This is a genomic window from Neobacillus niacini (assembly GCF_000759675.1).
In the GTDB taxonomy this organism is placed as follows: Bacteria; Bacillota; Bacilli; order Bacillales; family Cytobacillaceae; genus Neobacillus; species Neobacillus niacini_A.
Genome location: NZ_BAWM01000017.1, coordinates 1 through 50,489 on the forward strand (window position 1 = coordinate 1; position 50,489 = coordinate 50,489).

At 36.9% G+C, this 50,489-nt stretch carries 53 protein-coding genes and 2 pseudogenes; 47 read left to right on the forward strand and 8 right to left on the reverse strand.

Annotated features, from left to right (window positions below; translation table 11 throughout):
- The first annotated feature begins 955 nt into the window (after positions 1-955).
- A complete protein-coding gene (locus TR08_RS07860; RefSeq protein ID WP_045517197.1) occupies positions 956-1,138 on the forward strand; it encodes a PH domain-containing protein in 183 nt (60 codons plus the stop codon).
- Between the two features lie 105 nt (positions 1,139-1,243).
- Here TR08_RS07860 and TR08_RS07865 read toward each other — a convergent pair whose 3' ends face one another.
- A complete protein-coding gene (locus TR08_RS07865) occupies positions 1,244-2,851 on the reverse strand; it encodes a glucose PTS transporter subunit IIA (protein WP_045517199.1) in 1,608 nt (535 codons plus the stop codon).
- Positions 2,852-3,074: 223 nt separating this feature from the next.
- Between TR08_RS07865 and TR08_RS30220 the strand changes: the two genes are divergently transcribed.
- The 16 genes and pseudogenes from TR08_RS30220 (at position 3,075) to TR08_RS07940 (ending at position 20,586) form a co-directional block, all read left to right on the forward strand.
- On the forward strand, positions 3,075-4,298 hold the full coding sequence (locus TR08_RS30220) for a helix-turn-helix domain-containing protein (protein ID WP_052427388.1): 1,224 nt from the start codon (positions 3,075-3,077) through the stop codon (positions 4,296-4,298).
- Between the two features lie 272 nt (positions 4,299-4,570).
- Positions 4,571-4,705, forward strand: coding sequence for a BA3454 family stress response protein (locus TR08_RS07875; protein WP_045517201.1), 135 nt, complete (start codon positions 4,571-4,573; stop codon positions 4,703-4,705).
- Positions 4,706-4,743: 38 nt separating this feature from the next.
- A complete protein-coding gene (gene rpiA / locus TR08_RS07880) occupies positions 4,744-5,409 on the forward strand; it encodes a ribose-5-phosphate isomerase RpiA (RefSeq protein ID WP_045517203.1) in 666 nt (221 codons plus the stop codon).
- 44 nt (positions 5,410-5,453) lie between these two features.
- The gene (zwf, locus tag TR08_RS07885; RefSeq protein WP_045517204.1) at positions 5,454-6,977 is read left to right on the forward strand and encodes a glucose-6-phosphate dehydrogenase; all 1,524 of its coding nucleotides are present in this window, start codon (positions 5,454-5,456) and stop codon (positions 6,975-6,977) included.
- 3 nt (positions 6,978-6,980) lie between these two features.
- Positions 6,981-8,978: a transketolase gene (gene tkt / locus TR08_RS07890; protein WP_045517205.1), complete on the forward strand. Its 1,998-nt coding sequence runs from the start codon at positions 6,981-6,983 to the stop codon at positions 8,976-8,978.
- Positions 8,979-9,025: 47 nt separating this feature from the next.
- Positions 9,026-9,919 (forward strand): phosphogluconate dehydrogenase (NAD(+)-dependent, decarboxylating), encoded by an 894-nt coding sequence (gnd, locus tag TR08_RS07895; protein ID WP_045517206.1) that lies wholly within the window; start codon positions 9,026-9,028, stop codon positions 9,917-9,919.
- 33 nt (positions 9,920-9,952) lie between these two features.
- Positions 9,953-10,612, forward strand: a complete 660-nt coding sequence (fsa, locus tag TR08_RS07900) for a fructose-6-phosphate aldolase (RefSeq protein ID WP_045517207.1) — start codon at positions 9,953-9,955, stop codon at positions 10,610-10,612.
- Between the two features lie 100 nt (positions 10,613-10,712).
- Positions 10,713-12,050, forward strand: coding sequence for a glucose-6-phosphate isomerase (locus TR08_RS07905; protein WP_045517208.1), 1,338 nt, complete (start codon positions 10,713-10,715; stop codon positions 12,048-12,050).
- A gap of 133 nt (positions 12,051-12,183) precedes the next feature.
- A pseudogene (locus TR08_RS30855) lies at positions 12,184-12,468 on the forward strand (EAL domain-containing protein); the annotation flags it as partial.
- A gap of 129 nt (positions 12,469-12,597) precedes the next feature.
- Positions 12,598-13,035 carry a MarR family winged helix-turn-helix transcriptional regulator gene (locus TR08_RS07910; protein ID WP_045517209.1) on the forward strand — a complete coding sequence of 146 codons (438 nt, stop codon included), beginning with the start codon at positions 12,598-12,600 and terminating at the stop codon, positions 13,033-13,035.
- An 83-nt stretch (positions 13,036-13,118) separates the two neighbouring features.
- Positions 13,119-14,063: a ring-cleaving dioxygenase gene (locus TR08_RS07915; RefSeq protein ID WP_045517210.1), complete on the forward strand. Its 945-nt coding sequence runs from the start codon at positions 13,119-13,121 to the stop codon at positions 14,061-14,063.
- Between the two features lie 44 nt (positions 14,064-14,107).
- Positions 14,108-15,085 (forward strand): ring-cleaving dioxygenase, encoded by a 978-nt coding sequence (locus tag TR08_RS07920; protein WP_045517212.1) that lies wholly within the window; start codon positions 14,108-14,110, stop codon positions 15,083-15,085.
- A gap of 14 nt (positions 15,086-15,099) precedes the next feature.
- Positions 15,100-16,113, forward strand: a complete 1,014-nt coding sequence (locus TR08_RS07925) for a pirin family protein (RefSeq protein WP_045517214.1) — start codon at positions 15,100-15,102, stop codon at positions 16,111-16,113.
- Positions 16,114-16,898: 785 nt separating this feature from the next.
- The gene (locus TR08_RS07930) at positions 16,899-17,618 is read left to right on the forward strand and encodes a class I SAM-dependent methyltransferase (protein WP_081954397.1); all 720 of its coding nucleotides are present in this window, start codon (positions 16,899-16,901) and stop codon (positions 17,616-17,618) included.
- Between the two features lie 813 nt (positions 17,619-18,431).
- On the forward strand, positions 18,432-18,998 hold the full coding sequence (locus TR08_RS07935) for an RNA polymerase sigma factor (protein ID WP_045517215.1): 567 nt from the start codon (positions 18,432-18,434) through the stop codon (positions 18,996-18,998).
- Positions 18,976-20,586 carry a DUF4179 domain-containing protein gene (locus TR08_RS07940; protein WP_045517216.1) on the forward strand — a complete coding sequence of 537 codons (1,611 nt, stop codon included), beginning with the start codon at positions 18,976-18,978 and terminating at the stop codon, positions 20,584-20,586. Before TR08_RS07935 ends, TR08_RS07940 begins: the two co-directional genes overlap by 23 nt.
- Before the next feature lie 46 nt (positions 20,587-20,632).
- Here TR08_RS07940 and TR08_RS07945 read toward each other — a convergent pair whose 3' ends face one another.
- The gene (locus TR08_RS07945) at positions 20,633-21,127 is read right to left on the reverse strand and encodes a hypothetical protein (protein WP_152597366.1); all 495 of its coding nucleotides are present in this window, start codon (positions 21,125-21,127) and stop codon (positions 20,633-20,635) included.
- Positions 21,128-21,365: 238 nt separating this feature from the next.
- Between TR08_RS07945 and cdaS the strand changes: the two genes are divergently transcribed.
- The 12 genes from cdaS to TR08_RS08005 all read left to right on the forward strand — a co-directional run bounded on the left by cdaS (position 21,366) and on the right by TR08_RS08005 (position 30,794).
- The gene (gene cdaS, locus TR08_RS07950; RefSeq protein ID WP_045517219.1) at positions 21,366-21,995 is read left to right on the forward strand and encodes a sporulation-specific diadenylate cyclase CdaS; all 630 of its coding nucleotides are present in this window, start codon (positions 21,366-21,368) and stop codon (positions 21,993-21,995) included.
- Between the two features lie 31 nt (positions 21,996-22,026).
- Positions 22,027-23,352: a glycosyl hydrolase family 18 protein gene (locus TR08_RS07955; RefSeq protein WP_045517221.1), complete on the forward strand. Its 1,326-nt coding sequence runs from the start codon at positions 22,027-22,029 to the stop codon at positions 23,350-23,352.
- Between the two features lie 198 nt (positions 23,353-23,550).
- The gene (gene spxA, locus TR08_RS07960; protein WP_045517223.1) at positions 23,551-23,955 is read left to right on the forward strand and encodes a transcriptional regulator SpxA; all 405 of its coding nucleotides are present in this window, start codon (positions 23,551-23,553) and stop codon (positions 23,953-23,955) included.
- A 122-nt stretch (positions 23,956-24,077) separates the two neighbouring features.
- The gene (locus TR08_RS07965; RefSeq protein WP_045517225.1) at positions 24,078-24,500 is read left to right on the forward strand and encodes a MarR family winged helix-turn-helix transcriptional regulator; all 423 of its coding nucleotides are present in this window, start codon (positions 24,078-24,080) and stop codon (positions 24,498-24,500) included.
- A gap of 61 nt (positions 24,501-24,561) precedes the next feature.
- Positions 24,562-24,960: a DoxX family protein gene (locus TR08_RS07970; RefSeq protein ID WP_045517227.1), complete on the forward strand. Its 399-nt coding sequence runs from the start codon at positions 24,562-24,564 to the stop codon at positions 24,958-24,960.
- 92 nt (positions 24,961-25,052) lie between these two features.
- Complete coding sequence (locus TR08_RS07975; RefSeq protein WP_045517229.1) at positions 25,053-25,991, forward strand: ring-cleaving dioxygenase; 939 nt, start codon at positions 25,053-25,055, stop codon at positions 25,989-25,991.
- A gap of 349 nt (positions 25,992-26,340) precedes the next feature.
- Complete coding sequence (locus TR08_RS07980) at positions 26,341-27,285, forward strand: ring-cleaving dioxygenase (RefSeq protein WP_045517231.1); 945 nt, start codon at positions 26,341-26,343, stop codon at positions 27,283-27,285.
- The gene (locus TR08_RS07985; RefSeq protein WP_045517233.1) at positions 27,285-27,899 is read left to right on the forward strand and encodes an alpha/beta hydrolase; all 615 of its coding nucleotides are present in this window, start codon (positions 27,285-27,287) and stop codon (positions 27,897-27,899) included. Before TR08_RS07980 ends, TR08_RS07985 begins: the two co-directional genes overlap by 1 nt.
- A 26-nt stretch (positions 27,900-27,925) precedes the next feature.
- On the forward strand, positions 27,926-28,345 hold the full coding sequence (locus TR08_RS07990) for a DoxX family protein (RefSeq protein WP_045517234.1): 420 nt from the start codon (positions 27,926-27,928) through the stop codon (positions 28,343-28,345).
- Positions 28,346-28,553: 208 nt separating this feature from the next.
- On the forward strand, positions 28,554-28,985 hold the full coding sequence (locus tag TR08_RS07995) for an organic hydroperoxide resistance protein (protein WP_045517236.1): 432 nt from the start codon (positions 28,554-28,556) through the stop codon (positions 28,983-28,985).
- A gap of 139 nt (positions 28,986-29,124) precedes the next feature.
- Positions 29,125-29,595 carry a CBO0543 family protein gene (locus TR08_RS08000; RefSeq protein ID WP_045517237.1) on the forward strand — a complete coding sequence of 157 codons (471 nt, stop codon included), beginning with the start codon at positions 29,125-29,127 and terminating at the stop codon, positions 29,593-29,595.
- A 566-nt stretch (positions 29,596-30,161) separates the two neighbouring features.
- The gene (locus TR08_RS08005) at positions 30,162-30,794 is read left to right on the forward strand and encodes an FMN-dependent NADH-azoreductase (protein ID WP_045517239.1); all 633 of its coding nucleotides are present in this window, start codon (positions 30,162-30,164) and stop codon (positions 30,792-30,794) included.
- A 58-nt stretch (positions 30,795-30,852) separates the two neighbouring features.
- On the opposite strand, the gene TR08_RS08010 is transcribed toward TR08_RS08005, so the two are convergent.
- Positions 30,853-31,617 (reverse strand): IclR family transcriptional regulator, encoded by a 765-nt coding sequence (locus TR08_RS08010; protein ID WP_045517240.1) that lies wholly within the window; start codon positions 31,615-31,617, stop codon positions 30,853-30,855.
- 284 nt (positions 31,618-31,901) lie between these two features.
- On the opposite strand from TR08_RS08010, the gene TR08_RS08015 reads away from it, so the two are divergent.
- The 5 genes and pseudogenes from TR08_RS08015 to TR08_RS08030 all read left to right on the forward strand — a co-directional run bounded on the left by TR08_RS08015 (position 31,902) and on the right by TR08_RS08030 (position 35,311).
- Positions 31,902-32,966 carry a Gfo/Idh/MocA family protein gene (locus tag TR08_RS08015; RefSeq protein WP_045517242.1) on the forward strand — a complete coding sequence of 355 codons (1,065 nt, stop codon included), beginning with the start codon at positions 31,902-31,904 and terminating at the stop codon, positions 32,964-32,966.
- Positions 32,967-33,323: 357 nt separating this feature from the next.
- Complete coding sequence (locus tag TR08_RS08020) at positions 33,324-33,812, forward strand: hypothetical protein (protein WP_045517244.1); 489 nt, start codon at positions 33,324-33,326, stop codon at positions 33,810-33,812.
- Between the two features lie 51 nt (positions 33,813-33,863).
- Positions 33,864-34,010, forward strand: a pseudogene (locus TR08_RS33785) (glucose-6-phosphate isomerase); the annotation flags it as partial.
- Between the two features lie 160 nt (positions 34,011-34,170).
- A complete protein-coding gene (locus TR08_RS08025) occupies positions 34,171-34,494 on the forward strand; it encodes a 2Fe-2S iron-sulfur cluster-binding protein (protein ID WP_045517246.1) in 324 nt (107 codons plus the stop codon).
- A 163-nt stretch (positions 34,495-34,657) separates the two neighbouring features.
- Entirely contained in the window at positions 34,658-35,311 is a 654-nt protein-coding gene (locus tag TR08_RS08030; RefSeq protein WP_045517248.1) for a carboxymuconolactone decarboxylase family protein, read from the forward strand.
- A 50-nt stretch (positions 35,312-35,361) separates the two neighbouring features.
- Here TR08_RS08030 and TR08_RS08035 read toward each other — a convergent pair whose 3' ends face one another.
- A complete protein-coding gene (locus TR08_RS08035; protein WP_045517249.1) occupies positions 35,362-35,673 on the reverse strand; it encodes a winged helix-turn-helix transcriptional regulator in 312 nt (103 codons plus the stop codon).
- 435 nt (positions 35,674-36,108) lie between these two features.
- On the opposite strand from TR08_RS08035, the gene glpX reads away from it, so the two are divergent.
- Together glpX and TR08_RS08045 are read left to right on the forward strand one after the other, a co-directional pair.
- Positions 36,109-37,059 carry a class II fructose-bisphosphatase gene (gene glpX / locus TR08_RS08040; protein WP_045517251.1) on the forward strand — a complete coding sequence of 317 codons (951 nt, stop codon included), beginning with the start codon at positions 36,109-36,111 and terminating at the stop codon, positions 37,057-37,059.
- 34 nt (positions 37,060-37,093) lie between these two features.
- Positions 37,094-37,318, forward strand: coding sequence for a hypothetical protein (locus tag TR08_RS08045; RefSeq protein WP_045517253.1), 225 nt, complete (start codon positions 37,094-37,096; stop codon positions 37,316-37,318).
- 108 nt (positions 37,319-37,426) lie between these two features.
- Here the strand turns inward: TR08_RS08045 and TR08_RS08050 are convergent, their stop codons facing one another.
- From TR08_RS08050 to TR08_RS08060, 3 genes are all read right to left on the reverse strand, one after another.
- Positions 37,427-38,875, reverse strand: coding sequence for a GMC oxidoreductase (locus tag TR08_RS08050; RefSeq protein ID WP_238579105.1), 1,449 nt, complete (start codon positions 38,873-38,875; stop codon positions 37,427-37,429).
- A gap of 260 nt (positions 38,876-39,135) precedes the next feature.
- The gene (locus TR08_RS08055; RefSeq protein WP_045517256.1) at positions 39,136-40,005 is read right to left on the reverse strand and encodes a Cof-type HAD-IIB family hydrolase; all 870 of its coding nucleotides are present in this window, start codon (positions 40,003-40,005) and stop codon (positions 39,136-39,138) included.
- A 1-nt stretch (position 40,006) separates the two neighbouring features.
- Positions 40,007-40,786 (reverse strand): DeoR/GlpR family DNA-binding transcription regulator, encoded by a 780-nt coding sequence (locus TR08_RS08060; protein WP_045517257.1) that lies wholly within the window; start codon positions 40,784-40,786, stop codon positions 40,007-40,009.
- 194 nt (positions 40,787-40,980) lie between these two features.
- Here TR08_RS08060 and TR08_RS08065 point away from each other — a divergent pair, with 194 nt between their 5' ends.
- From TR08_RS08065 to TR08_RS08080, 4 genes are all read left to right on the forward strand, one after another.
- Positions 40,981-41,907, forward strand: coding sequence for a COX15/CtaA family protein (locus tag TR08_RS08065; protein ID WP_052427389.1), 927 nt, complete (start codon positions 40,981-40,983; stop codon positions 41,905-41,907).
- A gap of 153 nt (positions 41,908-42,060) precedes the next feature.
- Positions 42,061-42,594, forward strand: coding sequence for a sigma-70 family RNA polymerase sigma factor (locus TR08_RS08070; RefSeq protein WP_045517259.1), 534 nt, complete (start codon positions 42,061-42,063; stop codon positions 42,592-42,594).
- A gap of 2 nt (positions 42,595-42,596) precedes the next feature.
- Complete coding sequence (locus TR08_RS08075) at positions 42,597-43,004, forward strand: PadR family transcriptional regulator (protein ID WP_045517260.1); 408 nt, start codon at positions 42,597-42,599, stop codon at positions 43,002-43,004.
- A gap of 7 nt (positions 43,005-43,011) precedes the next feature.
- Positions 43,012-44,289 carry an FtsW/RodA/SpoVE family cell cycle protein gene (locus TR08_RS08080; RefSeq protein ID WP_045517261.1) on the forward strand — a complete coding sequence of 426 codons (1,278 nt, stop codon included), beginning with the start codon at positions 43,012-43,014 and terminating at the stop codon, positions 44,287-44,289.
- A gap of 55 nt (positions 44,290-44,344) precedes the next feature.
- Here the strand turns inward: TR08_RS08080 and TR08_RS08085 are convergent, their stop codons facing one another.
- A complete protein-coding gene (locus TR08_RS08085) occupies positions 44,345-45,205 on the reverse strand; it encodes an AraC family transcriptional regulator (RefSeq protein ID WP_045517262.1) in 861 nt (286 codons plus the stop codon).
- A 165-nt stretch (positions 45,206-45,370) separates the two neighbouring features.
- Here TR08_RS08085 and TR08_RS08090 point away from each other — a divergent pair, with 165 nt between their 5' ends.
- The 7 genes from TR08_RS08090 to TR08_RS31850 all read left to right on the forward strand — a co-directional run bounded on the left by TR08_RS08090 (position 45,371) and on the right by TR08_RS31850 (position 50,244).
- Positions 45,371-45,841: a hypothetical protein gene (locus TR08_RS08090; protein WP_045517263.1), complete on the forward strand. Its 471-nt coding sequence runs from the start codon at positions 45,371-45,373 to the stop codon at positions 45,839-45,841.
- A gap of 99 nt (positions 45,842-45,940) precedes the next feature.
- Positions 45,941-46,438, forward strand: coding sequence for a protease inhibitor I9 family protein (locus TR08_RS08095; RefSeq protein WP_045517264.1), 498 nt, complete (start codon positions 45,941-45,943; stop codon positions 46,436-46,438).
- A gap of 338 nt (positions 46,439-46,776) precedes the next feature.
- On the forward strand, positions 46,777-47,490 hold the full coding sequence (locus TR08_RS08100; protein ID WP_045517266.1) for a CAP domain-containing protein: 714 nt from the start codon (positions 46,777-46,779) through the stop codon (positions 47,488-47,490).
- A 353-nt stretch (positions 47,491-47,843) separates the two neighbouring features.
- Positions 47,844-48,773, forward strand: a complete 930-nt coding sequence (locus TR08_RS08105; protein WP_045517268.1) for an LCP family glycopolymer transferase — start codon at positions 47,844-47,846, stop codon at positions 48,771-48,773.
- A gap of 185 nt (positions 48,774-48,958) precedes the next feature.
- Complete coding sequence (locus TR08_RS08110; RefSeq protein ID WP_045517270.1) at positions 48,959-49,570, forward strand: FMN-binding negative transcriptional regulator; 612 nt, start codon at positions 48,959-48,961, stop codon at positions 49,568-49,570.
- 82 nt (positions 49,571-49,652) lie between these two features.
- Complete coding sequence (locus TR08_RS31845; RefSeq protein WP_238579108.1) at positions 49,653-49,724, forward strand: MerR family transcriptional regulator; 72 nt, start codon at positions 49,653-49,655, stop codon at positions 49,722-49,724.
- Entirely contained in the window at positions 49,705-50,244 is a 540-nt protein-coding gene (locus tag TR08_RS31850; RefSeq protein ID WP_152597367.1) for a GNAT family N-acetyltransferase, read from the forward strand. The genes TR08_RS31845 and TR08_RS31850 overlap by 20 nt, the downstream gene beginning before the upstream one ends.
- Positions 50,245-50,489: the final 245 nt, after the last annotated feature.

Sequence of the window (50,489 nt, forward strand, 5' to 3'; positions counted from 1 at the left end):
GCATTAATAGTGCAAGCACGGTTCTGGGAGGGGGTGGAGTACAATCTACCGTAAGGTAGAAAGGCTCCATTCTACTCGACTAGCTAAAGAAGTAATGGCAAACTTTGAAAATATCATCAATAAGAAAGGCTCGGATGTATTCATTTCACGTTCGGTTCGGGAGGGAAAACATAAATAGCTGTTTAATTTCTCATATATTTAGAACATAAATTAAAAGGCATTTTAGAATAAAAAAAAGAATCACTCGAACTCGTTTGTTTTCAAGTGCTCCCTTTTTTCTTTAATATTTAATATTACAATAAATAATCATTTTAGATAGTAGACCCCATAATAAATAATAAAAAAATATATGTCTTCAGATTTAAAATGGTTTTACAACATTTTCTCTTGACGTCTAATTCATCTAAAGTTAAAGTTCGTGAGAATTGAAATTATTTAAAATTGTATTATATTCTTGTTCACTAATAATCCCTAACATTTTACATAAGTAGGAATTTAAAAAGATTTTTTTCTTTATTCGTTTAGTTGGAGACATCCTTATCACTCCCTTTATTCTTATTATATTTCACTCCATTAAAAAAGTTTCCTTTAACCAAAAAAAATTCCTGAATGAAAAGTATTGCCTATATAAAACTTAAAATAAAAATATAAACCCGTCAAAATGACAGGTTTTCGGCAATTTAAAGTTTGTGAAGGATTGCACTTAAAGTAACGGGTGCTTTAATGTAAGAAGAATTAAGTGATTTTAAGACTAAGATCATATTTTGGTTATTCCAGAATAGGGCGCTTTCCTTGAGTAAAGGAAGTGTCCTTTTTCTTGTATTTCAAGGGTTCTCATGGTTCGGTAATTTGTTATTGTCTGCGATTGTTGAATAAACTGTTTATGAATAAGACTCTCCTTGAACATAATAGAATCTAGATTAATTGATTTAAACAGTAGGAGAGTGAAAGAATAATGTTATTATCAGAAGCGAATCCATTTGTAGCTCCTGCACTTTCAATGAATCGGATCGAAATTAATTATGGAAAGTATAATACAATTCAGATTTCCCCTAAAGAACTAAATTTATTTGTAAACGAGTTACAAACATTCAAATTAAAAACTAAACTAAAAGGATTTAACCTTTACATAAGGTAATAAGGGGTTAAATTGATGAAAGAAGATAACGAGAAGTAAACATCGGTAAACCTTAATGCTATTCAAAAGGGTTGGTCCAAATGGGACCAACCCTTTAATAATAGATTAAACTGTTAGTTTCAACAACGGATCATTTTGTTCTACTGCTTCACTATTAATGGCTTTAATGTCTAGATATTGATTGGTATTTGTAATCACCACCAATGTTGTTGTTTCAAATCCCTCTGCTTTTATTTGGTCTTTTTCAAATTCAATGAGCAGGTCGCCTTGTTTGACATGATCACCTTGTTTTATATGAGGTGTAAAGTATTTTCCTTTCAATTTTACGGTATCAAGGCCAATATAAATTAAAACTTCGGCACCATTTTTAGACGTTATGCCAACAGCATGTCCTGTAGGAAATTGTGTTGTAATCAAACCATCAACAGGTGAATAAATTTTTCCAGCTTCCGGTTCAATGGCAATTCCTTTACCTACAGTTTCAGTTGCAAATAATGGATCATGGATAGAGCTTAAGGGAACAACTTTGCCGCGCACTGGACTTTTAATGGTCTCCAACTTTACACCAAAAATATTTTGGGTAAAATCAACATCCACTTTTGAAGTTTTGGGCTCGTATCCCAGTAGATACGTCAATAGAAATCCGAGGACAAAAGCAGCGCCAATCCCAATTAAATATTCCCAAGTCGGTGTAAATGCAGGAATGGAAAGTACACTTGGAAGGACAAAATCATTCATCACAACTCCGACGCTTCCATTGATAGCCCCGCCTATTGCGGCAGCAATGATAACATAAATCATGGTTTTTCGATAACGAAGGATGATTCCATAATTAATCGCTTCGGTTGTTCCAGCCAATGCACCAGGAACGATTCCACTTGCTGCTAGTGCCTTTAAATCTTTATCCCGTGTTTTCAGAAAAACCGCAAGACCAATCCCAACCTGAGCAAATGGAGCTGCGGCCGCCATAGCAATGATGGGGTCAGGTCCAGCTGCCAGATTGGCAATAGCAAGAGGAATTATCGTCCAGTGTAATCCCATAATGGTCAGGAAAGTCCAAGAAGCACCTAAAACAGCCCCTGCTAATAGTCCACTTTTGTCGCTTAGGAAATTAATGATTGAACCTAATCCTTCCCCAAGGAGGGTGCCGATAGGGCCGAACACCAGCATGGTTAACGGGACGAGGATGACTAATGAAATCAAAGGATTGATAAACATTTGAATATCTTTATAAATGACTTTCTTTAAAAGTCTATCTAGACCTGCATAAACAAATATGGCAATAAAGATTGGAAAAACCGTAGATGAATAATCTGCTAATAAGACCGGAAGGCCAAAAAAGTCGATAGTCTTCACATCGTTTTCGACAAGGTGCATAATTTCAGGAGTCAGTATAGAGGCGCCAATAACACCGCCTACATATCCGTTGGCACCCAGTTTAAGGGCAATTGATATACCGAGAAATAATGGCAAGAAATGAAAAACGGCATCTCCAGCTGCTGATAAAATTACATAGGCACCGCTTTCATTTGATAGCCAGCCTAGTGTGTTTAAAACCGATAACATTGCTTTTAAGAGTCCAGCACCGGCGAGAACGCCGATAATTGGGGCGAAACTTCCTGAGATAACACCTAAAGCTTTAGACAACGTTGATTCTTTTGACTCATTTGGCAAATCTGTTTGATTTGTTTGATCTTGTTTTTGATTACTCATAGTTGTTTTCCTCACTCCCATATACTATATCTTTTGCTTTAATTTCGTATAGTACTATTTCTTATTAATATATCCCTTATTTTTTACCGCTTTCATTTTACCTTTATCAATATCTTAAGATTGAAAGTGCTAATTTAATACTAGTATAATGAATACAAATAATTAACGTTAGGATTTATTTGATAATATCCGGATAAAGGTTAAATATAAATGAAGCGTACGATTGGAGGAACTCAATCTGGAACCATCAAAAATCGTCTCGACTGCTATGAAAATTCAACATATAACCAATTTAAATACATATGTATTCGATCAAAATCGGGAGCTTGTTTACCATCATGAAATGATTTCTATCCCAGCATTCATGCCAGGTTCAGGGGAAAGAGATGTTTTATCCCTGTATGACAATATGAAACAAAGAGGACAACTATATTCCTATATAAATGAATGGGACTTACACTATTTTGGATATTCCTTCACCGAAAAGGTGGAAGCATACACCATTATCATCGGTCCTTATTTTGATAAAATGCCGAATCTATACAGTTTATCAAGGGAATATCGGCTCTCAAGTACACAAAGTGAAGATTTAAAGCTGTTAGTTGATAAAATCAATTTCCTAACTTTAGAACAGGCAAGCAGTTATGGAAGTGTCCTTCAGCAGTTTGCAAACATGAACGAGCAGGAAATTTTCCCGATTGTCATTGTTTCTGATAAAAGCAGCCGCCCTGTTTATAAGAAGGAAGACTACCTCAACTTAGATAAAGAAGCGGAATTAGTTAAATTGAGATATAAGACTGAAAAAGATTTTATGCATGCTGTTGAAAGTGGAGATAAAAAAACAGCTCTACAGCTTATTAATTCTAAAAATATGCTGTTTTCTTTTTCGGAACGCTTTCCAAATCAGCCGTTACGCAGGTTAAAAAATGTTGTTATTATATTAAATACCCTTCTGCGTACGTCGGCAAGAAACAGTCATGTACCTGCAATTATGATTCATCGGATCTCTGAAAAATATGCCAATGAAATCGAAAATGCGAATCAGGTGGAAATACTGCATCAATTAGAAGATCGCATGATTGAGGAATATTGCGATTTAGTGATTTCCAACTCATTAAGTAAATACACATCCATGACCCAACGGGTGATTGAACATATCCTCAGCTTTTATAATAAACCAATTAATAAAGAAGAGTTGGCAGCACAATTTTCTACACATCCAAGTCATCTTTCCCGGAAATTTAAAGAAGAAACAAAAATGACCTTAACCGCTTTTCAGCAAACGTTACGAATAAATCAAGCAAAACATTTATTAAAAACGGAGAATTTATCCGTTGAGGAAATCGCCTGGACGATAGGCTATGATGATGCTTCCTACTTTGCAAGAGTATTTAAAAAGGAAACAGGCAGGACTCCCTCTCAATATCGGGATGGGGAAACAGAATAAGTAAAGTGAATTCACGCTACCCAAACTAGGTGGCGTGAATTCTTTTTTTTAATTAGGCTGTGTTAAAGCTAAATGTTGAAATCAACAGACAAATTTAACACAGCATTAAATTAAAAAACAAATTATCTTTAATTCGAGATATTTTACTTGACGGTTCTTAAAATAAAGATATATTATGGTTACATAAAGTAACTTATGTAATAAAAAATAACTTAATAACGAAAGTGTAAGAAAGATAATTATAAATTAAAAATCATTAAGGAGTGAACTATATGATTGAAGTAACTGTAAAACTAAATTACAAAGGAAGAAATTATCAAACGAATGTCATTGTAAGAAAGGACACTCCAGAAAAACAAGTCTTACAGATAGCAAGGGAACAAGTTACAAGACAATGGACAAATTAATCAGAGGAATCCAGCTTTAGTTGAAAGGGGATAATGCCTTGATTGAGAAAAAAGAAGTTGGAGAAAAAGCTGTAGAGTATGTGAAAGACGGAATGGTAGTTGGACTTGGTACAGGGTCTACTGTATATTATTTCATTTCAAAGCTTGGTCAATTAGTCCAGCAAGGACTATCCATTAAAGGAGTCCCTACTTCTAAGCACACAGAAAAATTAGCAATAGAACTGGGCATCCCACTTGTTTCGTTCAATGAGATTGAGCAAATTGATGTAGCAATTGATGGAGCAGATGAAGTTGACCCAGATTTAAACCTCATTAAAGGCGGCGGCGGCGCCCTTTTAAGAGAGAAAATAATTGCAAAAGCAGCTAAAACGTTTATCATTGTTGCAGACTCACATAAAAATGTAGATACATTAGGAACTTTTCCACTACCTATAGAAGTGGTTCCATATGGATTTGAAATGACAGTAAAACACATCCGAGAAATTGGCGGCAGTCCAATGCTACGGCAAAAGGATGGGCTCCCTTTTCTTACAGATAACGGTAACTATGTTATTGACAGTCGTTTTCAAGAAATTAAGCATCCAAAAGAATTAGAGAAAAATCTTAACCTCATTCCAGGTGTGGTGGATAATGGATTATTTGTTGGACTGGCTGATGCTGTAATTACCATTATGGATAAAAAACTTGTAACGAAAGTCCGATGATAGATATATAAAAGAAAATAGATTACGAACATGGGGGAAGAATGATGGAATCAATGACCTTTGTCTTATTTGGAGCAACAGGGGATTTAGCAAAGAGAAAAATTTTCCCTGCTCTATACAACTTGTATGTTGATCAAAAATTACCGCAGTCCATATCCATTATTGGACTGGGAAGAGGGGAACTTTCTCAAACTGATTTTCAAGAAAGAGTGAAAGACTCTATTTTAGACTTTTCACGACGCCTAGAACATGATGCTGCTAATATGGGGGAATTTTTAGATCACTTTCGCTACAGTAGATTGGATGTATCCCGTAAAGAAGATTATCAACAACTACTTCAATTAGTGAAGCAGCGTGAAGAAGAACTTGATTTAGAAGAAAATCGTATGTTTTATCTTTCGGTTGCACCTGATTTTTTTGACACGATTGCCTTGAACATAAAAAGTAGCGGGCTTGGTCAGACAACGGGCTGGAAACGGTTGATCATTGAAAAGCCGTTTGGTCATGATCTCCAATCTGCACGGGAACTGAATGAAAAACTAAGCGGTGCCTTTGAGGAAGAGGAAATTTATCGAATAGACCACTACTTAGGCAAACCGATGGTTCAGAACCTGGAAGCCTTGTCTTTTGCAAACCCCATTCTTCAATCGATTTGGAATAAAGATCATATTGCAAATGTTCAAATTACAGCGAGTGAAACGGTTGGGGTAGAGAAAAGAGCGGGTTATTATGATCAAGCTGGTGCAATTCGTGATATGGTTCAAAACCATATGCTGCAAATTCTAATGATGACGACCATGGATATGCCTAAAAAAATTAACGCAGCAGGAATTAGACATGAAAAGCGGAAAATCATGGAGTCTCTTCGTCCCTTAAAAGAAAAAGATGTCCAATACGATATTGTCCGCGGCCAATACATTTCGGGAGAGGTAAACAGTCAAAAAGTTCCAAGTTATTTAGAAGAGCCAGGGGTAAATCCAAATTCCAAGACAGATACATTTGTTGCTGCCCGTTTGTGGATGGATCATCCATCATGGACTGGGGTCCCCTTTTACATCCGTACAGGGAAAAGGATGAAGGAAAAATCAACGCGGATTGTAATTGAATTTAAGAATAAGGAAAACCAACAATATAAAAATCATCAAATTAATCCTAACTTATTAATTATTGAAATCAATCCTAATGAAAATATTTCCTTACAATTAAACAGCAAAAACCCATTGAATAATGGAAAAGTTACACCAATTAGGATTAATTTTTCAAATGATCAAATAGGATTGGGAGTGCCTGAAGCGTACGAAAGACTAATATATGATGCTTTTAATGGGGATTCTACCTTCTTTGCTCATTGGAAAGAAGTTGAATTGTCATGGGAATGGGTACAGCCAATATTAAATGCATTTGCAGAAAATCTAGTACCGCTCAATGAATATCAGTCGGGTTCTCACGGACCTGCTGCTGCTGATTTCTTACTTTTGGAAAATGGCTTTCAATGGTGGCTGGATGAAAAACTTCAAGAAAGCAAGGAAATGGTAATACAAACTAAGAACATTCAGGAGGAACAATAAACGATGTCACATACCGTTGATAATCTATCTGTTACTACAATAAGAACTTTATCTATTGATGCCATAAATGCAGCAAATTCAGGTCATCCTGGTCTCCCGATGGGGGCAGCACCAATGACATATGCATTATGGGCGAAACATCTTAATCACAACCCTGAAAACCCAAAGTGGTTTAACCGTGACAGATTTGTTTTATCTGCGGGACATGGATCAAGTTTACTGTATAGTATGCTTCATTTAGCTGGATATAATGTCACTATTGATGATTTGAAAAATTTTCGAAAGTTAAATAGTAGAACGCCAGGGCATCCTGAATTCGGTCATACAGCAGGCGTAGAGGCAACTACAGGTCCATTAGGCCAAGGGATTGCTAATGCTGTTGGGATGGCAATGGCAGAGGCACATTTAGCAGCCAAGTTTAATAAAGAAGGACATCCCGTTATTGATCACTACACCTATGCGTTAGTTGGAGATGGTGATTTGATGGAAGGTATTTCCTATGAAGCCATGTCGATGGCAGGCCATATGAAACTGGGGAAGCTAGTTGTTTTATATGATTCAAATGATATCTCACTTGATGGCGAATTAAATGCTTCCTTCTCTGAAAATATAGAGAAAAGAACAGAATCAGCCAACTGGCACTATTTAAGAGTGGATGATGGAAATGACCTTGAAGCCATTTCTAATGCCGTCGAAGCAGCCAAACAAAAAACAGACCAGCCAAGTTTGATTGAAATCAGAACGATTATTGGATATGGAAGTCCAAAAGTTGCAGGAACAAATAAAGCACATGGTGCACCACTGGGAGCCGAAGAAGGAAAAGCAACAAAACAAGCTTATAACTGGCTGTATGAAGAAGATTTCTATGTACCAGAGGAAGTAAAGGAAAACTTTGCACAATTAAAGCGTAAGGGGATCGATACTGAACAAAGCTGGATGAACTTATTTGAATCATATAAGCAGGAATATCCAGAGTCAGCTAATCAATTAACAGAGGCAATAAGTGGAAAAGTTCTTATCGATACAAAAGATTTATTAACGTTTGAAACTGGGAAAAATATATCAACACGAGTTGCAAACGGAGAAGCAATTAACCATTATGTGAAATCTGTTCCGGCAATCTTTGGCGGAAGTGCAGACCTTTCTCATTCCACAATGACGGAAATAAAGGGTGAACAAATATACGCTGTTGAATCATACGGTGCACGCAATGTTTACTTTGGTGTTCGTGAACATGCAATGGGAGCAGCAGCCAATGGTATGGCATATCACGGTGGTGTGAAACCTTTTGTAAGTACATTCTTTGTCTTTAATGATTATCTTCGCCCGTCTATCCGTCTGGCAGCACTATCAAAGCTTCCAGTGATCTATGTCTTTACACATGATTCCATTGCAGTAGGTGAGGATGGTCCTACCCATGAACCGGTTGAACATTTGGCTGCACTCAGGTCCATACCTGGATTAACGGTGATAAGACCAACGGATGCAAATGAAACAGCAAGTGCTTGGGCTTATGCTCTTCAGCAAACAGAAGGTCCGGTTGCGTTGGTCCTAAGCCGCCAAAACTTACCTGTGTTTAATGAAACAAAAGCAAATCTTGAGAACCTTTCTAAAGGAGCTTATGTACTGCAAGAGACAAATTCAAATCCAGATGTGATTTTAATAGCTACCGGTTCAGAAGTGTCCTTGGCAGTGAACGCAAAAACAGAACTTGAAAAAGTAGATATTTCGGTTCGTATCGTCTCCATGCCAAGTTGGGAATTATTTAGCCAGCAATCAGAAGAATATAAACAAGAGGTACTCCCTTCTTCTCAAACAAAACGCGTGGCTATTGAAATGGGAATTTCACTTGGATGGGACCGGTTTGTTGGATTTGAAGGAAAAATCTTATCGATTGAAACATTTGGTGCTTCAGGTGATGGAGCAGCAGTCATGAAGGAGTTTGGTTTTACTGCCGATAATGTAGTACGTATCACGAAAAGTGTCTTAAATCTTTCGTAAGAAGGTTGGTTAAAGAAAAAATATTCAAACTGTTGGAGGGAAACATAATGAAGGTTGGACTAATTGGTTTAGGCAAAATGGGATTAAACTTAGGTCAGAATTTAATTGACCATCAACATGAAGTTGTAGCATTTGATGTTAATCCAAGTGCAGTCGAAAATATGAAAGAATATGGGGCCATCGGTGTATCAAGTTACAAAGAACTCGTTGAGTCATTGAAACATCCAAGAATATTGTGGATTATGGTCCCACATGCGGTTGTAGATTCCGTCATTGGTGAAATCACACCATTCCTTGAAAAAGGGGATATTGTGATTGAAGCAGGTAATTCCCATTATAAAGAATCCATTCGCCGTTATAATGAACTTGCAGAATATGGTGTAAGATTTATGGATGCAGGTACTTCAGGCGGTATGGAAGGTGCTCGACATGGAGCAAGCTATATGATTGGCGGGGATCCTGATGCATGGGAGGTGGTAGAGCCAATTTTCAAAGATACGGCTGTAGAGAACGGCTTCTTATATGCCGGCAAAGCGGGCAGCGGGCATTACTTAAAAATGGTTCATAATGGAATCGAATATGCCATGATGGCTGCAATAGGTGAAGGCTTTGAAGTGCTGGAAAAAAGTGAATTTGATTTTGATTACGAAAAGGTCGCGAGAGTTTGGAACAATGGTTCCGTTATTCGTTCATGGCTGATGGAATTGACTGAAAATGCTTTTTCAAAATATCCAAATTTAGAAGAAATTAAAGGGATTATGCATTCCTCAGGTGAAGGAAAATGGACAGTAGAAGAAGCTTTAGATCTAAAAACAGCAACACCAGTCATTGCAATGTCCTTAATAATGCGCTATCGTTCTCTAGAGGATGACACCTTTACAGGTAAAGTTGTAGCGGCTTTAAGGAATGAATTTGGTGGACATGCTGTCGAAAAGAACTAAAAATATTATTTAAAAAAATTGGAGGAATTCATTATGAAATTTTTTATCGATACTGCAAACCTAGAGGAAATTAAGAAGGCTTATAAAATTGGCGTATTATCAGGTGTAACTACTAACCCTTCACTCGTTGCTAAAGAAGGCGTGAAATTCGAGGATCGTATCGCAGAAATCCTAAATGCAGTTCCAGAGGTTGAGTCAGTTTCTGCCGAAGTAACACCAAATGCTTTAACGGCTGAGCAAATGATTGCGGAAGCAGACGAACTGATTAAAATCAACGGTGGCGATAAGAATATTACCATCAAAGTTCCAATGACACTTGATGGATTAGAGACTTGCCGCTATTTAACTAAAAAAGGTGTTAAGACTAACGTTACACTGATATTTAGTGTGAACCAGGCATTATTGGCAGCTCGTGCAGGGGCAACTTATGTTTCACCATTCTTAGGACGTTTAGATGATATTAATGAAGATGGTGTAGAACTAGTCGCAAAAATTGCTCAGATGTTCCGTGTTCAAAATCTAGATTCACAAATCATTGCAGCATCTGTTCGTCATCCTGATCATGTTACCCGTGTGGCGTTGGCTGGAGCTCATATTGCAACAATTCCATTTAAGGTCATTGAGCAATTATCAAAACATCCGTTAACAGACCAAGGTCTTGAAAAATTTGCAGCTGACTGGAAAACAGTCTAAAAATTACTAAAAACTAAAGGGCGTTATCTCTTATCCTTTTCAGGCTAGGAAATAACGCCCTTTGCACATTAGTTATATTAAAATAAGAGGAGAAACAATAATGGCTATTACTTTTGATTATTCTAATGCATTATCTTTCATGCAGCAGCATGAAGTGGATTATTTAAGTGAATTTGTGAAAACAGCGCATGACATGCTCCACGAGAAAAAAGGTCCGGGGTCTGACTATCTTGGATGGGTAGATTTACCACTTACATACAATAAAGAGGAATTTGCACGAATCAAAGCGGCAGCAGAAAGAATTCGCAGTAATTCGGATGCTTTAATCGTAATCGGAATCGGAGGCTCTTATCTTGGTGCAAGAGCTGCCATTGAAGCTCTATCTCATACGTTCCATAACCAAATGGATGACAAAACAGAAATTTATTTTGCTGGACAAAATATCAGTGCCACTTATATATCTCACTTGTTTGATGTGTTGAAGGACAAGGATATTTCAGTCAATGTGATTTCAAAGTCAGGTACAACAACAGAGCCAGCCATTGCGTTCCGTATTTTCCGTGATTATATGGAGAAAAAGTACGGAAAAGAAGAAGCAAGAAATCGCATATATGCCACAACAGACAGCAATAAAGGAGCTTTAAAAACACTTGCAGATGAAGAAGGATATGAAACCTTTGTTATTCCTGATGATGTTGGCGGCAGATACTCTGTGTTAACAGCAGTAGGGTTATTACCAATCGCAACCGCAGGCTTAGACATCGAGAAAATGATGGCAGGGGCTGCGGCAGCTGCGGATAAGTATAGTAATCCGAACTTGGCAGAAAATCAAAGTTATCAGTATGCTGCAGTTAGGAATGCTCTATATCGAAAAGGAAAATCGATTGAACTACTTGTAAATTTCGAACCATCTCTTCATTATGTATCTGAATGGTGGAAACAATTATTCGGTGAAAGTGAAGGAAAGGACCAGAAAGGTCTCTATCCTGCTTCTGTCGATTTCACCACCGATCTTCATTCCATGGGACAATATGTCCAAGAAGGACGCAGGGACCTTATTGAGACAGTTGTTTCAGTAAAAGAACCTAAACTAGACATCACCCTTGGCGAAGAGGATTCTGATCTGGATGGATTAAATTATCTAGCTGGGAAAACAATGGACTATGTTAATAAGAATGCTGCACAAGGTACGGTTTTAGCCCATGTGGATGGTGGAGTTCCCAACCTATCTGTCGAATTGGATCAATTAAATGAGTATACCTTCGGCGAAATGGTATACTTCTTTGAAAAAGCATGTGGAATCAGCGGTTTATTAATGGGAGTAAATCCTTTTGACCAGCCAGGTGTAGAGGCATACAAGAAGAACATGTTTGCACTCCTGGGTAAACCGGGATATGAAGCAGAAAGAGCAGAATTACAAAAACGCATTTCTAAATAATGGTAATTGAAAGCACTCTTGTCTTCGATTTACGGGTTCTGTTATCGAGTACAAACGTTCAATAACACACAAGTAAGCAGTCCGATTCGCATACGAATTGGACTGCTTTTAATTTTGATCGGCTGGATATAGTTCTCTTAGTTATATTAAAGAACTGCCTATTGATACATTAAAAATAGACCAATCGTTTATAAAAGATATTCATACAAATAAAGAAAGTAAGGAAATTGCAAAGGCTATCATAAACTTAGCAAAATCCATTGGATTAAATGTCATTGCAGAGGGAATCGAACGAAAGGAACATGTTGATGAACTTAGCAAAGATGGTTATGTACAAGGACAGGGTCACTACTACAGCAGACCATTGAATGTGGGAGCATTTGAGGATTTTATGACAACGAATCATGAAGCGTCATAAAGCTTGAAATAGAATTGGTTCATACTGTTATAGATTAAGATCAAGGAAAATATCTTGAATTCGAGATATTTTCCTTGCGTTTTATTCACTTGAGGTGTAAAGTGATAGTAACGAAAGGAAATGAGTCATATGAGAAAAAATACACTTGGTTCACTAATTTGGCTGCGTATTGCTCGTTTTACACATCAAAGTAATTTATTATCGAATGATTTCTTAAAACAGTTTGGGATCACAGCTGCACAGTTTGATGTATTAAACCAGGTTTCGACTTATCAGCCGATCACACAAGGTCAACTTGCCACGAAAGTAACGGTGTCGGAGGGTGGAATTTCACGTATGCTCACTCGACTTGAGCAAGAGGGATATATACAGCGTAAGCAGGACTGGAAAACCAAATGGATAACCTTGACGAAGAAAGGGGATTGTAAAATGCATGAAGTTTTTGAACATCAACTTACTTTCCAAACGTCCATTCTCAGTGAGTGCTTAACAGAGGATGAGCAAAAAACACTATACAAACTGATGACTAAGCTCCAAAAGCATACTGAGATTAAATTAGAAAAATAAGGATCCTTTTACTTTTGGTAAATACGATGCTATTATTTTTTAATTATCACTTGACTAGTTAACTGAAAGAGGAGGAATTATCAATGTATAAAATTCCAGGACATCATCACATTTCAATGATTACAAAAAATGCAAGTCAGAATAATCACTTTTACCGCCATGTGCTTGGTTTACGTCGTGTGAAAGTAACGGTGAACCAAGATGATCCATCAATGTATCACTTATTTTTTGGAGATAAAACAGGCAGCCCGGGTACTGAACTATCATTTTTTGAAATTCCACTAGTTGGTCATACACATCGTGGTACAAATGCCATCACAAAAATTGGTTTACTTGTACCATCAGAAGCAAGTTTATCCTATTGGAAAGCACGTTTTGAGGAACATGGTGTAACCAATAGTGACATTACAACGTATGCCAATCATCCAGCTTTACACTTTGAAGACTCTGAAGGTTTACGTATGGTACTTCTTGTCTCAAACGGGGCGAAAGTACAACACTGGGAAACGTGGGAAAAATCTGATGTTCCCAACGAGCACCAAATTCAAGGAATGGGTTCTGTGGAAATAACGGTACGAAGACTTGATAAACTAGCAAGCACGCTTACAGACATGTTTGGCTATACAGAGATCAGCCGTACGGGTGACGAAGTGATTTTTCAATCCATCAAAGGAGAGATTTTTGGAGAAATCGTCGTAAAATATTTAGACGGCCCTTCTGAAAAACCAGGTCGCGGCAGCATTCATCATTTAGCGATTCGTGTGAAAAACGATGAGGAGCTCGAATTTTGGGACGAACAAGTACGAGCACGTGGCTTCCATTCATCTGGCATAGTCGATCGCTTCTACTTTAAGAGCCTGTATTTCCGTGAATCAAACGGAATTCTATTTGAAATTGCAACCGATGGGCCAGGGTTCACCATTGATGGGGATATTGAAACACTTGGAGAAAAATTAGATTTACCGCCATTTTTAGAAGACCGCAGAGATGAAATTGAAAAAAATCTAACACCCATTGAGAAGTTTTAATGAATAAATCAAGCTTATTATAAAATTTTTAGGAGGAATTTATAATGAATCATCTAAAAGGAGTACACCACGTAACAGCTATTACAAGCAGTGCAGAAAAGAACTATGAATTTTTCACCTATGTTTTAGGTATGCGTTTAGTTAAAAAAACAGTCAACCAAGATGATATTCAAACCTATCATTTATTCTTTGCCGATGATAAAGGCAGCGCAGGCACAGACATGACGTTCTTTGACTTCCCAGGCATTCCGAAAGGTGTACATGGTACAAACGAGATTTCAAAAACCTCTTTCCGTGTACCAAGTGATGCTGCATTAGACTATTGGGTAAAACGTTTTGATCGTCTAGAAGTCAAACATACTGGAATCAAAGAGCAATTTGGCAAGAAAACACTCTCTTTCGTTGATTTTGATGATCAACAATATCAATTGATTTCAGATGAATTCAATAAAGGAGTGGAATCTGGCACACCATGGCAAAAAGGTCCAATTCCACTGGAATATGCTATTACTGGTTTAGGTCCTGTTTTTGTTCGTATTGCGAACTTTGATTACTTTAAAGAAATGCTGGAAAAAGTTCTATTATTTAAAGAGACAGATAAAGAAGGGTCATTCCATTTATTTGAAGTCGGGGAAGGCGGGAATGGTGCATCGGTCATTGTAGAATATAATGCCATTCTTCCTCAAGCCCGACAAGGTTATGGAACAGTACACCATGCGGCATTCCGTGTAGAGAATCGCACTGTTTTAGAAGAATGGATAGAACGACTAAGTGGTTTTGGATTCCAAACATCCGGTTATGTAAATCGTCACTTTTTTGAGTCATTGTACGCAAGAGTTGCACCGCAAATTTTATTTGAGTTTGCTACCGATGGTCCTGGTTTTATGGGTGACGAACCTTATGAAACACTTGGTGAAAAATTATCGTTACCTCCATTCTTAGAGCCTAAACGTGAAGAAATAGAAAAATTAGTTCGTCCCATTGATACAGTTAGAAGTACGAAGGAATTCGTTAAAGAATAGGAGAGGAAATAGAAGTGAATAGCAAAATCATGAAAATACAAAAACTAGGATTTCCATGGGAGACAGAAGATCCGTTCCTTATGACAGTGCACCATAAAGATGCGTATCCCTCAGGAAATGACCAGCAGGGTCCTAACGTTTCATTGGAAGGCAGAAATCTTGGCGAGGATTTTACGTTGCGTGATGGTTTTAGAATGTATCATGGCACAACGGTTCCGGGATTTCCTGTACATCCCCACAGAGGTTTTGAAACGGTAACAGTCGTTCTTGAAGGGTTTGTTGATCATTTTGATTCATATGGGTCCGTAGGACGATTTGGGAATGGTGATGTTCAATGGATGACAGCAGGAAAGGGCAGCCAGCATGCTGAAATGTTTCCTCTTATCCATCAGGACAAAGGCAATCCACTTGAATTTTTTCAGATATGGCTGAACCTGCCAGCAAAAGATAAATTCGCTGAACCTGAATATAAAATGTTATGGGCTGAGGATATACCGGAAGTACAATCAGCGGCTGCTAATGGACAGAAAACGACCCTAAGACTGATTGCCGGAAGTGTGATGGGCAAATATAGTTTAGAACCCAACTCTGCTTCTTGGGCAAACGATAAAAATCATCATGTGGGGATCTACCTTATTCATATGGAGCCGGAAGCAGTCTTCACCCTGCCGTCAGTTTCAACGACAATGACGAGAAATTTATACTATTATCAGGGAGATAAACTAAATATAGACGAAACAGCGATTGAAACGTACCATCGTGTAAAGCTTGCCGGTGATCAGGAAATCACGATTACCAATGGAGCAACTGAGAGTTATATGCTGCTCCTAGAGGGTGAGCCGATACAAGAACCTGTGGTGTCCTATGGACCGTTTGTAATGAATACTGAGCAAGAAATTCGCGATGCATTCAAGGATTATCAAACTACACAATATGGAGGCTGGCCGTGGGACCGTCCAGATCCTGTAAACAAACGTGAATCAGGAAGATTCGCACGCCATGCGGATGGCAGAGTTGAAAAAAGGTGACACCTAAGGCTAATACCGATGTGCACCTCAATCTTAACGACATGATTATGTCCGCCAAATCGGTCTCTGGCATACGGCAAGGTAGCACTATACCCCAAGTGTTCATTTCCAAATTAATAGAACTATATAAACAAGGGCAATTCCCATTGGATAAACTTGTGAATTTTTACTCATATAATGAGATCAATCAAGCGGTCTCCGATTCGGGAAGTGGAAAAACCTTAAGCTGATTTTGACCTTTTAATAAACAGTGGAAGCGCGCATCAGAATATTTAAAAATAAACATTTAAAAAAAGTTTGCACTCTTTGGTAAACCAGGATATGAGCAGAAAGAGAAGATTTACAGAAACAGATTTCTAAATAATAGTAAATGAAAGAACTCTTGTCTTAGATTAATGGGGTCTGTTATCAAGTACAAAACATTAAATAACACACTAATAAGCAGTCCGATTCGTATACGAATTGGACTGCTTTAGTATTATCTTTTCATTTTTTTTATTGTTGGCATCCCTAAAACTGCTAACTTTCAATCCTAACTCTGGATAAATAACATAACAAACTGATATTTTTTTAGATTTTAGTTCCTTTTAGACACATTGTGTTCTGAAACCTCATATACAGTTGTAAAAAGTTCAACTATTGGAGGAGTAAAATGCAACGTTATATGTGTAAAGGGAAAATCCATAGAGCTACTGTAACAGAGGCACATTCGGGTGTTAACTAAAGAACCAGATTGATATAGTCATACTATTTAACTTCTGATTATTTAAAATTAAATCAAGTAGGTGGTTAGAATTGAGACCTCAATCTATTTAGATTTCTTGTCTAAGTTTGGTGTTGGTGGTGCACATCCAGGGGGGATTCAACTGACGAAGGAAATATTCAAGTCTGAAAGGATCACCCCTGCTACTCACATTTTAGATGTTGGTTGTGGTACTGGCCAAACAGCAGCATATTTGGCTTCCCAATACGGAGCAATCGTAACTGGAATAGACATCAATCCTATCATGGTCGAAAAAGCTAAAACTAGAATGGCAAGATACCAATTACCGGTCGAAATTATCCAAGGATCTATCGAGAATTGCCCATTAAAGGACGAGACATTTGATTTTATTATTTCTGAATCTGTTCTTTCTTTTGTCAATAAACCAAGAACACTAATAGAAATTTTTCGATTATTAAAGAAGGGTGGCCGTTTTATTGCAAATGAACTTACCATTAATCAACGAATTGATCTAAGTAATAAGAAGGAAATTACTCAATTTTATGGATTAGATTCCCTGCTGATGGAAAGAGATTGGATTAATTTATTGCAACGGACCGGATTTAGAGGGATAAAAATTCGTAAGCAAGAACAACTAATCTCCCATCAGAAAATAACACCAGAATTCTTTTATTCAGATTATATTGAACCTGAACTGTACACCATCATGAATCAGCATGTTTATATCATGGCAAAATATCAAGGAGTTTTGGACTATCGGGTATTTTCATGTGCGAAATAGTTTCTTAGAAACCTTTTTATAAGTCTTTTGATTTTATATAACCAGTTAAGGGGCTTCAAAAATTTGAAGCCCTTTGTTCTTCGACTAAATCACATTATTGAAAAGTTTATTTATATTCTTATACTATCGATCATGTAAATCTCATCCCGTTTTTGTACTTACTAGAAATACATATTCAGGCCTAACAAAAAAGACTTGCAGTTTCTGCAAGACTTTTTGTTAAAGTTAAATAAAGAACGGGAAAAAAGGTCCAAATCTTCTGATTCCAAAGAACGGAAAGCCAAACAACCCAAATGGTCCAAAGAAAGGAAAGAACTGTCTGCTCTCATCTTCTGTATGCATTGACTCATGATGATGGTGATGTTTAGGCATAAGAATATACATTTTCTCTCTGTCATAGCTGTGAAGAATCCCCTGAGAGTTAAAATTGCTTATATTATTAAATATCCATTCTTTTGACCAGTTGGATGATGAGTTTATGACATACTTGACCAACATGTTAGGATACATCTGAATTAATAGTGCCTGTCACCACTCGAAGTATGTCGAAATAATATCGACAAAATACAGGTGGTGACAGTGCACTATTACTGTATAGGTTCAGAAGATGTTTCGGGGATTTCGGCCATCATGAGGTTCTTGTTTACTGCCCTTTCATTTTATGGTTGTCAATTCGTATAAGTTTTTTGTCAGAGAAGGAAAGTGATTTTACTTTCCTTTTTTTATTAGATGAAATTATTCAGCGAGTGAACTCGTTATAATAGATGATAGAAAAAACGAGACATGCGCATGTTCGTTTAGCAGGAGGTTAATATGGAGGAAGAATGGCAATGGATTCAAGAAGTGTTATCTGGTAATAAGCAAGCCTATGCACACATTATTAATAAATACAAAAACCAGTTATATGCCACAATTTTACGAATGACAAGAAATCCGCAGAATGCACAAGACTTAGTACAAGAAGCCTTCATTAAGGTGTATCAACAGCTGGGGAAATACGATAATAAGGGATCGTTTTCCAAATGGATGTACCGCGTGGCAATTAACCATTGTATGGATGAGTTCCGCAAGAATAGCTATAAAATGAAACCAGTAGAAATAAATGAAGAAAAAGTAGTAAATCCAAATCATCCAGAGATCATTTTTTTGAAAAAGGAGAAAGGTCGCCAGCTTGAGCGGCTAATTGCAGCCCTGCCTGAAGATGAACGAATGATTATTCTTTTGCGCTATGTAAATGAATTGAGCTATAGCGAAATTAGTGAGTTGAGTGAACTCCCTGTTTCAAGCGTTCGGAATAAACTTCATCGTGCTAAGAAAAAAATGAGAGCTTCGGTCAAAAGAGAAGGAGGCTATTTTCATGAATTGTCCAACGATAGATAAACTTTCACAATATGTTGATAACCTGCTGACGGAACAGGAGCTTGTTGACCTCAGCACTCATTTCAAAGGCTGCAAGGATTGCAAACACATTGTTGAAAAGCTTAACGAAGAACAGAAGTTATTAAAAGAAACCTTACAAACACCTGTGCTGCCAGATGATTTTGCTTCCACCATTCTTGCTCAGCTTGAGCCTTATGAAAAACAACCGAAAAAGCCTGCTTGGAAACGGAGAATGCTTTTTGCAGCAGGAGTGGTGTTAGCTTTTGGATTAAGCACCACACTGAATCCAAGTTTTGCAAAGTGGGTTGGCGGCTTGTTTGCAACCGATCAAGTAGACGAAGGATTAAAAATGGCATCGAATGCAGGTATGGCAGAGCGGGTCAATCGTGAAGTGACGGATCAAGGGCTTACATTGAAAGTAGAAGATGTCGTAGCAGATTCTTCTCGGGTGGCTTTATCCTATCAAATCGTTAATAAAAAAGGAAAAATACAGGATTCCTATATCGAATTGGCGGATTCCAATAACGAAATCTTCGCCAGCGATCAAAATGGAGAAAGGCTTGAAAGGGTAGGTATAGGCTGGCAGGATGGAAGTGAGTACGGCTTAATCGAATTTTCGTTGCGGGAACAAGAGGATTTAGAGGAAGTCAACGTCAAATTTGATTTAGTCGAGTTGAACGGTGTGCAGGGTCATTGGGAATTGGAGGTTCCGGTTGATTTAAAAGAAAGAAATAAATTTACCACCACTCTCTCATTAAATGGTGTGGCAACAAGCATGAATGGCGTGAACATTAACATGAAAGAAGTTCGATTTGCACCTTCCTCTAGTGAATTATTGTATGAGACGTCTTACACGAAAGAAGAACAGGCAAAAGTAGAAGAGAAAATAAAGCATTTAGAAGAGAAATTTGGTGAGGAAATTGCTAATTCTTTCACGAACTATGGAACGGCGATTCAATACCATATTGAGAACGTGGAAAAGAAAGCTGTTTACCATCACAATAGTTTTTTGGAAGGGAAAGGGCACCCGAGTGATTCAGGAGTACTCCAAGGTTCAGGTGCTGATATGGGGAAAATCGGTCAGGTGGCCTGGAATGAATCCTTTGTCCCGCAAAAAGAGGACGGCAAACTAACATTTGTATTAGATGGTGTAGTGAAAACAGTGCCTTCCGATTTCTCAATAAAAATTAAACCAAAAGAATTAAAGAACCGTCCAGTCTCTTTTGAATATGAAGGCAATTTTCTAACCATAAAGGAGGCAGATAAGAATCTTAAGTTTTCACTCCGTAAGTCGTTAAAACCAATTGAAATTGAAAATATCTTTACGATAAAAATGGAGGGCGGCAAGGAAGCTGGCAGCTCGGACCTTGGTGCCTGGGCATTAGTGGACAATAAAGGAAAGGCCTTTCTTACGTATCAAAGCGGATCTATTCTAGATGAAAAAGATGAGAATGACCGCTATAAGACAAATTTCGATATTAAATCCTATGATATTGATGAGGTTCCTGAGGAATTAACCCTACACCTGCTTTCCGTAACCCGTTATGAAAAAGCAGGCGATAAATGGGAGGTTCCATTGTATAAGTAACCCAAAAAAAGGAGAAAAGCCATGGGCTTCTCTCCTTTTTTATATGTTAAGCTATATTCTCCATTCGAATGGTGAATTTAACATCTTCTTCTCTGACGTTTAATAATCGTTCAAGCACAGCCAATTTAGCCTTTGCTTCCTTGACTTCAAATCCATTAACAACATTTTCTTTCTTTAGATTACTTATCATTTCTAAGACAACTTGTTTAAAAGTTTGTGAATCAACCAATACATACTGAATTAATTCAATTGCTGCTTCTTTTTCTTGTTTATTTTTAATGGCAAAAATACTTTGGACATCGGGCTCTAATATGAAAAGAGATTGTAAATCTTCCGAAATTCTTATACTAACGTAACTTTTCTTCGTTCCATAATATTCATTATCCCTAATCCGAATTAGATCCAAACCTATCATAAATTCATAAAAAGGAGTGTTCTTATCAAGAGAACGAAACCCATTTATGTTAATAGTTGATTTTTCTTCAATAAAAATTTCTTTTTCAAATCTAGTTTGAATTACTTTTGATTCTAACATATTCATTTTCCATACCTCGCTTTTTAAATGTAATTATATAAAAAGTAACATGTATACTTTTAGTAACCTAAATTCATTATAGTAAACATGAATAAATAAATCAATTAAAGTAGCGTGTGATTTTGCTGGAATGCTAATAAATAATTTTAAAACACCAAACTAATACTATTTCTAACAAGTACCGTAAATAAAAAGATGAGTCAGGAATTAAAGGCTTTTAGCTAATAGTTGGAGGAATATCTACATGAAGAGTAATTGTGATTTTTCACCATTAAAGCAAAATTTGGAGGATGGTATTAAAAATATAATTGATTTACTCGAAACCAATCTAAATGTCCTCGGTAACGAAAACCACTGTGTATTAGGGGGGTTAGAGGATGTAAAAGAACATCTAATAAAAATTGAATCCATGGCGGCTTCTTTTTATTTAAATTGTTACTTATCGTCCTTTACAGATACATATGATGAGTTATCTATTGCAGCTCAAATCCTATCGAAAAACCGGCATGGTGCACTTATTGTAGTTGAACGTAGTGATTCTGTTGACACCATTATCCAGAAGGGAACCACAATAGGAGCTCTTGTAACACCAAAATTATTAGAATCAATTTTTTACCCAGGAAACCCATTACATGATGGAGCTGTTTTAATAAAGGGAAATCAAGTTGTTTCTGCAGCAAATGTGCTTCCGCTGACCACTGGAGTAACTGGAGATAAGAAAGTTGGAACACGCCACCGTGCAGCCCTAGGAATATCCGAAAAAAGCGATGCACTTGCTCTTGTTGTTTCTGAAGAAACGGGTAAAATTTCTTTTGCGTTACATGGGAGACTATATCCTATAAACACTAGAAATCCTATCGTGTTTAATGCCTGAGAATGATTAAAAAAACTAAGGAGATCAAGTGATGGCAAAAAAACTTACATTTTTATTATTTTCAGTTTGTATCATTATGATGGTCCCAAGTTTGACAAATGCTCAAGTCATTCATGAAGTGAAATATGGAGATAGCTTAGGCAAAATATCTAAACAATATAAAATTGACAAAGACAAACTCGCAAAGATAAATGGTTTAGCAAAAAATACGGGACTAGTTCTTGGGCAGGCACTGTTATTACCTGGTTCTACTTACATTGTGCAACCAGGAGATAGCGTTTGGGAGATTGCAAAACGACATGCAATTAGTGAAGAATCGTTAATGAACCAAAATGGGTTGAAAAATAGAGTTATTGTTCCAGGACAAAAATTGAGTATCCCCCATCCACCAAAATTTAATATTTGGACTGGAACCTACTTTGTTCCAAAAGATAAGAATGCGAATGCCTGGATGATAAATAATTATAAAAGTACCCTTTCTGGTATTTTTGTGTTTGAGTATAAACCTGATGTACAAGGCAATATGATTGAAGTGCAGGAGAATCAAGCACATAAAATCGCATGGAAAAAGAATCTGACTCCCTATGCTACTTTATCCAATTTAAGTGAAAAGGGATTCGATCCTGATCTAATTCATACATTAATAAGTACTGATTGGTTGAGACAAAAATTTGTTAACAATATCTATTCCCTTTTGGATAGCCACGACTATAAAGGTGTTGTAATCGACTTTGAACAAGTTAGACCTAAAGATAGGAGCCTCCTTAACCAATTTATTATAGAGTTGGCTGAAAAACTACATCCAGCAGGAATGGAAGTCATGATGGCCGTCCCGCCTAAAAAAGGAGACCAGGATCCATCCTATTCAGCAGGGTATGATTATCAAACGCTTGGAAAGTATCTGGATAGGTTATTTTTAATGACTTATGATTGGCATTGGCCTGGAGGCCCATCAGGTCCAATAGCCCCAATTGAAGAAGTAAAAGCAACACTGGACTATGCAGTATCTGTTGTAGATAGAAAAAAGTTGATGCTTGGAATTCCTCAGTATGCTTATGATTGGACAATTAAAGAGAAGAAACAGTCTGGAAAAGCTTATTCAACCCAACATGCCATCGATTTATATACAGGCTATCAAAGTGCTGTACATTATGACGAGAAGGCTGCTGCACCGTGGTTTCGCTATGTAGACAATAAGGGTATTTTACACGAAGTGTGGTTTGAAGATCCACGAAGCCTGCTTGTTAAGTTCCGATTGGTGCGGCAATATGGACTAGGCGGAATGGGATGCTGGCACCTAGGTTTAACGATGCCTCAAACTGAAAAAATGCTGTTAGAGGAATTCAATGTGCAGTAAACCAGATCCCCTTTATGAAAAATCTCATAAAGGGGTTTTTATTTTTTTACTATTTGCTGTTGACATATGGAGAAGATGATATATAATAAAAATATCTTTAATTCAAGATATTATATTTCAAGATACATTGATTTGAGATAAAAGATAAATCTAGTTTATATCGGTCGAAATCACTAAAATATCAAGGGAGTGTTAATAATGGTAACTTTATATATATCACCTAGTTGTACTTCATGCCGAAGAGCTAAAGCTTGGTTTGATGAACATCAAATTTCTTACAAAGAAAGAAATATCCTTTCTGAAAAGCTTACATTAGATGAGATTATGAATATTCTTCACTTCACAGAAGATGGCACCGATGAAATTATCTCAACTAAGTCAAAAGCTTTCAAGAAGCTAAATATTAATATCGACTCTCTCTCACTTCGAGAATTGTATAAGCTTATTGAAGAAAATCCAGGGCTATTAAGAAAACCCTTAATCATTGATGAAAAAAGATTACAAGTAGGGTTTAATGAAGAAGAAATACGGAGCTTTTTGCCACGTAATATGCGTATATTCCAGCTTGATGAAGTTTATAGCTTAATGGAAGAAGTACAATAAAGACTGTGTGTTTCCCAGATTATTTAGAGAAAAATAGTTATTGACTAAATTGTAAACATGTATTATTATTATCTCGAATTCAAGATTGTTAAATTCGAGATATTCAAACAGGAGGTGTAATGATGGAGAAAAAATGTACCAACCAGCCATTTTTGCTGCTAATGCAAACCTCAAAAGCCATTCAGGAACGGATAAGAGATGAAATGTCCATAAATAATCTTAGTATTACCGAGTTCTCTGTTTTAGAGGTACTTTTCTACCAAGGAAAACAAACCATTCAGCAGATTGGAAATAGAATCCTGATCTCAAGCGGCTCGATGACGTATGTTATTGATAAACTTGAACAAAAAGGAATCATTAAAAGAAATGACTGTAGAGAAGACAGGCGGGTTATTCATATAACCTTAACTGCTGAAGGAATGGAAATGATGGAAAACATCATGCCAAAGTATCAAGACATGGTTAATTCCTTTTTTGGAGATTTAACAGGTGATGAGTCAGAGTTGATGGTCAAATTTTTTAAAAAAGTTAGTAACAGAGTGTAATAATAAATTTTTTAAATTAATATCTCGAAATCGAGACAAATGAAAATAGGAGGAAAAAAAAATGATGAGTATTGGATTATTAATTATTAGGGTAGTGATTGGTCTGTCATTCATGGCTCACGGTGCACAGAAATTATTTGGTTGGTTTGGTGGTTACGGTTTAAAGGGTACAGGAGACTGGATGGAATCACTCGGATTAAAACCAGGAGTGACAATGGCTCTCATGGCTGGTCTGGCAGAATTAATTGGGGGATTATTGTTTACATTAGGACTTCTTACTCCCCTTGCAGGAATCATGATTGCAGCGACAATGGTAATGGCAATTGTTAAGGTTCATGCTCCTAATGGCTATTGGGCAACACAAAATGGATACGAATATAACCTGACATTGATAGCGGTGGTAATTGGTTTAGCATTAATTGGACCTGGACAATATGCATTGGATGCTTTTTTATTCTAAAATTTCTCGAATTAAAGAATCTTTATTTAAGAATTTTATCAATAATTTAATTTGAAATTTGACATGATAATTTAAAAAGGAGTGTTTTCAAAATGAGTAAGAAAACAATGGGTATTCATCATATTACTGCTATTGTAGGTCATCCACAGGAGAATGTTGATTTTTATGCAGGTGTATTAGGATTGCGCCTAGTGAAACAAACGGTAAACTTTGATGACCCTGGAACATATCACCTCTATTTCGGAGATGAAGGAGGAAAACCTGGAACAATCATTACATTCTTCCCTTGGGCTGGAGCTCGTCAAGGAACGATCGGTGGCGGTCAAGTAGGAGTTACCTCATATGTTGTTCCAAAAGGTGCCATGGAATTTTGGGAAAATAGATTAGAAAAGTTAAAAGTACCTTTTACAAAAATGGAACGATTCGGCGAGCAATATTTGGAATTTGATGATCCACACGGACTTCACCTTGAGATTGTTGAAAGAGAAGAAGGCGAAGTTAATAATTGGAACTTTAGCGGGATAACACCCGATGTTGCCATCAAAGGGTTTGGCGGAGCCACTCTATTATCAACTCAGCCTAATAAAACGGCGGATTTGTTAGAAAATGTTATGGGCCTTGAACTCGTAGGCAAGGAAGGGGATTTTGCCCGTTACCGTTCCTCAGCTGATATCGGAAATGTCATTGACCTAAAATTAACCCCGATTGGACGTGGGCGAATGGGCGTGGGAACCGTACATCACATCGCTTGGCGGGCTAGTGATGACCAGGATCAATTGGAATGGCAAAAGTATGTTGCAGCCAATGGTTATGGTGTCACTCCAGTACAGGATCGGAACTATTTTAATGCAATTTATTTTAGAGAACACGGAGAAATCCTATTTGAAATCGCGACAGATCCTCCAGGCTTTGCACATGATGAATCACAAGACACAATGGGAGAGAAATTAATGCTGCCTGCACAATACGAAACACATAGAGAACAAATTGAACGCGGGTTGCTGCCATTTAAAGTAAGAGAATTAGACTAATTTTACGAAAGGGAATGATTTCTTTGCTTTCAATTGATCCAGCCTCATTGTCTGAAATGTGACCACTTTGGTGAAATCACCATTGCAAAGTGGTCACAAGGAGGCTCTATGTGACCACTTTGATGAAATCACCATTGCTTTTTGGTCACAAGGAGGCTCTATGTGACCACTTTGATGAAATCACCATTGCTTTTTGGTCACAAGGACGGTCTATGTGACCACTTTGGAGAAATCTCTATTGCTTTCTGGTCACAAAGACACTCTATGTGACCACTTTGATGGGTTCCCCATTGCTTTTTGCTAACATGAAGTCCATATAAAATCCCATTAATGAAATGGAGAGGAAACGATGCAAAAGACAGCAGGCATCCATCATATCACAGCGATGGTCAATGATGCCCAAAGGAATATCGATTTTTATGCAGGTTTGCTTGGATTAAGGCTTATAAAAAAAACAATCAACTTTGATCGCCCAGAGGTATATCACCTTTACTTTGGAAATGAAAAGGGCGACCCTGGAACAGTCATTACCTTTTTCCCTTGGGAAAAACAGTTAAAAGGACGAATTGGTACCGGACAGGTAGGTGTAACGAGTTACCGCATCCCAAAGGGCTCCATTCCGTTTTGGGAAAAACGATTGAAAAAATTCAATATTGAATCTACCTCTTCCATTCGCTTTGGAGAAAAATATATACGATTTATCGACCCAGACGGTTTACTGCTTGAACTAGTCGAAAATGATGATGGACCAATTAATAATTGGAGCTTTGGCGGAGTTCAAGCAGAAAATGCTATTAAAGGGTTTGGCGGTGCAATTCTTTACTCTGCTCAGCCGCATAAAACAACAGATGTACTAGAAAATGTGATGGGATTAGAATGCATTGGTCAAGAAGGGGATTATCTAAGATTTAAGGCAGAAGGACATCTCGGAAATACCATTGATATTCAGCTGAGTCCATCTGTCCGTGGTTTAATGGGGGCAGGTACTGTTCACCATATAGCTTGGAGAGCAAAGGATGAAGAGGATTTACTCAGATGGAGATCACTTCTCCAAGACAAAGGCTACTATCCAACAGAAATTCGGAATCGAAACTATTTTAAAGCAGTGTATTTTCATGAAGAAGGAGGCATCCTCTTCGAAATAGCTACCGACCCACCAGGCTTTTCAGTGGATGAACCGGTTGCTGACCTCGGGAAAAAACTTATGCTGCCATCTTGGCTAGAGTCAAAAAGAAATGAATTAGAAGAGACCTTACCGCCTGTAGAGGTAAGAGTTCTAGAGGGAGATAAATAATGAAACATATATTCAATAAGGGACAAAATCCAACGAAACCAACGTTGTTATTACTTCATGGCACTGGAGGAAATGAATTAGACCTGCTGCCACTTGCAGGAATGATTGATGACGAGGCAAATGTTTTAAGTGTTCGCGGGAATGTATCAGAAAATGGAATGCCACGATTTTTCCGCAGATTGGCAGAAGGTATTTTTGATGAGGAAGATCTAATTTTTCGAACAAAAGAATTAAACGAGTTTTTAGATGAAGCCGCTGAAAAGTATGATTTTAACCGCAATAATATTCTTGCAATTGGTTACTCAAATGGAGCAAATATTGCTGCTAGTTTATTATTTCACTATCAACATGCATTAAAGGGTGCGATTCTTCACCATCCAATGGTGCCGCGAAAAGGAATTGACCTTCCTGATTTAACGGGGAAATCAGTATTTATTGCAGCTGGGACAAATGACCCTATTTGTTCCCCTATGGAATCTACAGAGCTTCAGTCTTTGTTAGAAAAGGCAAAGGCGAAGGTAGAAATCCATTGGGAAAATAGAGGCCATCAATTAACCAGTCAAGAAGTAGAAGCAGCTGCAAATTGGTATCGAAAGCATTTTATAACTAAATAATATAACTTCACGGGGGAAATACGAAAATGTTAAAGAATGAAATTGGAGCACTTATTTTACGAGTTACATTAGGAGCAATATTTTTTATTCATGGAGTTGTAAAGTTTCAAGGTGGAATAGAAAACACGGCAGGCTGGTTTGAAAGTCTTGGCTTACCAGGAGCTGCGGCATATGGAGTTGCTTTACTCGAAATTATTGGGGGGATCCTATTAATCGTTGGATTTGCAACAAGACTTGTAGCAGCGTTGTTTGCATTATTAATGATCGGAGCAACATTAAAAGTAAAACTAGCAATTGGTTTATTAGGAAATGGTCAAATGGCCGGTTATGAATTAGATTTAGCATTCTTAGCTATTGCGGTATATCTTGTCATTAATGGAAGCAAGCTATTCTCATTAAGTAAATTAATATTTCACAGGGATACTACAAACTCAAAAGCAATTTAACATAAATAAAAAATATAAAAATAGAAAATAATAGGCTAATCGGAACCTTTCGATTAGTTTTTTATTACATAGAAAATACTTAAAACTCTAAGGAATATTAAATACTGCCAAAAGAAATAATAGGTAGGAAATTATGTTTAAAGTAAGGTTTTTAGATCACTTTTATAAATCTTAAAGTGCTAACATTTTACAATAAAGGAGAAAAACGATGACAAAACAAGAACCTTTATTTACGTCCTCTGCTACAGCTGTTGGGGGTAGGCATGGAAGAGTGGAATCTGCTGATGGCAATATAAAAATGGATTTAGCCATGCCTGGAACCCCAAGAGCAAAAGAATTACCAAATGCGACAAATCCTGAGCAATTGTTTGCTTGTGGTTACTCTGCTTGTTTTGATGGGGCTCTACAAAACATTGCAAGGCGAGAGCGTGTTAAATTTGATTCAGAGGTAACGGCAAATGTAAGTTTTTTAAAAGATGAAGATGATCAAGGATTCAAAATTGCTGTAACGTTACAAGTAAAAGGACATGGGATTGAAAAGGAAAAATTAGAAGATCTAGTACAAAAGGCACACGAATTCTGTCCATACTCAAAAGCAACAAGAGGGAATATTGATGTTACTTTAGAGGTTGTAGAATGAAAATATCGATATACTTTTATTCCTAAATAACTGAGCAAAACATGTCGTAACAGTCGCGGAATGGGTAAAGAACGGAAATAGCTAAAAGATTGAAAGAGCTCATCTTTACTATAGATTGGCTTCTCGGAAGGATGTTTTTATGGAAAAGAAACTGTTGAATTTACTTACTGCTTTGTGTTTAGTTTCCTTGCCATTTTTATTTAAAGGATCTAAAATGCGAGAAAATCTTGTTGTTTTTTTCTCGAAAGGAGTTATTGCGACTCTGATTGATGCTTATGTTGTAGGAACAAAAAGACTTGAATATCCAGTTCGTCCTTTTCCAAAGATTTTTAAGACTAACATCATTTTTACAGTATTGTTTTTTCCACTTTTAAGTGTTATATGGGTTAAACTTTCTTATAATAATCATTTAGGCAAAATACTTTTGAAAAGTTTACTTTTTAGTGTTCCTATGAGTATCGGTCAATGGTACTTTGAAAAGAATTCTAGGTTATTCAAATGGAAAAAATGGACACCCTTTCATACTTTTGCAATTGTAAATGTTACTTTGTTTACTATAAGAGGTTTAGTTGGGTTTTTAAAAAAATTAGATAAGATAAAGAGTGCATAAATTTATAGAGAGCTAATTCAAAGGTGAATAGAAGAAATGTGGGGAATGAAATGACTAGTCTAATTTTAGATAATTCGAAAATTGGGGAAGAAGCATTTGAACTAATCTGAGAGAATACCAATGATGCTATTTTTCTAATTGGTCAAGATGGAGCCATTCTACATGCAAATCATACTTTTACAGATATATTGATGAAGAAACGGCTTCGACAGTTTTAGAATTTCAGGAGGAGCTAAATATATTTGAAGCAAAGGAAAACGAAAAGACCTGGTATTACTCCTCTGATACACAAATAAATTTCCAACCTGAGGAAAAACTATTGGTGATCCTTGTTGATCATAAAACTGTCTATCCGACTCAATGATTAACTCTATTACTTAGAATAAATATAATTAGTCTGATGGGATTATAATTCCACAGACTTTTTTATTAGCTATCTAATATCTAAAACAGGAAATATCTACTATGCGAGATTTATTGACAAGAATTCTAGATTAATATATTATTAATTCGAGATAAATGATATAAAGATAATAAAATTAAAGATAAAAAGGAGAATTATAAATATGAATGTTTTAGTAGTTAAAGCAAATAATCGTCCAGCTTCAGAGGCTGTATCAAGTAAAATGTATGAAACTTTTATGGAGAACTTAGAAGGCGTGAATGTCACAACTTTCGATGTTTTCGCTGAAGATATGCCTTACTTTGGACAAGATTTATTTAACGCTTTTGGAAAAGTTAAATCAGGCGAAGAAATGACAGACCTAGAAAAACGTCTTCTTGCTGCAAAACAAAAAGCAATGGACGCTCTTACAGCAGCTGACTTAGTTGTATTTGCATTCCCATTATGGAACTTAACAATCCCAGCACCATTACAAACGTTCATTGATTATGTATACCAAGCAGGTTTCACTTTCAAGTACGATGAAAATGGTCAAGCAGTACAATTAATGACACACAAAAAAGCGATTATCCTAAGTGCACGCGGTGGCGTTTACTCAACGCCGGAAGCAGCACCAATGGAAATGTCTGCTACTTATATTAAAAACGTAGTAGGCGGAGTATTTGGTATGGAAATCGTAGACGAAGTTATTATTGAAGGACATGCTGCAATGCAAGCTCAAGCTGAAACGATTATTGCTGAAGGACTAGAAAAAGTTAAAGAAGCAGCAAAGAAATTATCAGCAGTAGCTGTATAATAATGAAGTAAACAAAACGAAAGGCGCTTGGATATCCCAGCGCCTTTCGTTTTATCTTTTACTCGAGGTGTCGATTAATATTTTGACATGTATTGTGGAGGGCACTAACTAGCTTTTCTTCATTCCCATAAAAACGTGTAGATGGAAGCGGAATGGATACTGCACTTCGATTTCCCAATCGATCTACTACAACAGCCCCAACTGCACAAATTCCTTCAATATGCTCTTCTCTTGAAAAAGCAACTCCATCTTTATGGACCGTTTCTAACTCCTTTAACAGTTCATCCCGATTCGTAATGGTTTTATCCGTGTATCGTTTTAGCTCTTTCGGCAGTAAGTTTTCAACATCCGTTATTGGCAGTGAAGCGAGAATGGCTTTTCCGTTTGCAGTGCAATGCAAAGGAAAAGAGGCACCAGGCTGTGATGTTGCTTGTAACGGATGTGCCGCGATAATTTGATCAACAAAGAGAACCTTACCGTTATCTAATATAGATAGGTCGACCGTTTCATTAATCATATTTGAAAGCTGGATTAAAAATGGTCTCAATTCTTCTCTTAAATCACTATGTACAGCGCCAGCAAGCCTTGCGATTTCAGGGCCAAGGCGAAATCCGCTGTTAGCAGAAGCTGCTGCAACTAGGTTTTCTTGCTCTAATGCTGCCACAATTCTTTGGACGGTTGACCTAGCCAGGTCTACTTCTTTTGAAATCTGTGTAAGGCTTAATCCTTTTGGATGCTCTCTAAGCGTTCGTAGTACTTTAGCTGCACGCGTAATAACTTGGATACTAGATGCTTTATTTTGACTTTGGTCATTGTCGTTCAAGATATACACTCCATCCTTTAACCGATCTCATATATAAAATTTTAATATTAAAATTTCAATTTCAGCAAATACAGAATAGCCATACATATAGTTATAATAACAAAATTATGAAGAAAGAATAATTGACAGGTTCTTTTATAATAAATTATACTATAATTAACCGCTATATGATACAAGTGTATCGCATGTCGGTTAATTGTTGCGATTATATTTTTGTTAATACAAATATTTATAAATATGAAACCGAATTAATGGGGAAATCAGGTGGAAGGAGAGCGGTTGTAATGAAAAAGGAATTCGGGTTTGCTATTGTCGGAACTGGGCTAATTAGTACCACGCATTATGAGCAAATTTCAGCGATTGTAGGAGCTAGAGTGGTTGCTGTATATTCCCGAAATGAAGAAAAGGCAAAATCACTTGCGGAAAAATCAGGTGCAGATTGGTATACAGATTATCAAGAAATGCTGAAGAGGAAGGATATTGATATTGTATCGATTATTACACCAAGCGGCACTCATGCTGACATGGCAATAGAGGCAGCGCGGGCAGGAAAGCATGTAATTGTTGAAAAGCCAATGGATATTTCCCTTGAGAAAGCACAGCAAATGATCGATGTATGCCGTGAACATCATGTTAAATTAAGTGTTATTTCACAACATCGCTTTGATTCTTCAGCTGTGAAGATTAAAGAAGATATTGATTCAGGACGATTTGGAAAAATGGTCCTAGGGCAAGCGGCTGTGAATTGGTATCGTCCTCAAAGCTACTATGATACTAGTAAATGGCGGGGAACAATGGAAATGAATGGAGGCGGCGTATTAATCAATCAGGCCATTCATACCATAGATTTATTTCAGTACTTCATGGGAGAGGTGGAAAGTGTATACGCACATACAGCCATATTAGCTCATGAAGGAATTGAAGTGGAGGATGTGGCTGTTGCCACGGTGAAATTTAAAAATGGCGGGTTAGGAACAATAGTTGGAACTACTGCTGCTTATCCAGGCCTGTCAACCCGATTGGAGATTATCGGAACAACAGGTACTGCAGTGATTGAGAATGATCAATTAATGAAGCATTATCTACGAAATCCAAATAATGAAACAGAAGCTATCAACTTAGCTGATATTGAAAATCATAATGGAGGAGATCGTGATCATGCGTCTGTTGATCCTTCAGCACTTGATGGTGCCTCCCATCGTTTACAGTTTATCGATTTGATAAATGCCATTCAGGAGGATAGAGAACCTCTTGTGAATGGTGAAGAGGGTTTAAAACCACTAAAAATTATATTAGCTATTTATCAATCCGCACGGACAGGTGAACCTATACAAATCGATGATTATTAACAAAGTTTAAATATCTCAACTACAAAAACAGCCCATTTTTTAACAGGATAGACGAACTAAAACCCGAATCATGGAAAAATAAAATTTTCCCTTATTCGGGTTTTTTGTGTCTAATGAACTGAGGTCGTATTATTTCTAACCCATTGTAGGAATTTACATTACCACTTTCATTTTCGACTTAAAAAGTATTTATTGAATAAGGATTAAAAATTCTGGGGTTACTACATATATACTTACCAAAAGAGATTAATACCAATTGTTTTAAAAAGAAAAATGTATCTAGGTTACTTTTTATATTCCTGTCATTTTTCGTTAGAATAACATATTTAAAATACAAAAAAACGCGAGGTAATTAAAGTGAACTTGTTAGAATCCAAAGTTATCCAAACAAAGTTAGAAAAAGAAATATTTATTGATCAAAGCTCAAACATTGAAATAAAGATATTTCAATTTCTTGAAAAGGACATACCCTATTATGAATTTATGCTTGGGTTAGAGTTTCTTCGTATAAGGGAAAATGAGTTTTATGGAGCTGAAAAAAAGTATTTTGGTATACGCTTTACAGATAATATGCAATCTTTAATTGTTTTTGAACCGGATAAACATAGTATTTTTGCCACAAAGAACGAAGAGGAAAAAAAAGCAGTTACAGAATTAATTATGTATGTATTAACTAAATCCTCTATTTTTAAAGAATTGGTATCGACCATGGTTAATAATCTTCAACATGAAAATGTAGTTTGTGAAAAGGAAGACAATGAAGTTGATACAAAGCAGGTACATTTAGAAAAATTGTTAAATGTAATGATTGAAAATGTTAAATTTCATATCGAAATGAAAGATTAAGTATTGGGGGAAAGCTTTGGGATTTTTTGATGAAAGGGTTACGTCTTTTGAAAAGCTTGTGGAATTAGCGGTTTGTTGATGGGAGTAAATCCATTTGATAGCCTGGAGTAGAAGCATTTAAGAAAAAACATGTTCCCTCTTCTTGGAAAACCAGTATATGAAGGAGAAAAAGTGGTTTTGTTAGAGCTTTTAAAATAATAAGTTTGTAATATATATTTTCTAAATTAGGATTGGTGAAGCTGCTCTTTAACTTATTTATGTTAACAAAGCTCCACATTGGAATGCAAATTTTTCAGTAATGTGAATATAAAATCGGTTGACCAATACCAAAGTTAATATAATATGTGGGGGAATAGAAATGCCCAAAATCACAGTTCTAGGATATGGAACTTTTGAAGTGGAAAAAGGGAGAAAGCTGGTACTAGCATTAGAAGACAATGGTGTAAATATCCTTCACCAATGTGGAGGAAAAGCAAAATGTACAACTTGTAGAGTAGAAATAATGGGTGGGGAACTTTGCATCGAAACAACTACTGAAAAAAACGCCTTTAATAAGAAGGGGATTTTTGATGATAATTTACGACTATCTTGTCAAGTTCGAGTTGATGGAGATGTAGAAATTATCCCAATTATGACGTTAGAAAATTCCGGAATGGAACCAGGGCCAAGACCAGATGAATGAAATGATTAATTGTAGTTATGGCTGAAGTAATAGAGAAAATTTAATAAAACAAAAAATGAACAATGGCAGCTGTTTAATCATAATGAAATATGTAAAATTAGATAAAAATAAGGAGCATGGGTATCATGCTCCTTATTTTTATTAGAAAGAAAGGATGTCTACAATGACAAACAATTTATATGATAAAGGAAATTTAAAAAATCTTAGTAAACTTAAAGAATTAGCACCAGAACAGCTGCAAGCTTTTTCGGAATTTAATACCGCAGTAATGACAGAGGGAGCACTTAGTAAAAAAGAAAAAGAAATCATAGCGGTTGCAATTGCCCATGTAACGGAATGCCCTTATTGTATTGATTCCCATACACGTCGTGCGAAAAAAGAAGGAGCATTGCTAGAAGAATTAGTAGAAGCGGTCTTTGTCGTAGCAGGAGTAGAGGCAGGTGGAGTGGTAACTCACAGTACTCATATACATAATGCGATGGATTTAGAAACAGATGATTCACTTTATAAACGCTCAAATCTTAAAAACCTTGGTCAATTAAATAAATATGCTCCTGAAGGCTATAGAGGTTATTCTACTTTTAGTAGGACTGCGATGAAGGACGGCAAATTGAGTGGGAAAATTAAAGAGATTATTGCTGTGGCAGTTGCCCATGCTACTCAATGTCCATACTGTATAGATGTTCATACGAAAAATGCCATAAAGTTTGGATGTACAAACGAAGAGCTTGCAGAAGCCGTAATGGTTACTTCCACATTACTTGCAGGAGGAGCTTATGCTCATATTGCTAATTTAATACAAAGCTATGGTGATTAATATAAAAATACAGTGAAAGACCTCTCCATTCATTAGAGAGGTCTTTCAATTTATAGCCATTTATCTGCCCATTCCTCTAAAGCTTTGAGCGAGCGTCCAAGTTCTGTCCCTTTTTTGGTTAACGAATATTCGGTCCGTACAGGACGGTCTGCAATTACATTTCTTAACACAATTCCATTGTCCTCGAGCTCTTTCATCCGTTCATTTAATACCCTTTTACTTAAGTCTGGTATAAAGGCATGGATTTCACTAAATCTTTTAGGCTCCTCCATTAATGTGTGAATAACAAGACCAACCCATTTTTTCCCTAATATATGATAGCACTCTTCAACTTTGCTGCATAATTTATTTTCTGTTTCCATAAATAAACACCCCAAATGGTTTCTTGGTTATTTTTAATAACCTTAATTTAATAATAGCAGAATTATTTATTAAAATAAAGTATCTACTGGAATAAAATTACCAAGTTTAAGGATCTGTGTTTATCTGTTCACGAATTTGACACATATAAATTGACAACAAAATTATAAAAAGTTATTATGGTTACATAAAGTTACCAGGTAATTAATAAAAGAACTAGAATTGAAGAGTAATATTTTTTTAAAAATAATCTCGAAATCAAGATTATTCAATTAAAGATAAATAAGATCTACCTAGTTCAAATTTGCGGAGGTCATTATGAGAAATCCATATTTTAATATTTTATCTCGAATTGAAGATTATTGATTTCGAAATAATGAAAGACAAATAAATTAATTATAACGAAATCATTTTTTACAAAAGGAGTGTTAGTAAGAATGGATAGAAATTTATCAATGGAACTTGTACGAGTAACGGAAGCTGCAGCACTAGCTGCAGGACGGTGGATGGGAAGAGGAAAGAAAGAAGAAGCAGATGACGCTGCTACACAAGCCATGAGAGAGATGTTTAATTCTATTCAAATGAAAGGGACGGTTGTTATCGGGGAAGGAGAAATGGATGAAGCGCCAATGTTATATATTGGGGAAGAATTAGGAACATGTGATGGGGTTGAAGTTGATATTGCTGTAGATCCTTTAGAGGGAACCAATATTGTTGCTGCAGGTTCTTGGAATGCTCTTGCTATCATTGCTGTTGCTGAGAAAGGGAATTTATTGCATGCTCCAGATATGTACATGGAAAAGATTGCTGTGGGACCTGAATCAGCAGGGAAAATTGATATTAATGCACCGGTCATTGACAATTTAAAAGCTGTGGCGACAGCCAAAAATAAAAACATCGAAGATCTGGTTGTGGCTATATTAGATCGTGAAAGACATGAAAAAATGATTCAGGAAATCCGTCAATCGGGAGCAAGAATTAAACTGATGCAAGATGGAGATGTTGCTGCAGCTATCAATACAGCATTTGATAATACTGGTGTTGATATTATGCTTGGTTCTGGAGGTGCGCCTGAAGGGGTAATAGCAGCGGTTGCACTTAAAAGTTTGGGTGGAGAATTTCAAGGCAAGCTGCTCCAACAAACGGAAGAAGAAAAAATTAGGTTAAATAAAATGGGCATTACTGATTTTAATAAAGTTTTATTTATGGATGACATCGTAAAAGGCGATGATGCCTATTTCGCTGCAACAGGTGTAACCAATGGTGAGCTTTTAAGAGGAGTGCAATATAAGGGGAATATTGGAACAACTCATTCAGTAGTTATGCGTGCAAAAACAGGGACAGTTCGATTTATTGAGGGACAACACAGTTTGGATCAAAAACGATAATCGTTTTTTGGGACTATAGAAATGTGGGATTAAATTGGGGAAAAATGCTAGTCAAAAAATGATAGAACCAGAAACAATCTCTTCAACTATCAAGGTTAGAAAATTTGGTTTTAGAGATATCTATGCACTGGCTACCATCGTACCCGGTGTCGTCTATCTATTGATTTTCGTTGTATTAATCTTTCTATATCCATTAACGAAACAACGGATGAAACAGCTTACCATTGATTTAACAGAACAAAGAAAGACCAGAAAATGACGGTTGCAAATAGAATTTTAATAAAAATAATAGTTTACATGTTTTGTAGGTATGTAAAAAGGGGTGGGTGCCTATGGCCCCATCCCTTTGCTTGATTAGCTTGAGATTTCATCCTGACTGACGAACAATGTGATCTGCTAGTCTAATTGCTAATGCAGTATTTGAAAGAACTGGACCTGCAGCTGTTAGGCTAGGCAGAACACTATTATCGGCTACAAATAAACCTTGAACACTGTGCACTTGACCATAACGGTTTGTCACAGAAGTAGCTGGATCTTCTCCCATTCTGCACGTACAAGCCTCATGCATGTCAGCACCAGGCGGCCTGAGTGCCATAGTTTCCTCCATAAGAGTCACTCCCATTGCATCTGCGGATTCTCGAATTCCTTTTGCTACTTGGTCCGCAGTTTTCCGGTCCTTGTTACTTAAAGAATATTGAACTTGCTGCAATGGTACACCGAATTCATCTTTTGCAGATGGATCGATAAACACTCGATTCTCAGCTCGGGGTTCAACTCTTCCAAAGGAGGCGTAAACAACCATGAGCTGATCTTTTAATGCTTTATCTTCAAATTGCTGGTATGAAAAATATTGATCAGGTCCTAAAATTTGAATTTGATAAGGATCCTCTTTTGTCTCAAATTTTAAAATCGCTAAATTGCCAAGCTTATCAGAGAATTGTCTACGACTTATGGTTCCTATAGCAATAATGGATACATGCCCTGTTAAATAACGCCCAATGGCAGGGCCTTGAATACCAGAGTTTAGTAGTAAGCGAGGTGTTTCTAAGGTGCTTGCAGAAACTACTACATTTTTTGCTCGAATCGTATGTGCTTTCTTGTCTGCGGTAAATACCTCGACACCAGAAACTTTCCCATTTGCTGTATGAATTCGGGAGGCATAGGCGTTTACAGCGAGGTCAAACGGACGGTCAAACTGGGCAGCAGCCAGTGCATTGATTGAACTATACCAAGGATTTGAATGAACCTCACCTTGGCGGGATGGTGTCATATCAAAGGCAAGGGGCATATCATCTGCTTCGAGAATACCGTGTGAATGAAGCCTCTTTAATAGGTTATTTTGCATTGATGAGCCCTTAGCATAATCCCTTGTGACATGCAATAATTTCTCAGCCATGCCGTAATAGACATTTAGTTCCTGACGATGAATCGGCCAATTATTTAGTTCAGATTGAATCGGTCTTGGGGTAGCGGCATTCCAAAACAATGACCTGCCTCCAAGGGCGTAAACCATTGTAGCTCCTGAAAATTGTGGTAATCTCTTTCCTAGAGGAGTTGAATTGTCAGGAAGCAGCACATCTCGAGCGGTATTAACGTTTTGAGTAGGAATGTTGAGCGAGTGTGAATGGAATAATTTATCCCCTTTCTCAATAATACCGATTTTTTTTGCCCCTTGGCTTTTCCAAAGTTCACACAAGCGATAGAGTGTTGCTCCCCCTCCAGGTCCTGAACCTACGATGAGAACATCGTAATGGGTGTTTGACATTTCTTCTACTGTTTTTGTCGGTATCCAATTTCCCTTATACTTAACGACCACATGAACCACCCCTTGTGCACGCATTTTATTCCATTAGAAAGATATGTATTACTGCTAATCCTATATGTTAGTGTTAAATAAGAATGTAAAAATTAACAAAGGAGCTTGATATCCAAGCCCCTTTGTAGAAAGTGTTTTTGAATTTTTTAGGCGATAGCTAATTTGAGTAAAAATTCATATCTGGACACTTTCTTAATTTATGATTAAACCCATTGTCACGCCGCAATTGCGTTACGCCAATTAGAGGTTAAGCACCTTGTTTAAATTTTGGTACCATGAATAAGTGAATTAATAAAATGAGCAACTCCATCTTCCACATTCGGAAGGGTCACTTCATGACAGGATTTTTTTATTTCATCTGGGGCATTGCCCATAGCTGCACTTCTTCCTGCCACTCGCAGCATGGATAAATCGTTATAGCTGTCGCCGACAGCCGCAGTATCCTTTAAATCGATATTTAACTTAGAAGCCAAAATGTTTAAGGCAATGCCTTTTGAAGCATTCTGATGTTCTAATTCAAAATTATGTTTGGCAGAGGAAACAATCGTTAAATCAGTCGTCCCCTTAAAATGTGCTTTTCCTCTTTTTAACTTATCTTCATCAAATGAAAAAGCAAGGATATTATAAAAATCCATTCCTGTCCCTGTCAGGTCTTTGCTGGAGTGGATAAAGGAAAAACCTGTTTGACTGTATTGCTTTTCGGCTGCGTGTTTTAGCTGCTCTATGCTTACATCTGGATTTCCACTTGTCACTCTGTCCATTTCGATAGCCAAGAGTTCACGGCCATTTTGTGGAGTGATTATGGAATCATTGCTGAAAACCTCATAATAGAAGCCTTCTTGCTCTAGCCAGCCTAAAATATTGAGAGCTTCGTTTCGATTTATTGGTACAGATTGAAAAAGTTCCCCATTCGGTTGATGGATGGTTGCTCCGTTGGCCCCAATAATCCACGTTTGTAAACCAGTATCTTTGAAAATTGATTGAACGTCAAAATGGGCACGACCTGTAGCCACAACAACTTCAACCCCATTGGTTTGGGCGAATTTGATGGCATCCAAATTCTTATCGCTAATATAGTTATCTTCATTAAGTAAAGTGCCATCCAAATCCAAAGCAATTAGTTTTACCATCTTACTCATCTCCCTCGTCCTCTTGATCCACGGTTAATAGTTCAACATTGTTTTTAGCTAACAGCTCTCTAAATGCTTTCGGTGGTGTTTTATCTGTAATCAGAAGGTCAATATCCTGTAAATCAGCAAACCGAAAAAAGTCAGTGATTCCTAGCTTTGTATGGTCTGCTAAAACAATTACCTGTTTGGCTTGCTGGATCATTTTGCTTTTAACAACCCCATCCTCCTCATGAGCGATGGTTAATCCTTTTTCGGAAATACCCACGACTCCAATAAAGGCTTTGTCTACATGGTAATCTGAGAGTTTTTCAACTACAGATGAACCGTATAAAAATCGGTGCTCTTTTTGCAGTGTTCCTCCTAAGAGCTGGATATTTATTTCCGGCTTGTCAGACAATACCTCAGCCTGATTAATCGAGTTTGTAATAATGGTACAATCAACGCTTCTAATTTGTTCTGCACATGATTGAACCGTTGTGGAGGCATCCAATATGACCCTGTCCCCGGGATAGATCAATGAGGCTGCCATTTTTCCAATCCTATTCTTTTCTTCTGATACTGTCTTTAGCCGATTGGTATAGTTTTTAATTTCATCATGAATGGTTGGAAGAATTGCCCCTCCACGGGTACGAACAATGGAATTTTCTTCTTCGAGCCTGACAAGGTCTCTTCTTGCAGTATCTCTTGAGACATCAAAGAGGGAACAGATTTGGTCAACAGAAATTCTGTTGTGCTTTTTTAAAAATTCCATAATGGATAATAATCTCTCTTCTTGATACAAGGTATCACACCATCTTTTAAGTATTTTTAAGTAATTATATATAAAGCTATAAGTTATTTCAAGTATTTTTAAGTAATTCAAGTAATCGATGTTTTTATATAATTTTTAGAAAAATCAAATAATAGTGATTAGACTCACTTTGCTAGTTTTCAAATGTTGTTAAACTTTGGTTAAAAGTTTGCTGACAGGAGGGAATGATTATTATTAAACTAGTGGCTATTATTTCATTGGCACTTACCTACATACTAATCGTGTTCGGAGGATATGTAGCTTCTTCGGAATCTGGAATGGGATGTGGGCCAGAGTGGCCTTTATGTAATGGAGAGGTAATTCCTATTTTAGAAAATGAAACTCTAATTGAATTTGCACACAGGGTTATTGGGCTTCTTCTTGCGATTTTAGTAGTCAGTCTTTATGTTCAAATCAAACGGAAAAATAGCAGTAACATACTCCAAAAAGCAGGGAATTGGCTGATAGTTTTATTAACCTTACAGGTATTAGCAGGGGCAGTGGTTGTCGTACTGGACTTGCCATCCATTGTCGTTACGGTTCATCTCCTTGTAGCCATGTTGTTCATGCTTGTTTTATTATGGATTTATCGAACTGAATCTCATTCTCGAATTGAAACGATAGTAAGTGACACCGAGAAAGTAAAAATCATATCTCAGTTAAATGTATTGATTATCCTGCTTTTGTTAACTATGGGGTTTGGTGCATATATCAAGCATGAGTATTATGGATTGGCCTGTGATTGGCTAGATTGTAGAGAAACACTGCTACCCGTAACGAAACCTGAAATCCTTCAAACTGGGCACCGGGTATTGGCGGTACTTACTGCAGCATATACCATTCTCCTAATGTTTAAGGCTTATATGAATAATTGGGGCCTGGGATTGAAGAAGCGGTTACTCCTTGCTGCTGCTGTGGTATTAATCCAGATAATAAGTGGCATCCTCACGATCGTAACGAATATCAGTATCCCATGGGCAGTTGTCCATCTAGCAATCGGTACAGCTTTGTTTATGATAATTGCAGATACAAGAATAGTAATGGGAATAACGATTACTAAGGTTACTGGGGGGACGTGGACAGATGATAAGGGACAACCAATTAACAAGTAATCGTCTAAAAGTTTTACCCGAAAAATAGTAATGGATACAAAAGAAGCTTTAGGATAAGGTTAACTTATTCTAGGCTTCTTTTTTTGTAAAAAAGAAGATCTTAAAAACTTCCTAAACGGATACATCGTCTAAGTATAGGAAGGAGTGAAGGTAGTGGAAGAATTGATTATAGATGGATTTTTATCAGAAGATAAAGAACTCCTTATGGATGAGATTATGAATCAATATGGACAGGAGATCTTACAGCTGACATATTCCTATGTTAATAATAGAGCGATTGCGGAGGATTTAACGCAGGATATCTTCGTTAAATGCTATAAAAGCCTCCATACATATAGCGGAAAATCTAAACTGAGAACATGGCTGTGGCGGATTGCCATCAATCATTGCAAGGATTTCCATAGAAGCTGGTACAACAAGAATGTCGTCATAGCGGGTGAAGAGATACCCAGTAACGGTACCAAAAGAGAACTCGTAGAGCAGGCAGTGATTCAAAAGGAAGAAGATGATGAATTAATATCTGCGATTATGACACTTCCGATTAAATATCGGGAAGTGATTTACCTCTTTTACTATGAAGAGATGCCGCTTAAGGAAATCGCAGTGGTAACGGATACAGGTGTTAATACCGTTAAAACTAGACTAAGGCGGGCCAAAGAACTTTTGAAAGAAGAATTGGAGGAATAGGTGTGGAAGATCGCTTAAAGAATTTAAAGAAAGTAATGGATAAAAGAACATTTGCTGACTTGAACTTTTCAGACCAGCACCAAAAGTCAATACACAAAAAAATAAACCAATTGGAAGTAAGTGATGAGGAAATTCTGCTAGCCGTCATGCAGCTTCTTGTTCAAGAAAAAACAGGACATGAATTAACTTTACTTCTTCGGGGACGGGGAATTCAGAAATTTGAGAATAACGAAGGTTTTTTGTATACCCTGTTACATCGTTTAGAGCAGTCTGGGTGCATCGAAACTAACTGGGACGGGTCTGGAGCTAAATATTATTGGTTAAAGGATAAAGGCAGGAAGTTATTAAACATAGCTGAACAAAAGCGAACAAAACGACGATTTGTATTTAAAGAATTGTTAGAGGGGTGAGTGAGCATTGACGAATAATAAAAAACAGATTTTCTTAAATGAGGTCACTGACCAAATACGGTCCAAGGAAGCCAAAAATTATGTGGCGAACGAATTAAATTATCATTTAAAGGAAGCAAAAAGGATATGGGTGGAAAAAGGATTACCAGAGGCTGAGGCAGAAGAAAAAGCGGTCGAGCAAATGGGAAGTCCGACAAAACTAGGAATCCAACTCAACAAGCTGCACCGTCCAAAGGTGGATTGGTGGCTAATGCTCCTGTTAGCAGCTGCCTTAGGTTTAAGTTTCCTGCCAATGTTCTCTCTTGGTTATATGAATGAACCGTACTTTGTAACTTACAAGACGCTTATTGTCTTTATTGGTGGTGCGGTAGCAGCAGGGATAATGCTGGTTGATTATCGGAAATGGAAAAAGCTTGGATGGCTATTTTACCTAGTGGGTGTTTCTCTGCTGCTCATCTTGATGTTTTTCCCCAATACTATGGTAAACGGGATCCCACTGCTAAAACTTGGACCAATTACAATTGAAAGTCTGATGGCCTTGCCGTTTTTCTATCTTGCCTGGGCTTCGTTTTTCAACAACGAAAAATTAAGGATTTGGCAGTTTGTTATACTGTTTCTCAGTCCAATACTTCTATTTCTGGCAGTAGCGAGTATTCCAAACGTCTACCTATATTTTGTGATGATATTCGTTATGCTTTGGTGGAGTAAATATAGTAAAAAGGTTAAATGGTTGATTACAACTGGCACATTTAGCTTAATTTTATTTATAGGCATAGTAGCTTGGCAATTTGTTAAGCCTTATCAGATTGTAAGACTGCTAGCGTTTTTTGAGCCAGAAAAGTATGCAGACGGGGCAGGATACATGATCCTAAAGGTTCAGGAACTAATGGAAATGGCTGGCTGGTTTGGCTGGCTTGGACAACCCACAACAAGAAACTTTATACCAGAAGCGCATACGAACTTTGTTTTTGTAAGCTTCACGTATTACTACGGCTGGCTTTTTGGATTTTTTCTCGTCATGATTCTCTTGCTTTTTGCAGCTAGAATGATTGCCATCCATCCAAAGATTAAGGATTCTTATGGAAAACTTCTTCTAATTGGCGGAGTGGCCCTTTACGGGATCCAGCTGGTAAGCAATATTGGAATGGTACTGGGATTCTTCCCGATGACGTCAATGTCGCTGCCATTTATTAGCTACGGTTTAATGCCTACTTTGCTTAATGCAATATTAATCGGCGTAGTGTTAAGTGTTTACCGCCGGAAAGATTTGGTATGGTCAAGGTAAAAAAATAAGAACCCTGATAACGGACAGTTATCAGGGTTCTTATTAGTGTATGTCCTTATTTAAGTGGAATCCAAATTTCAGAGTAATAATCAGGGCTTGATGGATTTCCATCTGTATAGACTTCTAAGTCAGGGGTGCCAGCATGCTGATAATGACTGGATGGAAACCATTCTGAGATGATTTGTTTCCAAGTATTCTGCATGGCATTAGGCATAGCACCATGTACTTCAAATACTCCCCATTTTGATGCAGGGATTTCCAGCGCCAGTAGACCATCCGGTGTGTCTCCAGTATGACTTGTTGCAATCCAGTAATCCATCAACAGAGATCCTGCTTCACGTTTATCGACGCATACCCCAAGTACACCTTTAAGTGGACCATTATTCACCTGGAATAATAAATCGTTTGTTCCATCTACATGAACATCATCCCACATTTTAGGTATCCCAGCTAAATTCTCCCCATTTTCGCATGAAAACTCACGCTTCACTCCTACTACTTTAAAGCTTTCTTTTTCGACAATTTTGTAATTCATAGGTTCTGCCCCTTTCAAATTCACCTGTATGGACAGGCGGTTATAAGATTTAAGCTTTCCACTGTAATTACGTGCTCGACTGGGTGTGATGCCATGCTGCCTGCGAAAAGCCTTTGAAAAAGATTCAGGAGTGTCGTAGCCATATTTAAGGGCGACATCAATAATTCTAGAATCTGTCGAAGATAGTTCTTGGGCTGCGAGTGTTAGACGTCTTCGACGAAGATACTCACCTACAGACATATCTGTAAGTACTGTAAAAATACGTTGAAAGTGAAACTCCGAAACATTCGCTTGTTTAGCAATACTCTCAATCGATATTTGATCTAGTAAATGTTCTTCCATATAATCTATAGCCTTTTGTAATGATTCTACCCATCCCATATTGCTCACTCCTTATGTATATAGTAACAACCATTTCTATTAAATTCCTGTCAATTTCTGCTTTGTAGTAACAGATTTCCTTCATTTTCATTTTTAACCTTTTGTGTTCAAATGTCCAACAAGTAGGAATGTTTTGTATAAAAGTGGTACGAATGCGCACCGTATATGAAGGCTGATAAAAAGAACGTGAAGATGGGAGATACCGTATCTGCAACGCTTTTGTTAAATAACGTAGATAAATTGAAAAACGCGGAGTGGACACTGAACAATATTGTTCAAAGCTTTGAAATTTTAGACGTAAAGCCGAGCGATGCACTTGCGGAATACGGACCTGCTGCGGTGAATGTAGAAACTACAGGCAACACTTCAAAAGTGAAGTTAACTATGGAAGAACCGGTCAGCGGAAACATTCCTGCCATCAATCTGACGTTGAAAGTGAAGGATACCGCTTTTACAGTGAGCGCAATAGTCAATCCGACGGTCGCGTATACAAATGAGCTGGGCAATCGAATATCCCTTTCTTCTGCGGGAATGGAATGGATGATCCAGCCGACTTTCTCTGAAGTATTTGGCACATTAAAAGCAGAGGCTATAGCATATAATGCTGTAGGAAGAATAGCGTTTTTTTTGAAATGACATCCGCCTTGAAAAAATGTTTGATAAGGGATGATAAAGGACAAAATTCTGTTATATAGTCTTTTTAAAGCTTCAGCTAAAAAGGGGATGTAATGATAAATGAAGAAATATTATATAGGGGTCATCTTGGCATCAGCTTTCCTGTCTATATTAAGTGGATGTCAGGAAAGTAATCATAATGTAAATGAGGAAAAGGTGGTGAAAGAAACGATGAACCCTTCAGTCCATATAGATCCTGCCATAGACCTTTCAAGTGATCAAATCATCTCGATCATCATTGAATTTAAAACAAAACCAGCTAAAATAGCGGTTTTAGAAGCAGAAGCGAAGGGGATTCCTTTAACAATCGAGGAAGCCAAGGAAAAGGTAGAAGAAAGTCATGTAACCTTTCAAAAGGAACTTCAAACATTATTAGATAAGAACCAAGTACCCTATACAGTTAGGAACACATATAAGACTGCCTTCAACGGAGTTTCTATGGAATTACCAGCAAATGAAATCATAAGGTTGGCAGAGTCTTCTTCAATCATTTCAAAAATATATCCAAACAAAAAAATTCAGCTAGACCCACCCATTTCACCTTCTGATCAGAAGTAAAAATATATGTGCCTGAAATACATCCTTTATTTAATATTTCTGTTAGTAATGATACTTGTCTGAAATATTTGTTAAGAATGTTCAGTTTATTGAATGCTGTCAATCCTCTTTTTTACAATAATTCCTGGTTATTTTTCCTGAAATTAGAAGACTTGAAAATAAAAGAGTTCTGAGTAATGAATTCTGCAAAGGCTTATATTTAGAGTGTAAATAGGAATTTGGGGCAGTAAAGAGGAATAGTAGTGGTTTTACCTGTAAAATCCTCCCTTAAATATGACAAAAATCGTATGTTACGATGAATTTGCTAATAACGGCAATTATTTTAGGAGGATGTTAATATGTTAAAGAAAAAAGCACTTCTAACCGTAGTAGCTGCGGCTGCTGTAGTAATGGCGAATCCAGCATTAAATAAAGCACATGCGAATAGTTATACCCCTGTAGTACAGGAAAAGGTCTATGTATATCAAGGATCTAATATCAATGAGATTAATAGTGTAATAGAAAAATATCTTGCTAGTTTTGGATTTACAGTTCCGAAAACCACTGTAAAGCAGCCAGTCCAGACACAACCAAGTCAACAAACACAACAACCTGCTCAAACAACTACTCCACAACCTGTGCAGCAGCAACCTGAGACATCAACAAAACCAACTACACCACAAACTACAAGTACTTTAAGTGCTTATGAGCAAAAAGTGGTCGACCTTACCAATCAAGAGCGTGCAAAAAATGGTTTACCTGCACTTAAAGTAGATTTGACGCTTAGCAAAATGGCACATGAAAAATCACGTGATATGTCTGAGAACGGCTATTTTAGCCATATAAGCCCGACTTATGGTTCACCGTTTGACATGATGAAAAAATATGGGATCACGTATCGTTATGCCGGTGAAAATATTGCCATGGGGCAGCGAACTCCTGAAGAAGTTGTCAAAGGGTGGATGAATAGTGAAGGTCACCGCAAAAACATTCTTAGCCCGAACTTCAACTATATTGGTGTTGGTTACGTCTCACAAGGAAATTATTGGACACAGGAATTTATCGGTAAATAAGAATCAAATATAGATCTAATCATGATAGCTTGGGGATGATTTTTTCCTCAAGCTATTTTTCGTAAATAATGGAAAGCTTTATTTATATGGCTGTGTTTGTAGATTATTAGTATATAGTGAAACTCATAATCGACAAAAAATTTTCTAGGAAATAAGTTAAAGTTCGTTTTACAAAAGGGGTGATGGCGCTTTTAAACAAACGTTTGTTTAAGAATAATTTCTTAATATTATGTCGATATTCTAGAAAATATGTAAAGTAAATAACAATAAATCGACATGTTCCTGTAATTCCTTTGACACAACTCTTTGGTAACCTATTTAAAAAATGCTGTTTTGTTTAGGAGGACCATGAAATGAGAAAGAGAAAAAGGAGGAGGCTTAACTGGCGAAATATAATACGCTTGTTTTTATTTATTATACTTATCGCTGGCGGCGTCTATGGGTTCTCTGTCTATAAATCTATTAATAATGCTGTAGCAACAATGCATGAACCTCTTGATGGCAAACAAAGTAAGGTGAAACCAGAAGCTTTAAAAAAGAAAGAACCTTTTTCTGTTTTAATGCTGGGTGTGGATGAACGGGAAGGAGATAAAGGCCGTTCTGATACGATGATTGTGTTAACAGTGAATCCAAACAATAATTCCGTAAAAATGCTGAGTATTCCAAGGGATACTCGAACAGAGATTGTAGGTAAGGGGAAAGAGGATAAGATAAACCATGCTTACGCGTTTGGCGGTGTCCCAATGGCGGTAGATACTGTTGAGAAATTCCTTGATATTCCGATTGATTATTATGTGAAAATCAATATGGAAGGCTTTAAGGATATTGTTGACAATGTGGGCGGAATTAATGTCGAGAATGATTTTGCTTTTACAATGGAAGAATTTGATTTTCCTACTGGTCGGATTCACCTGAATGGCGAGGAAGCATTAATTTATATAAGAATGAGATACGATGATCCGAATGGAGACTTCGGCCGTCAAGAACGTCAACGCCAAGTTATTCAAGCTGTGATCAAAGAGGGCGCAAGTATATCAAGCTTATCGAAAGCCCCAGAGATCTTCCAAGCAATTGGCGGTAATGTCAAAACTAATCTTACCTTTGAAGAGATGATTGACATCCAAAAGAATTATAAAGATGCTGGAAAAAACATCGAACAAATGGTATTACAATCAGAAGGGAAAATGATTGATAATATCTATTATGGACTTGTAACGATAGCAGAACAACAGCGTATTCAGGATGAATTGAAATCACAACTGGAAATGAATAGTGAAAGCTGATTTTTTATTAGCATAATTAATATTATAATAACGCTCGGATTTTTATCGAGCGACTAAAGGACTGGCGATTCTCTTCCCCAGTCTTTTTTCTATTTCTAAAACCTGAATTGTTATCATTGCAAAAGAAGGTTTTTATTAACTGACAGAGAAATAATTCAAATACCTTTTGAGTGGAGATGATAGTTATGTATATACCTAAACATTTTAAAATTGATAATGAAGAAGTTATCCATGATTTTATTGAAAAAAATAGCTTTGCTACATTGTTTTCTCAGCATAATGGTGAGCCCTATGCCACTCATCTACCGCTGCTTTTGAATAAAAAAGAAGGTTATTTGTATGGACATTTTGCCCGTCCGAACGAACAATGGAAGGATATCGTAAATCAAAATGTTCTTGTTATCTTTCAAGGTCCTCATTGCTATATTTCTCCATCTTGGTACGAGACCAACCAAGCTGTACCAACTTGGAACTATGTTGCTATACACGTATACGGTCAGTTGGAGATTGTAGAAGAAGAGCAGGAAGTATACGAAGCTCTGTCCGAAATGGTAAATAAATATGAAAAACAAGACAGTTCCTATCAGTTAAAGAATGTAGATTCCAGTTTTATTAAGGGGATGAGTAAAGGAATTGTATGTTTTAAAATCCAAATAAATAAAATAGAGGGAAAAGCCAAGCTGAGTCAAAATCATCCTGTAAACAGACAAGAATTAATCATTAAACAATTAGAAAATAGTATGGATCAAAATAATATACATATAGCCGAACTAATGAAGAAACAATTAAAAAATTAATGTTTGACTCTGTGGTGCACCCCACAGTTTAATATTGATGTGGGAGGGAGAGAATCTGTACAAGATTAGTGATTTTTCAAAAATGACAGGATTAAGTAAAGAAACACTGCGGTACTATGCAGAGGTAAAATTACTTGAACCTGCTTTTAGTTAAGTATATTTCGAACATTAGGGGGATATTTGCCAGTGTTTTAGTGGACCAAAAAATTTATAAGCTAGAAAGAGTTAAGAAAAAAATTAAAACAAATGGAAAACTCAGGAATACAAAAGAAAGCGATCATCACATAATTAAAGACTGGGTGTTTCAGTTTTGTAATGAAATAAATCAACCTTTAAGTTTAGAAGAAGCAGATAAAAGGGCTAAAGAATTGATAATTAAAGGAAATTTTGTTGGATGGGAAATAAACGGAGAATTGGTTTCTATGGCATATGCTACACGTCCAACTCAAAATAATATTACAATCAGTTATGTTTACACTCCGATTGGAGAAAGAAAAAAGGGATATGCTTCCGATTGTGTTTCAGCTTTGACTCAATCCTTATTGGAGCGAGGTTATAAAACAACAAGTTTATACACTGATCTCAGTAATCCTACATCCAATAGAATTTATATTCAAATTGGTTATGAAGCGATAATGGATTCAATTGTTATCATTTTTATAAAGAAAAAATGAAAAATCGAAATGTGTCCACTACTATGTATCTAGATACTTGATCTTATGGTTAGTTCGACTAACTAAACAGATTGTGAAGAAATGTACTTTAACTAACGGGTGCTTGAGTTGAAGATGGAGTTGCGGCAAGCAGTTCTTTTTTTTCGTTGATCAACTAACGTGCAGGTGTGCGGCCGAGCCTAGGTCGTATCATATAGCGGGTGGAATTCCCGTCGAGTAAGAACTAGCCATTCGCTCGTAGCGAG

Excerpts from the sequence above, each read along its gene's own strand:
- TR08_RS07940 (WP_045517216.1), top strand. The coding sequence starts at position 18,976 with ATGAATTGTCCAACGATAGATAAACTTTCACAATATGTTGATAACCTG.
- TR08_RS07860 (WP_045517197.1), top strand. The coding sequence starts at position 956 with ATGTTATTATCAGAAGCGAATCCATTTGTAGCTCCTGCACTTTCAATG.
- TR08_RS07875 (WP_045517201.1), top strand. The coding sequence starts at position 4,571 with ATGATTGAAGTAACTGTAAAACTAAATTACAAAGGAAGAAATTATCAA.
- gnd (WP_045517206.1), top strand. The coding sequence starts at position 9,026 with ATGAAGGTTGGACTAATTGGTTTAGGCAAAATGGGATTAAACTTAGGT.
- TR08_RS08090 (WP_045517263.1), top strand. The coding sequence starts at position 45,371 with ATGAAGGCTGATAAAAAGAACGTGAAGATGGGAGATACCGTATCTGCA.
- TR08_RS08095 (WP_045517264.1), top strand. The coding sequence starts at position 45,941 with ATGAAGAAATATTATATAGGGGTCATCTTGGCATCAGCTTTCCTGTCT.
- spxA (WP_045517223.1), top strand. The coding sequence starts at position 23,551 with ATGGTAACTTTATATATATCACCTAGTTGTACTTCATGCCGAAGAGCT.
- TR08_RS07970 (WP_045517227.1), top strand. The coding sequence starts at position 24,562 with ATGATGAGTATTGGATTATTAATTATTAGGGTAGTGATTGGTCTGTCA.
- TR08_RS07995 (WP_045517236.1), top strand. The coding sequence starts at position 28,554 with ATGACAAAACAAGAACCTTTATTTACGTCCTCTGCTACAGCTGTTGGG.
- TR08_RS08015 (WP_045517242.1), top strand. The coding sequence starts at position 31,902 with ATGAAAAAGGAATTCGGGTTTGCTATTGTCGGAACTGGGCTAATTAGT.
- TR08_RS08100 (WP_045517266.1), top strand. The coding sequence starts at position 46,777 with ATGTTAAAGAAAAAAGCACTTCTAACCGTAGTAGCTGCGGCTGCTGTA.
- fsa (WP_045517207.1), top strand. The coding sequence starts at position 9,953 with ATGAAATTTTTTATCGATACTGCAAACCTAGAGGAAATTAAGAAGGCT.
- TR08_RS07965 (WP_045517225.1), top strand. The coding sequence starts at position 24,078 with ATGGAGAAAAAATGTACCAACCAGCCATTTTTGCTGCTAATGCAAACC.
- TR08_RS07915 (WP_045517210.1), top strand. The coding sequence starts at position 13,119 with ATGTATAAAATTCCAGGACATCATCACATTTCAATGATTACAAAAAAT.
- TR08_RS08025 (WP_045517246.1), top strand. The coding sequence starts at position 34,171 with ATGCCCAAAATCACAGTTCTAGGATATGGAACTTTTGAAGTGGAAAAA.
- tkt (WP_045517205.1), top strand. The coding sequence starts at position 6,981 with ATGTCACATACCGTTGATAATCTATCTGTTACTACAATAAGAACTTTA.
- TR08_RS08085 (WP_045517262.1), bottom strand. The coding sequence starts at position 45,205 with ATGGGATGGGTAGAATCATTACAAAAGGCTATAGATTATATGGAAGAA.
- TR08_RS08065 (WP_052427389.1), top strand. The coding sequence starts at position 40,981 with ATGATTATTATTAAACTAGTGGCTATTATTTCATTGGCACTTACCTAC.
- TR08_RS07865 (WP_045517199.1), bottom strand. The coding sequence starts at position 2,851 with ATGAGTAATCAAAAACAAGATCAAACAAATCAAACAGATTTGCCAAAT.
- TR08_RS07905 (WP_045517208.1), top strand. The coding sequence starts at position 10,713 with ATGGCTATTACTTTTGATTATTCTAATGCATTATCTTTCATGCAGCAG.
- TR08_RS08000 (WP_045517237.1), top strand. The coding sequence starts at position 29,125 with ATGGAAAAGAAACTGTTGAATTTACTTACTGCTTTGTGTTTAGTTTCC.
- cdaS (WP_045517219.1), top strand. The coding sequence starts at position 21,366 with ATGAAGAGTAATTGTGATTTTTCACCATTAAAGCAAAATTTGGAGGAT.
- TR08_RS07910 (WP_045517209.1), top strand. The coding sequence starts at position 12,598 with ATGAGAAAAAATACACTTGGTTCACTAATTTGGCTGCGTATTGCTCGT.
- TR08_RS08110 (WP_045517270.1), top strand. The coding sequence starts at position 48,959 with ATGTATATACCTAAACATTTTAAAATTGATAATGAAGAAGTTATCCAT.
- TR08_RS07935 (WP_045517215.1), top strand. The coding sequence starts at position 18,432 with ATGGAGGAAGAATGGCAATGGATTCAAGAAGTGTTATCTGGTAATAAG.
- TR08_RS07920 (WP_045517212.1), top strand. The coding sequence starts at position 14,108 with ATGAATCATCTAAAAGGAGTACACCACGTAACAGCTATTACAAGCAGT.
- TR08_RS07990 (WP_045517234.1), top strand. The coding sequence starts at position 27,926 with ATGTTAAAGAATGAAATTGGAGCACTTATTTTACGAGTTACATTAGGA.
- TR08_RS08030 (WP_045517248.1), top strand. The coding sequence starts at position 34,658 with ATGACAAACAATTTATATGATAAAGGAAATTTAAAAAATCTTAGTAAA.
- TR08_RS08105 (WP_045517268.1), top strand. The coding sequence starts at position 47,844 with ATGAGAAAGAGAAAAAGGAGGAGGCTTAACTGGCGAAATATAATACGC.
- TR08_RS07945 (WP_152597366.1), bottom strand. The coding sequence starts at position 21,127 with ATGAATATGTTAGAATCAAAAGTAATTCAAACTAGATTTGAAAAAGAA.
- TR08_RS07955 (WP_045517221.1), top strand. The coding sequence starts at position 22,027 with ATGGCAAAAAAACTTACATTTTTATTATTTTCAGTTTGTATCATTATG.
- TR08_RS07980 (WP_045517231.1), top strand. The coding sequence starts at position 26,341 with ATGCAAAAGACAGCAGGCATCCATCATATCACAGCGATGGTCAATGAT.
- TR08_RS08055 (WP_045517256.1), bottom strand. The coding sequence starts at position 40,005 with ATGGTAAAACTAATTGCTTTGGATTTGGATGGCACTTTACTTAATGAA.
- glpX (WP_045517251.1), top strand. The coding sequence starts at position 36,109 with ATGGATAGAAATTTATCAATGGAACTTGTACGAGTAACGGAAGCTGCA.
- TR08_RS07975 (WP_045517229.1), top strand. The coding sequence starts at position 25,053 with ATGAGTAAGAAAACAATGGGTATTCATCATATTACTGCTATTGTAGGT.
- TR08_RS08035 (WP_045517249.1), bottom strand. The coding sequence starts at position 35,673 with ATGGAAACAGAAAATAAATTATGCAGCAAAGTTGAAGAGTGCTATCAT.
- zwf (WP_045517204.1), top strand. The coding sequence starts at position 5,454 with ATGGAATCAATGACCTTTGTCTTATTTGGAGCAACAGGGGATTTAGCA.
- TR08_RS08005 (WP_045517239.1), top strand. The coding sequence starts at position 30,162 with ATGAATGTTTTAGTAGTTAAAGCAAATAATCGTCCAGCTTCAGAGGCT.
- TR08_RS07985 (WP_045517233.1), top strand. The coding sequence starts at position 27,285 with ATGAAACATATATTCAATAAGGGACAAAATCCAACGAAACCAACGTTG.